We start from the raw sequence: 57,671 nt of genomic DNA on the forward strand, positions 1-57,671 counted from the left end.
AAACTTATTCTAAAACCTAGCTTAGAATTTGGTTTCTTAGGCGCATACAATAACGATAGAGGTGTAATCCCTTTTGAACGCTTCTTCCTTGGTGGTGATGGTTTAGGTAGCTATAGTTTAGATGGAAGAGAGGCTATTGCTCTGCGTGGTTATCCTAACCAATCTTTACAACCAGTAAATGAAAACAATCAAGTGTCTAATGATGGAGGAACGATTTATAATAAATTCTCTTTAGAGTTACGTTACCCTATAACTTTAAAACAATCGGCTAAAATATATGTCCTTGGATTTCTTGAAGGCGGAGTCTCTTACAATGATTTTCAAGACTATAACCCTTTTAATTTAAAAAGATCTGCTGGTTTAGGTTTACGTATATTTATGCCTGCATTTGGACTTTTAGGAATAGATTTCGGACACGGATTTGATCCTATTCCTGGTCAAGGAACTCAAAAAAGTGGTTGGGAAACACACTTTATAATTGGACAACAATTTTAGTTTGGCACGATATTTTCTATTAACAATTTGATTATTTATTGCAAGAATTAAAATTTTTAAAATTAAAATTCGTTAATTTTGGAGAGTTTAATTCAAAAAGCGACAGAATTTACAAATAATCAATCTGTCTCCTTTAGAATTTATAAGCCATAAATTATAAAATATGAAACAGATGAAAATAAAAGTTCTTTTTTTACTGGCAGTTGTATTTATGCTAAGCTTTTCTAGTCATGCACAACGTGGCGTGAGAATTGGTTATATTGATACTGAATACATTTTAGAAAATGTCCCTGAATATCAAGAAGCTTCTACTCAACTAGAAAGCAAAGTTCAAAAATGGAAAACTGAAATTGATGGACGTTTAGGTGAAATTGAACAAAAACGTAAAGATTTAAGTAATGAAAAAGCGCTTTTAACTAATGAACTTATTAAAGAGCGTGAAGAAGATATCACTTTTGAAGAGTTAGAAATCCTAGATTACCAACAAAAACGCTTTGGTCCAAATGGTGATTTAATGATTCAAAAAAGACAGCTTATTCAACCAATACAAGATCAAATTTTTGCCGCAGTACAAGATATTGCTTCAACAAAAAAATTCGATTTTATATTTGATAAATCTGCAGATGTCGTCATGCTTTACTCAGCAGACCGTTTTGATTTAAGCGAACAAGTGATAAGAGCCATTAAACGCTCTTCAAAACGCGAACAAGCTAGTTCAAGAAAAGACAGAAAAAATGCTGAAGAAGAAGATGTTGTTCCAGAAATACACGAAGGCTTAGACGAAAGAAAAAAAGCTTTAGAAGAAAAAAAAGCGGCTCGCGCTGCTGAAGCGGCTCAACGAAGACAAGAAATTCTTGAAGCTCGTGAGGCCAAAAAAGCAGCAGCACAGAAAAGAAGAGATAGTATTATTGAAGCACGTAAAAATGCAAAAGAAAATAAACTAAACGAAAGAGAGAATACTGAAGAAACCGAAGAAAGCACAGAGGCTAGCGAAGATGATGCTAACAAGGTCATGAGTGATGAAGCTTCTAAAACTGAAGAAAAGGTTGCTGAAGAGGTCGAAGAAGATGAAGAAGAAGGTGATGGCGCACAAAAACCATTAACTGACAGAGAAAGACGTAAACAAGAACTTGAAGAACGTAAACAAAGAATATTAGAAGAGCGTAGAAAAGCAAAAGAAGAACGCGAAAATAATGAAGCCAACGATGAAGATGGCGACGAAAATTAACAATTATAACACATATTAACACTTTTAAAATGAAACACATTAAAACCCTATTATTAGCAGTAGCTTTATTTATTGGAGGAACTAGCTTTATGCAAGCACAAAGCAAAATTGCCCATATTAATACTCAAGAGCTTATTGCTGCAATGCCAGATATGGCCGTAGCGCAATCTGAAATGGATAAACTTGGTAAAACTTACGAGGCTGACATTAAAGCTATGGTGACTGAATACCAAAACAAAATGAAATTATACGAAGCTGAAGCTGCGACTAAAACTGACGAGGAAAATCAAAAACGTTTCGCTGAAGTACAAACAATGCAACAGAATATCCAACAATTTCAAGGTGAAGCACAACAACAAATGCAAAAGAAAGAAATTGACTTGCTAAAGCCTATTACTGAAAAAGCTAAAGCGGCTATTTTAAAAGTTGCTCGTGCTCAAGGATTCCAATACGTTATGGACTCTACTCAAGGTGGTGGCGTAATCATGGCAGATGGTAAAGACTTACTTGCTGATGTTAAAAAAGAATTAGGTTTCTAATAAACATTTCAAATAAACTATTATAAAGCTGTCTTTTACAAGGCAGCTTTTTTATTTTTGTAGTATGGAGCAAACTATTGGTATTTTTGATTCTGGTGTTGGAGGGACTTCCATTTGGAAAGAACTCAACACATTATTACCTCATGAACATACTATTTATTTAGCAGATAGCAAGTATGCGCCTTATGGCTCAAAATCTAAAGACGAGATTATTGCGCTTTCTAAAAAAAACACCGAGTTTCTACTAAGTAAAGGATGTAAAATAATTGTTGTGGCTTGTAATACTGCAACCACCAATGCTATTCATTATTTACGAGAACATTACAATGTGCCTTTTATTGGTATTGAACCTGCGATTAAACCTGCAGCTTTAAATACAAAAACTAAAGCTGTTGGCATTTTAGCCACTAAAGGAACGTTATCAAGTGAACTATTTCATAAGACTACAGATTTGTTTGCTAATGGCATTAAAGTCGTTGAGCAAATTGGAGAAGGTATTGTGCCCTTAATTGAAAGCGGAAAAATAGCTTCTGATGAAATGAAAGCCCTTTTAAAAATGTATATGAAACCTATGCTAGATGCTAATATAGATTACTTAGTCTTAGGATGTACACATTATCCTTATTTAGTACCTCAACTATTAGAATTAATTCCTAGCCATATAAAAATTATAGATTCTGGTGAAGCAGTAGCAAAACAAACTGAAGCTGTATTAAGGCAACATGAATGTTTAAACCATACCACCAACACACCAACGCTTCAATTTTATTCTAATGGTAACCCTAAAGTCATGTCTCAACTTTTAGGGGATTCTTATACTGTTGAATATCTCGACTTTTAGTTTGCGTTAGTGATTGCAATGGCATCCTTTTTATGCTGAGTTTAAACGCTTAATAAGATGCTAAAAGCATTTAGCATAAAAAGATATAATGGAAAGCACGACCAAGACTTTCTGTCTTGGTAACGCCCAAAACAAGCTAAGCTTTAAACCAACTTGAATACTCAATATAGTTTTCGGCAATGCGATTAATCTCGCCAGAAATAAGTTCCTGACTAATAGCCTTTACCTTTTTTGCTGGCACTCCTGCATAAATACTGCCTGCCTCTACTCTAGTGTTTTTTGTAACTACTGCGCCTGCCGCAATTATACTATTACTTTCTATAACACAATCGTCCATAACAATACTTCCCATGCCTATTAAAACATTGTCGTGAATCGTGCAACCATGTACAATGGCGTTATGACCAATAGACACGTTATTTCCTATTGTTGTTGGTGATTTTTGATAAGTGGCATGAACGACAGCGCCATCTTGAATATTGACATTGTTCCCTATTTTAATAAAGTGAACATCGCCTCTAACCACAGCATTAAACCAAATACTACATTGGTTTCCCATGGTGACTTCGCCAACAATCGTGGCATTTTCTGCGATATAACAATCGTCTGGTATGACTGGTGATTTTCCGTTTACTGGCTTTATGATTGGCATAAATTTTTATTTAAAGTACGATAATAATTCTGATTTTTTTGAGGCCGAAACCATGATTTCTTTACCACTATTTAAAATAACATATCCTCCTTTTCCTTTAACATACTTTATCACATGATTCACGTTAATTAAATAACTTTTATGCACTCTTGCAAAATTGTGATTTAATAACGCATCTTCAAAGTACTTTAAAGTTTTACTTACGAGTTTCTTTTTATTGGTGTTTAAATAGATTTCGGTGTAATTATCATCGGCTTTACAATACAAGATATTATCGGTTTCGATAACTTCAAAACCATCTTGTTGAGGAATAGTGATTTTGCCATTGACACTATTGGTTTTTGGCACAAGCACTTCGTCTTGTAAAGCATCTTCTTTGGTTTTAATTTCTACGACATAATCTACAGCTTTAATGAGTTCATCAATAGAAATCGGTTTCATTAAATAATAACTTGCGTGTGCATTTAAAGCATCTATCGCATAATGATTATACGCGGTTACGAAAACGGTTTCAAAAGTGCGATCGCCAACTTTATCTAATAAATCAAAGGCATTACCATAAGGCATTTCTACATCTAAAAAAACAAGATCTAAGTTATTGTTTCTAATAAGGACTAGCGCTTCATCAACATTAGCTGCTTCGCCCAGAATATGAACATTCGGACAGTATTTTTGGAGATAATTTGTTAAAATATCTCGGCTAGTTTTTTCGTCTTCTACGATGATGGCGTTTAGTTTCATTTAATCTTTTTTAAGTGTTACAACGACTTTAGTTCCTGTGTCGTCTTCATCTTGATAATCGTCAATATACACATCGACTTTATCTTTATACATTTCATTTAAAATGTCAACACGCTTTTTAATGTTGTTCATGCCTTTAGAATTCTGTTTCTTTTGATTTTCGGTTTTTAAGGCTTTAGACTTTTTGCGTCCTATTCCATCATCTACAATTGAAATGGTAATTTCATCATTACTTTTGGTTGCTATATTTATATTCAAGTGACCTTTATCTTCTTTATATCTTAATCCATGCCAAACAGCATTTTCAATATAAGGCTGCAATAACATAGGCGGAATTTGAAAATCGTTAATCTTCACATCATCATCGACAGTAATCTGGTACTCGAACTTATCTTTAAATCTGAAATGCTCAAGTTGGGTATATAATTCTAAGAGTTCAATTTCTTTTTCTAGAGGAATAAAATCCTCTTCGCTATTCTCTAAAACCGAACGCATGAGTTGCGAAAAATCTGAAAGATATTTGTTGGCTGTACGCTCATCATGAGAGGCTATAAAACTATTTACAGAATTTAACGCATTAAAAATAAAATGTGGATTCATCTGACTTCGTAGCGATTTAAGAGCTAACAAATTATTAGCTAACTTTTGTTGTTTGATGTATTTATACATCAAATAAGCTGTAACGAGTAACAGTAATAAACCTCCAAACAAAGAATAGATGACAAGTTTTTGGCGTTTACTTTGCTCTACAGTAAGTTGATAATTACTTTGAGTTAATGCACGATCGCTTTCTAAGCTGGTTATTCTATTTTGCTTTTCTGATATGCTCTTACTAAAACGACTTGCTTGGGTGATTTCCTGTTCCATTTTGGCATATAGCGCATCTACCGTTTCTTGGTAAGATTTATAGGTTTCTAGTGCTTTGTCGTAATTTCCAGCGTCACGATGCGTTTCAGAGAGTTTTCTTATGGCGTCTTTTTTAACGACTAAATCTTCATTGTTTTCGGCCTCTTCTATACTTTTTTCTAAATAAGGAATTGCGTTCGTATAATCTTTTTGCAAGTAATAAGCATTTCCTATTTTATAGTTTTGTTTTTGAGGTGTAATGGCACTTTCATTTTCTACAATTGAGTCTGTGTCTTTTTCATAATCTTCAATAAACTCAAGAGCTTCTTTACGTAATTGTATTTCAGTTCCATAAGCTTGGTTATCATTTTGAAAATCGGCCACTTTAACTTTTTCTTCAATAGCTCTTTTTTTATTCTCTTGGGAAGCTAGGTTTAATGAGTTTTCAAAATAACTATTCGCTTCTTTAAGCTTACCTGTTTCGTTATAGGCTTGACCAATTTTAGAGTTTAAATCTGTAACCTTAGGTTTGATTAAGTGTTTTACAGCAAGGTCTAATCCTTTTTTATAGGATTGTATTGCAGAATTATAAGTCTTCGTTTTCATATAAACATCTCCAATACCTTCATGGTATATAATCTTCTGATATTTTGAAAGGCTATTGTATGTTATTTCATTAAACGTTTTTAAGCTTTCATCATATGCCTTATTTTTAAAGTAGGCATTGGCTAATTTAAGTTCTACTTCATTCAAGGTGTTATTTTGAAGACTTATTCTATAATTAGAAATAGCAAGATCATATTGTTTCCATTTCATGTAAATATCTGCTAGCACTTCATAAGCTTCACTATTTTGTTTTACTGAGTAACTTTGAGATAAAGCTTCTGTAATAAACTGAATACTTTTTTCGGCATCGGTTTTTAAATAAGCTTCTGCAGAATCTATTAAATTATTAAACTGTTTTGTATTAAGCCTTCGTTTTGTACTTGCACGAGATCCTACTTCTGGATGCACCTCTACCTCTATTCTTTCAGCATTTTTTATCGTATGATATACGGTTCCAAAGTCTTTATGTCTAATTATTAACTCATCGCCAACTTTAACTAAAATTCGGAAATCTCCTGCACTATTGGTCCTTGTGTATTCTCCTCCATTAACTGAAATACTAACATCAGCTATAGGGTTATAGGTATCGACCTCAACCACAGAACCTCTAACTGTAAATTCGGTATTATTCTGCTCTGTTTCATTATTTTGAGAATACAAATAATGTGTTTGACTTAAAAGCGCAAAAAATAATATGTATTTAATAAAAACATTCATTCGCCTAATTCTAAGGTATAAACTTACACACTTTAATTTACACTTTAAAATGATACCTTTTAAGGTTTGACCTTTTTTATCACTAAAAAGTGTACTTCACTCATACAGAAACAAACTTTACTCATTGGTCTAGGTTATTCACTCATTCTGTGTTTTTTGTTTCAAACTTATATGATAGGTTTATGTAAAATTTAAAAAAGAAAAATATGAAATCGACATTAAAAATAAACTTGTTATTACTGGGTTTTCTTTGTCTAACGGCTTGTCAAGCTAAAACTAAAAATCAAGACACCGCATTAGCTATTCATAATCCAAAAACTGAGAAGCCAAGTCAACAATTTATTAAAGTGGCCTTATTACTTGACACAAGTAATAGTATGGATGGTTTAATTGACCAGGCTAAAGCTCAACTTTGGGAAATTGTTAACGAACTGTCTTATGCAAAATGTGACGACGCTAAACCCAACCTTCAAATTGCTTTATATGAATATGGCAACGATAATCTTAATGGAGATGAAGGCTATATACGTCAGGTAATAGGTTTTAGTCAGGATTTAGACGAAATCTCAAAAGAGTTATTTTCTTTAACTACTCAAGGCGGAAATGAATTTTGTGGTCATGTTATTAAGACTTCATTAAATCAACTTAAATGGGACAATAATCCAGATGACTTAAAACTTATTTTTATTGCTGGTAATGAACCTTTTACACAAGGACATGTAAGTTATAAAGACGCTAGTCAATTAGCACACACTAAAGATGTAACTGTGAATACTATTTTTTGTGGCGATTATAACCAAGGTATTTCTTCGTACTGGAAGGATGGTGCTGATTTAACACATGGTAATTATATGGCCATTAATCATAATTACGAAACGGTTCATGTTGCGTCTCCTTACGATGACACTATTTTAGAGCTAAACAATAAGCTAAACAGCACCTATGTTGCATATGGAAGTTCTGGTCGACAAAAAATGGCATTACAATCAGAACAAGATAAAAATGCTAAGACCTATAGTGAAGCTAATGCAGTAAGTCGTGCAGTAAGTAAAAGTTCTCATCTATATAAAAACAAATCTTGGGATTTGATAGATGCTACTGAAGATGAATCTTTTGAATACAAATCATTAAAAGAAATCGATTTACCTAAGGAGCTAAAAGGTAAATCTGAATCGGAAATTAAATTATACTTATCTAAAAAAAGAGAAGAAAGAGAACAGATTCAAACACAAATTCAGGATTTAAATTTAAAACGTAAACAATATGTTTTGAAACAACAGAAACACGATAAAAACAATCTTGAAAACGCCATGCTAAATGCGATTAAAACACAAGCGAAAAAGAAGAATTATAAATGGGACTAACGTCCAACAAAAAAGCCTTGACAATGTCAAGGCTTTTTTATTTACTTTTATATTATTGATTAATTGCAGGGCAATTACAATGGTACTTCTCTTTTCTACAATTAAAGTTATAACCTAATGTTATTTGATGAAAGCCAGAGTTGTTAAACACAACAGAATTCGCTTGATAAGCATAAGTATATGCAAACATAAAGTCTTTATAGTTAACCCCTAAAATAGGTGAAATGTATTGTAGTTTTTGAGTATTAACACTAGAGCCATCTAAATATTCAGCACCATCTAAACTACGTCTGTAAGATAATCCTCCCCAAATTTTCCCAAAGTCCATTTCCTTATAGGCCTTAAGGTTGATGTCAAATGAAGACTCTTTAGTTCCATCCTTATGTTGAAACATAATTGAAGGTTCATAAGACCATTCGCTACCAAACTTTCCGAAAACTGAACCTACAGAAATTAAATAACGTCTTAAATTACTTGTAACTTCTATATCGTTATTAATTCCTTTATTATCTAATATATTCTTTACCGTTGCATGAGCATAAAAATTATACAAATGGTAAGAAAAACCAAAATCTATATTAAAATTCGTAGAACTTTGCTCAATTCCAGCAATAATTGGGTCAAACCCTTCAGCTAAAAAAGCTGTTTCATCAAGCTTATATTGAATAACTCCAACACTTAAACCAAATGATAACATATTTAAATCTATTTCGTTTCTAGAAAACATTAAATGATGAGCATAAGTCACATAAGCTCCATTTTGAGAATGAAAACCATTCTTGTCTGAATATACGATAGCTCCTATAGCAGATTGTGTTTCACCAATTCTACTATTCACACTCAACGTTGCTAATTGTGGAGCATCTTCTTGTCCAAACCATTGTTGCCTTCCTGTTACTCTAATCTTTGCACAAGTAGCAACACCAGCCATAGATGGGTGAATTAAATAGTAATTATCCGTTAAGTAATCAGTATAAATAGGAAGTCCTTCTTGAGCATTAGCAAACTGGGCAAAAAACGCCACAAATGCTAATATGTATAACCTTTTTAAATTCATAGTTCTAATATTCAAGGTAGATGGGTTTAAATAAAATTGTTTCTCCTTGTTTTATAACTTCATTTTCTCAAATAAATTATAAATGCTCCAAATATATAAAATTTAGATTTCATTGATAGTGACTTAAAAGTTAAACCTTTTTAGGCTCAATCAATTTACCAAGAAAACCCAAATATATAGATTACTGTTGTTATCTTTTAGTATTTTTGCAAAAAAATTGATTGATTATGTCTACATATAAAGTTTCAATTCAAGAAACAAACAACCCTAGTATCTTAAAATTTGAATTAAACCAATTCATTACTAAGCATCAAAGCTTTGAATTTAACAATATAGACGAGGCTAAATCCTCACCTTTGGCTCAGCAATTATTTTACTTACCATTTGTAAAAAAAGTATATATTTCTTCTAATTTTATTGCTATTGAGCGCTATAATATTGTAGAGTGGAGTGATGTACAAGATGATGTTTTAGAACAAATACAAAATTACTTAAATAATGATGGTGTTGTTATAAAAGACAGTACTGCTGCTAAAAAAACACCTGTAACTGTTTATGCTGAAAGTACACCAAACCCTTCGGTAATGAAATTTGTAGCCAATAAAAAATTAGTTGCTGCAACCTTTGAATTTACTTCAATAGATGAAGCAAAAGTCTCTCCACTTGCAACAGAATTATTTCACTTTCCATTTGTAAAAAGTGTGTTTTTAGATGAAAATTTTGTGTCTATTACAAAATATGAAGTTGCTGAATGGAATGATATTACGATGGAACTTCGTGAATTTATTAGATCATTTATAGAAAATGGAAAAGATATTGTTATTGCTAATGCGCCTGAAGTCACTAAAAAAAGCCCTGAAGCCTTAGACAAAACATTTGAAACCCTAGACGACACTTCTAAGGAAATTATAAATATTCTAGAAGAATATGTAAAACCAGCTGTTGCAAGTGATGGTGGGAATATTCAATTTGAATCCTATGACGTAACTACTAAAAAAGTTAAAGTAATTTTACAAGGCGCATGTAGTGGATGCCCTTCATCTACATTTACTTTAAAAAATGGAATTGAAAATATGCTTAAAGAAATGCTTAAAGATAAAGTTGATTCTGTTGAAGCTATAAATGGTTAAACTACCATTTTAACTCCTAAAATTGTAGTTTATCTAATTTACAAACCATTCCAATTATTTGAATGAATTTTGGGCTATTATTTGTAAATTTAGTATTCAATAATTTTTTAACATAAAAAACACATATTATGGCAGTAATGAAAGTAATAGAAGTCATGTCAAATTCTGACAAAAGCTGGGAAGATGCTACTAAAAAAGCAGTAAAACATGCTTCTAAAAGTGTAAAAGGTATTAAATCTGTTTTTGTACAATCGCAAAGCGCTGTTGTTAAAGATAATGATATCACAGAATTTAGAGTCAATTTAAAACTGACTTTTGAAGTCAACTAAATCTTTAATGATTAAACAGAAAAAGCGTTCAAGAATGAGCGCTTTTTTTGTGCCTAAAATTCGCTAACTTTGGTTATGCACAACCTTTTACCATTTTTGCTTCTTTTTGTAATAAATTGTAGTAGCCAAAATCCGAAACCAGTGACACATCCATATACAAACAACCTCATAAACGAAACGAGTCCTTACCTTTTACAACACGCTCATAATCCTGTAAATTGGTATGCATGGAATGATGAAGCTTTAACTAAGGCTAAGACACAAAACAAACTTATTTTATTAAGTGTTGGCTATGCTGCGTGCCATTGGTGTCACGTGATGGAGCATGAAAGCTTTGAAGACGTAAAAGTCGCTCAAATCATGAATAATCATTACATCAATATAAAAGTAGATCGAGAAGAACGTCCTGACATCGATCAAGTGTATATGAATGCTGTACAGCTAATGACTGGACGTGGTGGTTGGCCTATGAATGTTATTGCATTACCTGACGGAAGACCTGTTTGGGGAGGTACCTATTTTCAGAAAGAACAATGGATGAGTGCTTTAGAACAAATTTCTGAACTCTATATTAAAAACCCTGAAAAGCTTATTGAATATGCTGATAAATTAGAAATTGGCATTAAGTCAATGGATTTGGTTCGTCTTAATACTGAAGAGGCCGTTTTTAGTAACGAATTAATAACTAAAGCTATTGATAAATGGACTTCTCATTTTGATTATCGTGAAGGCGGCATGAAACGTTCGCCTAAATTTATGATGCCAAACAATTATCATTTTTTACTAAGATATGCTTATCAAACTAAGGATGAAAAACTCCAGCAATTTGTTAATCACACTTTAACACAAATGGCTTATGGAGGTGTTTTTGATCAGTTAGAAGGTGGATTTTCGCGCTATTCTGTTGATGTTAAATGGCATGTTCCACATTTTGAAAAAATGCTCTATGATAATGGTCAGCTCGTGAGTTTATATGCCGATGCTTACCTCATTACTAAAAACGAATTATATAAAACCACGATTACTGAAACACTTGAGTTCATTAAAAACAACCTCACCAATAAAGAAGGTGCATTTTATTCTTCGTTAGATGCTGATAGTAAAAATGCTTTAGGTGAATTGGAAGAAGGTGCGTTTTATGTTTGGCAAAAAAAACAATTAAAAGCGTTATTAAAAGAGGACTACGACCTTTTTTCAGATTACTACAATATTAATGTTTATGGATTTTGGGAACATGACCATTATGTTTTAATTCGTCGTGATGATGATGCTTCAATGATGAAGAAGCATGGTCTTACAAAAAACGAATTACTTCAAAAGAAGAACAGTTGGAAATCATTATTATTAACTGAACGTAATAAAAGAGATAAACCAAGACTAGATGATAAATCACTAACCTCATGGAATGCTTTAATGTTAAAAGGCTATGTGGACGCTTATCGTGTGCTTCATAATCCTGAATATTTAGCTGTAGCTGAAAAAAATGCACGCTTCATCATAAATAAACAGTTACGCGAAGATGGTGGTTTAAACCATAATTATAAAAATAAAAAAATCACAATAAATGGCTACCTCGAAGATTACGCAACAACTATTGAAGCTTTTATAGCGTTATATGAAGTGACTTTAAATGAAGTTTGGTTAAATACTGCAAGAGACTTAACGAATTATAGTTTTGATCACTTTTTCGACGACCAAAGTAAACTGTTTTATTTTACTTCAAACTTAGATGCTTCACTGGTGTCAAGAAATATAGAATATCGTGACAATGTTATTCCTGCAAGTAATTCTATAATGGCTAAAAATCTGTTTAAATTATCGCATTACTTTCATAATTCACATTATTACAAAACAGCGACAATAATGCTTAATAATGTAAAACCTGAAATTGTAGATTATGGCTCTGGCTTTTCAAATTGGTTAGATTTAATGATGAATTACACCTATTCATACTATGAAGTGGCAATCTCTGGAAAGGATGTTAAGCAAAAGCTAAAAGAGTTACATCAAACCTATTTACCAAACATACTCATTACTGGAAGTGATAAAGAAAGTAATCAACCCTTATTACAAAACAGATATGTAGAAGATAAAACGTTAATTTATGTGTGTGTGAATAACACTTGCAAACTTCCCGTTTCAAAAACCGAAGACGCAATCCAACTTTTAAAAGAATAAATTTATGAATACTATACTTATAATATTAGTCGCTTTTGTAGCATTAGAACACTTTTACTTTTTAATATTAGAAATGTTTTTATGGACCACGCCTAAAGGCATTAAGACTTTCGGGTTAGAAAATGCTGAATTTGCAGAAAAAACTAAAGTATTAGCTGCCAATCAAGGATTATATAATGGTTTTTTAGCTGCTGGATTAATTTTTGGATTGTTGAGTGAAGCAACCTGTTTTATTGCATTCTTTTTGATATGCATTGTCATTGCTGGAATTTATGGCGCATACTCAACTAAAAAAGCTAAACTATTTTATGTGCAATCTATACCTGCAATTATAACATTATTAGTAATTTTGTTGAATTAATTTAAAACAAATTTCAAACACTATGGAATTACAAGAATGGATAGATAAAGCATTTGAACTTTTAATTGATTTTGGGCCAAAAGTAATAGGAGCAATAGCCATATGGATTATTGGTTCTTGGGTGATTAAAGCCGTACTTAAAAGCCTAAGAAAAGTTTTAAATAAAAAAGATTACGATCCTAGTTTACAAAAATTCCTACTCAACTTATTAAGTTGGACTTTAAAAATAGTACTTATTGTTGTTGTTCTTGGTACTGTTGGTGTAGAAACCACTTCGTTTGCTGCTATATTAGCTGCTGCTGGTTTAGCAGTTGGAATGGCTTTACAAGGTTCTCTTGGTAATTTTGCAGGTGGTGTTTTACTGATGATATTTAAACCCATTAAAGTTGGAGATTTAATAGAAGCGCAAGGTGAATTAGGTGTTGTAAAAGAAATTGAAATCTTCACAACAAAATTAACAGGACTTTCAAATCGCGAAATTATTATACCAAATGGCGCATTATCTAATGGCAATATTATTAACTATACTACAGAAGGGACTCGTCGTGTTGACCTTACTTTTGGCGTAGGCTATGACTCAGATATAAAACAAACTAAAGATGTTTTAATGAAAGTGTTAACATCAAACCCTAAAGTATTACAAGATCCAGCGCCTACAGTAAATGTTTCTGAACTTGCTGACAGTTCAATTAATTTTGCTGTGAGACCTTGGTGTAATGCTGAAGACTATTGGGATGTTTACTTTGGAACAACAGAAGCTGTTAAAGAAGCGCTTGATGCAGCTGGAATCGAAATTCCTTATCCTCATCAAGTAGAAATACAAAAAAAGGAAGCTTAGTCTTTTTTAGCTTTTAAGGCTATAAAATCTTTTAAGTAAAAAGGTTCAAAATAAGCGACATCTTCGGTGTCGTTTTTTTTGTGCTTTTCATAAGCAATTGCAGACATTTCATTAGCAGATGGGAGCTTATCTTCTATAAAAATAGCATTTTCATGTGTGATCAGTGTTTTTGTTTTTTCTACACCATTTCCAATAAAATAGACTTTACCTAGTTTTAAATAATTAGCGAAAGAATGTGCTTCTAAAATTTGAGCTTCTATAGGTCTAATGACTTTATATTCTGCATCAAAAATAGCAGAATAGACTTCCATGCGTCTTGCATCAAGCATAGGCACAATAAACCCTTCTTTAATTTTTACTTGGTGTGCTAAAGCTTCAAGTGTAGAGACCGAAATTAATGGCTTGTTTAGAGCGAAGCATAAACCTTTTGCTGCAGATACGCCAATACGCAATCCTGTATAAGAACCAGGACCTTTACTGACAGCAATGGCGTCTAATTGTGATGGTTTGATGTGATGTTTTTCAAGAAGTGCACTAATATAAACATGCAAGCGTTCTGCATGTGAATAATTTTTATCATAATCTTCTTGTAAAGCAAAAGTCTCTCCTTGTTTAGAAAGAGAGACTGAGCAATTTGTTGTAGCTGTTTCTATGTTTAAAATTAGTGCCAAAATAATTTACGAAGCGTCTTCAGATTTATCATTAGCACCTTCTTTTTCAGACTTTAATTGAACATCGTCATTGTTTTTCAACGACTTTGTTACTGTATTATATGGTCCAGTAATTATCTCTTCACCTTCATTTAATCCTTCAAGAATTTCAATATTAGAATTATCTTGAACACCAGTTTTTACGACACGTAATTTAGCTTTTGTACCTTCTTTAATAAAAACACATTCAAACTTTTCTTCACTTTCACTAGCCACTGCATCTTTAGTTTTTATTTTTCTTGTAGAAGAAGTGTCTGTTTTGATAACGATAGAGCTAATTGGCACACCAATGACTTTTTCACGCTTATTCGTAATGATATCTACTGTTGCCGTCATACCTGGCCTAAAAGGCGAATAGTTTTCATCTCTTCCTTCTAATAAATCTTTATAAGATTCTTCAAGAATTCTAACTTTAACTTTAAAATTAGTTACCTGATCTGCTGTTAATACGCCATCCGCAGAGTTTGCAATTTCGGTCACTAATCCTTTAAACTGCTTTTTTAAATAGGCATCAACCTCAACAATAGTAGAATCGCCAATATTCACTTTAACAATATCATTTTCATTCACATCAACTTCAACTTCCATATTCGTTAAATTAGCCACACGCATAATTTCTGTTCCTGCCATTTGCTGAGTTCCAACGACACGTTCACCTAATTCAATGCTAAGTTTAGAAATTGTACCACTCATTGGTGCATAAATATTTGTTCTATTGAGGTTGTCTCTAGCTTCATTAACTGTTGCCGCAGAACTTTGTACACTATAATAAGCTGATTGTTTATTGGCTTGAGCAATTTCATAAGAAGAAACCACTTTATCCCAATCTGCTTTAGAAATAATTCCCTTATCAAATAACTGTTGATTTCTATCGTAATTTGCTTTAGCTTCTTTAAGCGAAGCTTCAGCTTGATTTAATCCTGATTTTACATTTTGTAATGAGGCTTGAGAACGATTTAAACTAGATTCATAAATATCTGGATTAACGCGAACTAATAAATCTCCTTTTTCAACTTGTTGTCCTTCAACGATAGGAAGCTCTATAACTTCTCCAGAAACTTCACTCGATAATTTAACTTCAATCTCAGGTTGGATTTTTCCAGTAGCAGAAACAGTTTCAACAATATCGATTTTAGCAATTTTCATAGCTTCAATCTCTTTAAAATTGCCTTGTTTCCCAAACCAACCTGCCTTCTTTCCTCCTATTAAAAAGACAAGCAATACAATTACCGCAACAACAATAATGGTTAGTGTTTTTTTACTCATTTTGGTTAATTTATTTTAGTAATTGGAATTCCAAAATAGAATTCTAATACTTTTAGTTTAAATATATGATCGTATTTGGTTCTTACCACTTCACTTTGCGCTGCCTCTAATCGGTTTTTAGATTGGCTAAAATCAAAGGCATTTAACATGCCTACATCATAACGCTCTTTAGAGTAATTAAAAGCTTCTTCTCGTGCCGCAAGTGTTTCTTGTGCAGCTTCATAAGCTTTAAGAGTACCTTTAGCATCATTATACGCTTGATATACATTAGTTTCAAGATCAAGACTTGCTTGCTCTAATTGAAATTTTGTGCGTTCTACATTAATTTTGCTACGTTTAATATTGTTTTTTACAGAAAACCCATTAAATATAGGAATGCTTAAATTTAGTGAAAAACTATGACTTTTATTATCTGAAACTTGGTCTTCAAAAACTGGTGTATCAAATAGTTGCGAATTAAAATAGTTGGTTCCAAAACTATAAGAACCTCTTAAGGAAGGCTGTATAGCGCCTTTGGCTATCTTTAAATTATACTCCGCTATTTCGCTATTATTTTGTGCAATTTTCATATCATAGCGTGTCTCTTTAGCTTTAGCAATTATTGCTTCTGGCGACTCATTTAATACACTTGATGGTGGGACTTGATATTCTGTATCGATAATATCAAAATTTTCATAATCTTCAATTAAGAGTAATTGTGCTAGACTTATTTTAGATAATAAAATTGCATTTTCAGCATTTACCACTTGCTGCTCTTGTGAAGCAATTGTCGCACGAACTTCTAACAAATCACCTCTTGGGATAGATCCAGCATCAACTAAATCTTTGGTACGTTGTAATTCTTCAAGCGTGATTTCTTGTTGTGCATTAAGGACTTTTAATTGCTCTTTATTAAACAGGATTTGAAGAAAAGCATTAGCGACACTTAAAGAAATATTATCTTTCATATTGTCTAGCTGATATTGACTTGCCAATATTTCTAGGTTAGAACGACGTAATTGATTTAAGTTTCTTAGACCAGTATATATATCAACGCTTGAGCTCAATCCTCCACTAAGATTTCTTGTCGTAGAGTTGACAGCATCAAAAGTAACAGGATCTTGGTTTAGTCCAATATTCCATGAATGTGTAGCGCTTGCGTTAAGTGATGGCATAAAGTTTCCAAAAGCATCTTTTTTATTGAGCTCAGAGTTTTGCAAATCTAATTCATTTTGCTTGATCGTAATATTGTTATCCAAAGCATAATTCACACATTCTTCAAGCGTCCAAAGCTTATCTTGCCCATGAGAGGCTATACTTGTAAATATAAATAATAAGACTACTATTTTTTTCATTTGATTGTATTTATTCTTTTTTATGGACAAAAGTAATAATCCTTTAAACATCTATATAAAATTAGAATTGAGTATTAATGTTTAATTTATAGTACTATTATATGTCTTTGTAAATGTTAAAGTGTTACATTAAAATTAATTATTTTGAGCATATTTAGGAACACCTTGAATTTGATTCCATACTTTTATTTTGTCATCTTTAGTCACGCCACTTTTAATCTCAACAAAGATTCCATCACTAATACCAAGTTCTAAGTCTTTACGCTCAAATTTTTGATCACTCGTTTCAATTTCAACAAAAGGGTCTTTGGTTTCAGAATCATATTGAACTAAGGCTTCTTTTATAGCTAAAACTTTTTCCGCTTTATCTAAAATAATAGAAGCATTAGCACTTAAACCTGCTCTAATAAATGTTGAATCTATTTTTTGTAATGTCCCTTTGATTTCAAATTGAATAGCACCATTTTCGGCAACACCTTTAGGAGCTATATAGTCTAAAATTGCATCAAATTTTTTGTTTTCAATAGCACCAACTGTGATTTCAAGAGGTAATCCTTCTTTTATTTTACCGACTTCACTTTCATCGACTTTACCTTCAAAAATCATTTTCTTAACATCAGCTAAAGAAGCAATTGAAGTCCCTTCATTAAAGTTATTGGCTTCTATAACTTGATTTCCTTCTTTTACTGGAACATCTAAAACCATTCCCGAAACTGTTGCTCTAACTTGAGTTTGCGCGATATTGCCTAAACCACTTGTCGTTCCTGTTTTAATTATATCATAATTTTGTCTCGCAGAAGTTACATTAATTTTTGCCTGTTCAACACTTTGTTTTGCTTGTAAGTACGTGTTTTTAACCGCTTCAAAGTCATTAGCAGAAATCACTCCCTTATCAAATAGAGCTAATTGACGATCATAACTCGCTTGCTGTGTTTGCAAATTGATTTGTGCCGTTTGTAATGCTGTATTGTTAGAATTGATATTGGCCTTTGCATTTGTTAATGAAGATACATTAGGTATAACTCTAATTTTAGCAATTAAATCTCCTGCATTTACGTATTCTCCAGCTTCAATAAAAATTTCTTCAACCACTCCAGAAATGTTTGATTTAATTAAAACCTCATCTTTAGGCACAATACTTCCTGTAGCAACTGTTTTAACAGTTATGGTTTGTTCACTAGCAACATCTGTTGTGTATGTTACTGGGTCTTCTTGATTTTTTTGCCATAAATAGTATAGTGCTGCTCCAAATACAACAACTATAAGTGTTAATACGATTATGGTTTTTGTTCTTTTCATTTTTTAAAAAATTGATTGATTGTTATTTTTTATTCTATTCTTAAAGCGTCAACAGGTTTCATTTTAGTTGCGCTATTTGCGGGAATTAATCCTGCTAATAAACCAGAAATTACTAATATTAATAATGCCACTAGAATGACTGTCATACTTACACTTGGGTTTGCAAAATTCTCTACAGGGCCATTCATATCTAAAATATAATTAAGAACCCATATTACCCCAGCTGCAAATGAAATACCCACCATACCAGAAATAATTGTTAGCAGTAAACTTTCTTGCAACACCTGAGATTTGATAGTCCATGGTGAAGCTCCTAAAGCTCGTCTCACTCCTATTTCTTTAGTACGCTCTTTAACTACTATGAGCATAATATTACTTATTCCAATTATTCCAGACATTAAAACTAGTGCGCCAACGAAATAACCAACGAAAGATAGTATTGTGAACAATCCGTTGACACGATTAAACGCTTCAGATAAATCAAAATTACCTATAGCTCGTTCGTCTTCAGGATGTACTTTATGGCTTGCTCTCATTAGCTCTAAAATTTTTGGTTTTAGCGATGTAACCGACACATCATCATTAGACGTGATTGCCATCCAACCAACACGATCTCCTCTATTAAAGGCTTGGCCAAAAGTGGTGAAAGGCATAAAAATAGTATTTGCATCTTCTTCTTGATCGCCACTATTAGCCGCTTTGAACGTTCCGACAACTAAAAAATTAACCCCATTAACTTTTATATAAGTCCCTAAAGCATCTTCACCTTTATCATATAGAGCTTTGACTACATCTACGCCAAGAACACAAACCTTTCGTTTACTATTAATATCAGAATAACTAATAAAACGCCCTTGAATAATATCCATTGGTTGTTGTTTAATAAACTCTGGATAGTCGCCATAAATTGAGAAAGCACCTGATTTTGTACCTCTAATAACATTATTCCCACCATTAAATCCTCCTAATTGATTTCTTGGAGACACATATTTTAATTGAGGTAATTCGCGTTTTAAAGTTTCAACATCCTCTAATTTAAAGTTAAAGCGTCTTCCTTTAGGCAGGCCTTTGTATGCTTTTGTTGTTCCTTGTGTCCACATAAACATAGAGTTAGTGGCGAAATTTCCAAAATCAGCAGTAACCCCGTTTTTTAATCCATTAGTCAAAGCCAATAGCAAGACTAAAATGGTGATACCCCAAAACACACCAAAAGCAGTCAAAAAAGTTCTAAACTTATTTGCTGTAAGCGCTTGTAATATTTCGTCCCAACGATCTCTATTAAACATATTATTCGTCTCTTAATGCTACAATAGGTTTTATTTTTGCTGCTCTATATGCTGGAAAAAATCCTGCTAAAGCTCCTGCAAAAACGAGTATAAAAACAGTGGCTAACGCTGTATTGAAATCTACTTGGGGATATTTAATAAAATCGCTTTCAATTAAAGGACCGACCAATTCTAATAATGCTAGTCCAAGAATAAGTCCGAATAACCCTGCAAACATTGTTACAAATACAGACTCTTGAAGAATCATACCAATAATAGACCACGGTTGTGCTCCTAAAGCTTTTCTTATTCCTATTTCTTTGGTGCGTTCTTTTACAATAATAAGCATGATGTTCCCTACACCAACTACACCTGCAATAATAGTTCCAATACCAACAAACCAAAATACAGCAGCAATGGTATCAATTAATGAAAATATTTTTTTTGCTTCTTCTAAAGTGTTATAAACTCGCACTGCATTAGTGTCATCTGGTGCAACGGTTTGTCTTTGTTTAATTTCACTTTCTATAGCTGATGAAATGACTTTAGATTCTTCAACAGCTTGTTCAAAATTATCTGACATTTTTAAAGTAAACATCATATTTCTAATTCGATCTGCACCATTAAAGGCCAATTGAGCTGTTGTTAGTGGCAAAAACACTTTACTTTCATCGCGCTCTCCACCTGGATCATAAAACACACCCACAACTTTAAAGCTAATACCATAAAGTGAAATGTTTTTATTTAATGGATCTTCACCTTTAAACAAATCCTGACTGACTTTATTACCAATTACTGCTACTTTTTTAGATTCATCTACATCAGTAACACTAATGAATCGTCCTTGACTAACATCTGCATTTTCTATAAATTGATTTCCTGGTAAAATGCCTTGTATTCTATAATTTCCTGATTCATTTTTATAATTTACTAATCCGCCCCAAATGGTATAGAAAGCAGACTCATGTTCAATGTTTTCAGCATATTTATTTGATATTGCTGTATAATCATCATTTTTTAACTGTACATATCGACCCGGATTTAGGCCTTTATATTCTTTGGTGGTAACCCCTGTCCATACACTAACCAAATTGGTTGCATCTTTTTGGAACTCCGATTTCACACCATTTTGTATTCCAGTGCTAAAACCTAGAAGTATAACCAATATAAATATTCCAGAAGCTACAGAGAGTCCTGTTAAAAAAGTACGAAGCTTGTTCTTACTTAAAGTTTCAAATATTTCTTGCCAACGTTCTAAATCAAACATGTGCTGATGCTCTAACTTGTTCTACTGTACTATCATCAATAATCAAACCATCTTTAAGGTTTACGATGCGTTTTGTCATTTGTGCAATATCATGTTCGTGCGTGACAACAAGAATTGTTTTTCCTTCATCATTAATCCCTTGAATGAGTTCCATTACTTCATAAGACGTTTTTGTATCTAACGCTCCTGTTGGTTCATCTGCTAAAAGCACTTTAGGATCACTAGCAAGTGCTCTAGCAATAGCCACACGTTGTTTTTGACCTCCAGATAATTCACTAGGCAAATGGTGAGACCATTCGGCTAAACCTACTTTTTCTAAATAATGCATCGCTTTATCTGCACGTTCTTTTCGTTTAACGCCTTGATAATATAGAGGCATAGATACATTATCTAAAGCCGATTTATAATTGATTAAATTAAAAGACTGAAAGATGAACCCTAGGAATTTATTTCTATAATTAGCTGCAATCCTCTCATTAAGGTTTTTAATTTTTACATTATCTAGTGTATATGAACCTTCATCAGCTTCGTCTAACATTCCTAAAATATTAAGTAAAGTAGATTTGCCAGAGCCTGAAGAGCCCATAATAGATACCAGCTCTCCTTCGTTTACATCAAAATTAATGCCCTTTAAAACGTGAAGCGAATTGCTTCCCATGTGATAAGATTTATGTAAATCTTTGATTTGTATCATGATTTGATTGATTAGCTTATGCAATATTACATAAACCACTATATGATTTATACTAATAAAGTGTTAAGATATCGTTTAATACCTATAGCAGTAAGACTAGTGAAACTTAAAATTGTTACAAAAAGTATATACTATTTAACTTTATTTTTGGAGAATTTTCTATAAATAAAGTAACCAATTCCGCCAACTAATAGATATGGAATTGCCATTAAGTAAATTATACCGTTGTTTACCCCTTCTGCTGTAGATTGCCCTTCTTCACTTTCTAAAACGGCACGACACATAGCGCATTGTGCTTCGGCAGGAATTGAAACTATGAAGATTAACACAAGAAGAAGAATTGTTTTTTTCATCTTAAATTATACGTAATAAGGCGAAATCATAAGATATACAATAACTCCAGAAACTGCAACATATAACCATAATGGGAAAGTAATTTTGGCTATTTTTTTATGACGTTCAAAATTTTTAGTAATAGCCCTTACATAAGTAATAAGAACAAATGGGATGATGATTATTGACAATAAAATATGAGTTAGCAATATAAAATAATAGATGTATTTTATTGTGCCTTCACCGCCAAATTTAGTTGAATCGCTTGTCATATGATAGGCTACATACATAGCTAAAAACGCAACAGATAATGTAATAGCAAACTTCATTAAGCCTTCATGCAGTTTTATTTTTTTGTTTTTTATGGCCCAAAAAGCGACTATTAAAACTAAAGCAGTCACTCCATTAATTGTGGCATAAATTGGAGGCAAAAAACTTAACGGTTCAACGTTTGGTATTTTAACTCCAAATAAAATAGCAACCACCACAGGAATGGCAATTGACAGAATAACAATCCATTTGTTATATTTTTTTTCTTCTGCAGTTTGTTGATTACTCATTTAGTAGTTTTTTGATATCTTCTTTAAGCATGGTGATTTGTTGTTCCTGACCTTCATCATCAACTTGTTCTTCTTCAGAAATCATCCCATTGTAATAAATTATTGGATTTCCATTAATGATTCTAGAACGAATAAACCCTTTTTTATCTATTAATGCAAAGTTACCTGAATGTTCAAAGCCACCTTCTGCTTCAGAGTCTGCAGCTGTATATAAATTAAAGCCTTCGTTTGCTAATTTATAGATTACAGCTTCATCACCTGTCATTAAATGCCAATTCGGATTGGTGATTTTATATTTTTCAGCATAGGTTTTTAAAACTTCAGTTGTATCAAACTCTGGGTTAATTGTAAAAGATGCAACGCCAAAGTTTTCATTATCAGGAAATTCATTTTGAATCTGGACTAAATTCCTATTCATTCTAGGGCAAATGGTTGGACAAGTCGTAAAGAAAAATTCTACAACATATACTTTACCTAAATAATCTTGATTAGTTATTAGTCTTCCATTTTGATTAACAAAACTAAAATCTGGCACTTTTTTAGGCTCTCCATTAATTTCTAAAAAAGCTAAATCTGAGGTTTTACCAATGTCGTTATTAGAAACTGACACACTTCTACTTTCTTCTCTAGAAATATCTTTGTTGGTTGCACGATCTACAATCTTTGGGATAAAAATAATCCCAAACACTAGTATTGTTAACGCTATACCAACGTACGAATAATTAGTTTTCTTATTCATGGTTTTGTTTTAAGTCGCTAGCACGTCTTGTTGTACTATCAAAATTTCCTTTACGTTTTTGCCTGTATTCTGTAAAGACAATTCGTAAATCTTCACTCATTTTATTTTTTATCTCGGCAACTTCAATACAATCATAAGATTTCAACTGGTAAACAGGTGTGTTTTTTTGTTTTTCATTATCTGTTCTATCATCTAATCGACCTCTTAAATGGAGTTCTTTGTCAATAATGACCACTTTATTTGAACCTAGATGAGCATCTAAATTAGTTATTAAATTTAGGCTACTGTATAATTGATTGATTTGATTATCACTTCCATAAACATAATGCCAATATTTTAAAGGTTCGTATTTACTTAATTCATTTTTTAGTTGTAAAACGTCTTGCTTAGCGCTGTCTGGGACAACCATTACAATTTGAAATTTTTTAAATCCTTTAAATTTATCGTACATCAATTCTTTTAAATTTGACATCGCAATAAGTTTATCTATAGGTTGATGTCCCAGAAAACCTAATATGGTAATATGGTCTTTAAGCTGAATTGTTTCTTCATCACCTGAAGTAAAAGAAGTCACATCTAAAACCTGTTCTTCTATAATATCTAATGTAATATAGTTGTGTTTTGCAGGATACATAAACAATAGAAATGTTACAGGAAGGAAGAATAAAATTCCTAGGACAACATTTCGTTTTATTTGCTTTTTGTTCATAGTACAAAAATAAAAAAAGGTGGTTTAATAACCACCTTTTATCTATAATTTAACGTCAACTGTTATGTTAAAAATCACGTTTAACAAAACCAGAAGAATATACTGTTTCAATATAACCACCTTCTTGTAAAAGAATGAATATAAGGTAGAGAATTAAAAATATAGCAGTCCAAACGACCATACGTCTTAAGGCTTTAGTTTCATCGCGCATATGCATAAAATCCCAAGTAATATAATAGGCTTTTACGATAGTTAAGATAATGAAAATCCAATTCAACATTTTCATTCCTAAAAATTTAGCCATTAAAGCTTCAGGTTTAATAATACCTAATACGACTTCTATAATAGTTACAAATGTTAAGAAAACTAGGACGCCCCATATTTTCTGTGTATTAGACTTAAATTTTAAAAGTCCTCTAAATATTTCTAATTTATGTTCGTGTGCCATTTTTAAATATATAATCTAAATTAAACAAGGTAAAAGAATGTAAATACAAATACCCAAACTAAGTCTACAAAGTGCCAATATAGTCCAACTTTTTCAACCATTTCGTAGCTTTTACGTCTTTCGTAAGTTCCTAATATTACATTAAAGAAAATAATGATATTAATAACTACACCTGAGAATACGTGAAATCCGTGAAATCCTGTAATAAAGAAAAAGAAGTCTGCAAATAATGGTGATCCATATTCATTAACATGAAGGTTTGCACCTTGCACAAAAAGTCTTCCGTTTTCTTTTATTTGTCTTAGAGATTCGGCTCTAGATAAAACTGTTTTCTCGCCATGTTCATTAATAATTTGAGTTCTTACTAACACATTAGGATTGGCTTCAAGTCCAGCTGTTACTTCTTCCATAGAATATGCAGGTAATGCGCTTTCTGATGCAAACCACAATCCGTTTTTTCTAACGTGTTGAGTTCTTTCTCCTTCATGAGTAACGGCAAAATCTGCCACAGCAACACGCTTAAACTTCTGCGTTCCATCAACGTCAACATATTCGCCAAACTGAAGAATATTACCTCCTCTGGTTTGTACTGCGCCATATTCACCTTTAATAAATGTATTCCATTCCCAAGCTTGAGAACCAACAAATATTAAACCTCCAATAACTGTTAAAAACATGTAAATGGTTACTTTGGCTTTATTCATATGATGTCCAGCATCAACAGCAAGTACCATTGTAACAGATGACATAATAAGGATAAATGTCATGAATGCCACATAATACATTGGTGCATCTACACCATGTAAGAAAGGAAAGTGAGTAAACACTTCATCTGCAATTGGCCACGAATCAATAAATTTAAATCTTGAAAATCCGTATGCTGCTAAAAATCCTGAAAACGTTAAGGCATCAGACACGATGAAAAACCACATCATCATTTTACCATAACTTGCTTTAAGAGGTTGGTTGCCTCCTCCCCAAGTTTTGCCTTCTGTACCAGTAGCTACTGTAGTGTTCATATAATTGGTTTAGTTTTTAAAAGTTGAACAAAAATAATCAATTTATTTTTCTAACGAAACATACTACCCTAAAATTTAAAGACTCTAAATAAGCTTTAACCTAGTAGTCTATACTATCTCTATATAATATTGTAAATTATCTCACAAAATATAAAAACAAAAAGAGATACAACCATAGAATATCTATAAAGTGCCAAAAGGTAGCTGCAAGCTCAAAACCCAGCATATTTGTTGCGCTGTACTTCTTTTTAAAGTGCTTATAAATTACAACAAGTAAGCATATTAATCCAACAACAACGTGTAAGATATGCACCATAGCAATTAAATAAATATAAGACATGGTTACATTACTTGTTGGTCCAGTAAAATTATAACCTAAGTCTATTATCTGTTGAAAACCTTGAAATTGATTAAATATAAAAGTAAGACCTAAGACTAAAGTGACTAGTAGCCATACAGAAGTCATTTCTCTATTATTATTTTTTAAAGCACGTTTTGCTAAAATAAAAGTGAAACTACTCACCAAAATTACTACTGTACTTATTAAAAATGCGTTTGGTAATTGAAAGTCTTTTAGCCAATCTGGTCTAGAACTACTCACTACAAAGGCACTAGTCCAACCAGCAAAAGACATAATTAATGAAATAATACCAAACCAGAGCATCATTTTTTTTGCTCTACTATTTTTCTCTTGAATGGTGCCTTGGGTTAAATCCATGATTATCGTATAAATTTATCGAGTACATAAACAATTTGAAGCAAGGTAATGTACGACACACTTGCTAGCATTAATTTTTTTGCTGCTTCTGTAGTCATTTTTTTAAACAACTGTATTGCAAAATACAACATCCCTAAACCTAATAATCCGACTACAATTGCAGACATAGGTGTTAGAAATAGCTTACCTGTAATTCCAAATGCTGGAACTAATGACGCTAAAAGGGTCCAAATAGTATACACAATGGTTTGTACAGCAGTCCCTTTATCCTGTTTCCTTGTAGGTAGCATAAAGAATCCTCCTTTTTTATAGTCTTCAAATAAAAACCAACCAATAGCCCAAAAATGAGGAAATTGCCAAAAGAATTGAATAGCAAATAATGTTCCTGGCTCAATACCAAAATCATTAGTTGCTGCAACCCAACCTAACATAAATGGGATAGCTCCAGGGATTGCACCCACAAAAACCGCTAATGGTGTTTTGGTTTTTAAAGGCGTATAAACACAAGTATATAAGAAAATAGAAATCGCACCAAACATGGCTGTTTGCGGATTAATAATATATAAAATGACAATCCCTAAAATGGTAAAAATAGACGCTATGACAAAAGCTGTATTTACAGACATTCGCCCTGCTGCAACAGGTCTGTTTTTGGTACGATCCATTAAAGCATCTAGGTCTTTTTCTATAATTTGATTGAAAGCATTAGAAGCACCAACCATAAAATAACCTCCAAAAGCTAATAGAGTAAGTGTGGTATAATTTACTGTTTCTACACCTAATAAATATCCAGCAAGTGATGAAAACACAACACTTAATGCTAAACGCATTTTGGTGATTTCTTTAAAATCTGAAATTAAAGAAGGTTTGACAGAAGATGTAGCTAATTGGCTCAATGCGTATTGTTTTACGCGTGCAAAGATACTTTATAAAACGGTATTTAAAAAGAAAAAACGACACGCTTTTCTTATATAATAAAGGTCTTAGTTTTGTAGCATTTAAAACTATTACAAATCAAAATACCAATTAAACAAATCGGTTCTAACACCAATATTAAACCATACTGTATTATTTTTAAAGGCCGTTTCTGTTTCAGCTTCAGGATTATAATTCCTTAGACTAACGTCTGCAAATATTTTAAGGTTAGTTGCTGGATTAATTAAGTATCCTGCTTGTAAATTTGTGAAAAAGGTAGTGGTTTTATTTCCTTGCCCTACAGTAATCCCTGTATCACTTGGTCTTTCATCATAGTCTCTATAAATATCACCTCCATAACTAAAAGCATCAGTTGCGCTATTAAAGTCTAAACCTCGTGAACCTACTACGACTTTAGCATTTCCAAACCATCTTTTATAATGATAACGACCAATAAGTACAAACTCACTAAAATTTGCTCCCCAAAGATGCGCCATAGATTGGTTATTATGACCATAATTAATTTGAGGAGTTCTATGTGAATACGTATAAGGTCTTACACGATTATATTCTGCTTGAAGCAAAAGGTTTTTTAACTTAAAGGCATTGTAATATTTAAACCCTAGCTGATAACCAAATTTATTCTTCCAACTTTTATCTCCGCCTGTAATATCTTCAGTAGAAAACTCATCTAATATGAATTGGCTATAAATATTTACATTATCGTTAACTTTATATTTTGCTGATAATCCCATAATTGCATTTCCAGCATCTTGACCTGTTTCGAACTCTATCGCACGATAAAAAATAATTGGGTTTAAGTAATTCACATCAAAATCTCTATTGTCTGATTTTGACCAAATTACAGATTCAAAAAATCCTATATTTAATCGTTTTGTTGCATTCCAACTTAAAAAATGGGTCGCCATGTATTTACTTAAATATGCTCCATTTTCATCAACTGCATCTGGACGAACATCTTTTAACCACATCCATGTATTGGTATACTTTATTTTCCAGAACTTAGTATTAATTTTAAAGAATGGTGAAGGACTAGCCACGTCACTTATAAAGAGTGATCGATAACCATCTCCTATAAAATTCTTTCCATGACCAAATTGTACATTTAAAAAATCTGCAGGTGAATAGGATAAATAAGCTTCAGCTACAGGGTAATCATAAGAATCTTTTTTAAAACGTTTAGCAATACCTCGCCCAGGAATAATTCCTGCTCCATCTACAGCACGTATAGATTCGGCATACTGATTGTAATATTGTGCAAAGCGTCCTTGACTTTCAAAAACTGAAGCATAAAAGCTAAATTTCTTTCCAAGACCTCCTTGTATGTAAATTCCTCTGGTATTATTATAAGTGGAGCTAAAATCTGCATCTGTATCTTTACCCACTTCAAAATCAAAAATTGGATCAATAGTAAACCAATATTTTTCCGTTTGATAACGCACTAAATGTTCATTCCATAGCTTTCTTGATAGCAATGTTTCTTTTCCCTTTTTTAAGGCCTCTTTTTCGGCTTGGAAATCATAATATTTAGAGACATCTTCATAAATAAAAGGCTTAGAAGCAGTATGACTATTTGTTCCAACCAAATTAATATTCCTATCAAACTTCGCATAAAAACTGTGTGTAAATGGAATATTTAATTGACTCGTGAACTCCTTATTAATATATGGCACAAGACTTTGATTTACGCTGTCGTACTCTTTTTTTACCTCTTCTTCTATCTGGTTTTCTTTCTCAGCTTTTTCCTCATCTTTTGAAAGGCTTTTTGTAGAAACTGTTTGATTTACTAATGGGATTTGAATAGAAATGGAATATTGCTTATAGGTTGGCTTACTATTATAAGTTCCAGGTTTAATTTTTGGAAATTCTTCAAAAACACGTTTAGCTTCAGTTTTAAGTTCTTCATAAATAGCATCAACATAAATAACTCGGAAATCTCCTTCTTTATCAACTTCAAAAAGTACAACAACTTCTCCATTATAATTTTTTTCAGTAACACTTTCTGGTACTTTAAACGTATTATAAATATGTGTGTAGATATTAGTATCAAAACATGCTTGAAGCTCGTCAACACTTACAGACTCACAATTAGAGAACATAGGAGGTCTTTCATATGTAGATTGATTTTGAGAGCATACAATATATTGAGTAAAAAGAAGAAGTAAGACTGTGAATTTCTTCATAGTAGTTATGCGGTTTTATTTTGAGTTGAAAGATACTATTTTTTTAATAATGCTTAGATAAAAAAAAGCCGTTAACAATTACTTATTAACGACTTATTATCTCAAATTATTTGTTCTTTTTTAATTTTGAACATTAAATCGGATTGGTATTCCGTAAATAACAGACACATTTTTATCTTTTTGTTTTCCAGGTGTCATTTTGGGCAACTTACTAATAACATCAATTGCTTCCTTCTCTAATGCTTTAAATGGCGATCTAGCTTTGATATCAATCACATTTCCATTTTGGTCAATTTTAAACATGACATTAATTTTTTGCACACCATCTAAGCCTAAGCCTTGAGCAACATCTGTATCAAATTTTTTTCTAATGTGTTTAGAAATTTTTTCAGACATACAGGCTTTGCGTTCATCATTTGTACTTGCTTTTTCACAGCCTGGGAATATTGGAGCTATTTCAACTCTATTAAAATGAACATCATCAATTTCCTCTGGTTCATCAATTAAATTATCAAAATTAGGCTCGTTTTGAGTGATACTTGTTGTTTCTGGCTCTGTGATTATATCTGGTGTTTCATCAATTGGCTCATCATTTTTATGCACTTCAGGCTCAGAAAAAAAAGTTGGCTTTTTTCTTTGCTTTTCAACTTTTTCTATGGGTTCCTCATATATTTTAAAGTTGTCTTGCACATAGTCTAATGGTTCATTTATAACATGGGCAACCTCTGGAACAAAAGTTTGGCTTTTAAACTCCATTTCTAAAAGTCCGTAGCTAAACAATAAGCATACAATTAATCCCACTTGAAAGTAAAGCGTTGAGTTTTTTTGTAAATTCGCTTCATGTTTTTGCGATGTTTTCGTGTTGACCTCATTTTGGCGAATGAGGTCGCGAGAATTCTTTTGATTTTTCATAATATATAGTGATTAAATGTTAATATTATGATAAAATCGCAATAAGCATACCAAAAAAGAAATCCCGTTACATTATTTGTAACGGGATTTTAATTTATAGATAAAGACTTATTGTTTTAGTCTTGCACTTGTAATGAGATAGGGAAACCATAAGGCACAGTTACAGGTTTACCTCTTTGCATTCCTGGCTTCATTTTAGGTAATTGGCTTACTACTCTTACAGCTTCTTTTTCTAATCTAGGATGAGGAGCTCTTGCAGCAACACCAACAACATTCCCGCTTTTATCTACTTTAAACTGAATGCTTATTCTGTGCTTTCCAGATCTTAACCCTAAGTCTTGTGCTAATTCTGAATTAAACTTTTTGTTTACAAACTTGCTGATTTTCTCAGACATGCATTTTTTTCTTTCGTTGTTGTTTTTCTTGCTTTCACATCCAGGAAAAACTGGTACATTTTCAATTATAGCAAAAGGCACCTCTATATCTTCTTCAACCTCTTCAATTTCTTCAACCTCTTCAACCTCTACAATTTCTTCTTCCTGACTTGTTTCTGTTGATTCTATAACCGTTTCTTCAACCTCTTCTTCATCTTCTACAACTTCAATAACTTCTGGCGCAGCAGGAGGTGGTGGAGGTGGTGGAGGTGTTTGAATTTGCTCAGTAATTGGCACTTCTTCATCTAACTCTTCATCAAGATTTAACTGACCAATATCTATTGCAGATTTATCATAGGTTTTATAGTTAATAGCATAGTTTGTTAAAAATAGCATTAATACTAAACCAACTAAAAAGTAGAGAGTACTGTTTCTACCAACATTTGCTTTTGGATTTTTCTTAAGTTCCATAATTTTTATTTTTACCTGTTGCTAAAATAACCATTTATTTGGCAAAAAAGCAAGCGATTATTATTTTTTAACTTCTGCTTTCTTAAACAGAAATAGAATTGCTATTGTTAGACAAACACCTAAAGTGTTTGCTAAAATATCATTGTTTTCAGCAACTCTAGTACTGGTAAGCGTGCCTTGTAATACCTCAATAATTATACCAAATATAATAGATATTATTGCTGCAATTAATAATGATGCATTAAAAGTCTTATTAAACTTATAGTATAATGCTTTAAACCAAAACCAAGCTAAAGCACTATAGGCTATGAAATGAAATATTTTATCGGTGTTTGAATAATTTATTTCTTTTAATCCTGAAATATGTATAAGACTTAATACCGCAAGAATTGTGGAATAAATTATGGTAATAATTAACGCGTGTTTTTTAAGCACCAATTAGATTTTTATAATCTTCTGAAGACATAAGGCTTTCAGTCTGAGCCAGATCAGAACATTTTATTTTAATCATCCATCCTTCACCATAAGGATCTGTATTTACTTTTTCAGGTTCATCTTCTAAAGCTTCATTAAACTCAATGATTTCTCCAGAAAGTGGTAAAAACAAATCAGAAACTGTTTTTACAGCTTCAACTGTTCCAAATATTTCTTCAGCATCAAGTGTTTCATCAACAGTTTCAACTTCAACATAAACAATGTCTCCTAATTCTGATTGAGCAAAATCTGTAATACCAATCGTTGCGATATCGCCTTCTAATTTAACCCACTCGTGGTCTTTAGTATATTTTAATTCTGATGGAATGTTCATTTTAATTTTTTAATAGTTGTTAATCACAAATGTATTTAATAGTCTTTTAATTTTCACTTTTTAATTTCCAAAATTATACCTTAAAGTCAAACCAGATCTTATAGTAGTTTGTGGAAATGCTGTAGATATTGCATATTCAGAGAATGTATAATCAAAGTAAAAAATTCCTGTTAGATTTTTACTAAACGCATAGTCTGCAGTAAACTTACCACTCCAAAGTGTTTGTCCTGATGTAATTTGATTGTTTTCTAAATCTAAATATCTGATAATGGTTTTATTCTCTCTCAATGCTAAATCTGCTTTAAGATTTAAATCACTTACAATCGTTTTTCTAGGACCAGCTAACTTAGATTTTATTCTTACATCTTTAATTCTGTAACCTAAGCCAATTTTATACTCTTGACCTTTAATTTCTGTAACTAAATTATTATCAAAACTTAACGAAAGCATTCTGTCTTTTTTTAGTTCTGCTAAAATCTTAATAGAACTATTTGTTTCAAAGTCTAGACGAAATAGAGGACTAAACATTTCTGTTAAGTTAATATTACTATATAAGGTTTCGTTTTTAAAGTTTCCATTTTGATCTAAATCATCTGGATTATTAGTATCGTAATCTAAGTTTGTTCTAAACTGATTGATTGTATAATTTGAACGATAACCATGAGAAATAGAAAAACGCTTAAATTTCTTTTTAAACCAATCAAACTTCATAAGTCCAGTGTATTTAATATCCCAATTAGGAATTGGCACATTTCTAAAAGCTGTTAATTTCACTTTTCCTGCATCTTGTCCAGTATAAGCTGATAAGAATGCTGGTAACAATACGGCTTGACTTGTTTTTCCGTAACCTATAGGATACCCTTCTGCATCTATATTCGCTGGGTTTGACAGGTCTATTCCTCTTTCTTGAGCTAAACGATTCGCAATAGTCAATCTATTGTTTTCAAAATCACTAAATGCTTGAGATTCGTTTTCATCACTTTTACTAAATGCGGTTTTTATTAGCAAACTAGATATCGTAAAATTCCCAAAAGTATTAGGAGTTAATGATTCATATTCTAATTCGCCTGCAACATCATTTATACGATAGTTTTCTGAGAAGTTTTCTGAAATGATTCTATTACCTATAAAATCAATTTTAAAATCATTAAATGGTTCTACGTTTACAGAATAATCTAATTGTTTTGCGTGAGTTTCTGTGTATTGCTGATTAAATTCTGGGAATACTGTAAGCCATCCGTTACGTGCCGCTAAGCTTCTTATATCACTTTGACTACCAAAAGTATATCCAATGGTAGGTTTAAGTGTACCTATAAACCCTGGTGATTGTAGATAGCCTGGAAGATACGTTCCGTTATTTTCATTATAATTAACTTGAATTCGTTTAACCATAGTTAATAAACCTAAGCCAAAGTTACCAAGTTTACTTGGCTTTTTTGTTTCGGGCGTTTTAGCTTTGTCGTCTGCTCCAGGTGGTGTTCCTTTTTTAGCTGTTTGTCGACCTCTAGACCTTTTTGGTGCTATACCAATATAATTATACAGCCTATTCATGTCTAAAGATGTATTTATATTATGCACATTGGCGTTAGATATAGAATTTCCTAAATCATATACCTGACCATTAAGTTCTAGGTTCCCAAATAAATCTGATCCTTTTTGCCACTGAAACTCTCCACTGTAGGTATAAGTTGCATTAATGAAACTAAAGGTTGGAATTTTATTAATTGGTATTTCATAATTAACTCCTAATTTTTGGTATTGTCGGTTAGGATCTCCAAAATCGAAGAAGCCATCCCAAACATCTAAATCAGGGTCTTGCCTTCCGTTTAATTCATCATTAATAAAATAGTTTCTAACAATATTATTATTTGAAGCTGTAAAATCTAGGCTAAGTGATTTCGTTAAATTGTAATTTATTGTGTACTGAAAATCAAAAGTATAGTTTCTTCTAAATAATTCTTCTAGTCCAATATTAGCTCCACCTAAATCAATTTCTCTAAATTTTTGTTTATTAAATTGTCTGTTAAAATTAGTGTTTACTGCAAAACTTGTTGGTAAAGGGTTAACATTAAAATCTTTTAAAAGTTTCCAATATTTACCAGTAAATAAAGAATCATTCTTTTTAAATGGTTCTATAGTTAAAGGGTTAAAGTTAAAAGCATAATTAACTCCTGCAGCGACTTGTTTGTCAACTGAGCTTTCGATTTCAAAATCACGATGATCGACTTTGTTATACGAATAGTTTAATGTTAAGTTTTCTACATCATAAAAACGCGGCGTTTTTTCTGTTGTTCTTTCTTTTCTAACACCAATAAAATTGATACTTTTTCTTTTGGTGAAATTTTCTGATTGTTCTTTTATTTTTTTACGCTCTGCACTATTTTCTGCAGCATCTAACCTCGTTTCTAATTCTATATCTTTATATAATTGATCATACTTAGGTGTAATCGTTTCTTCAGCTATACCATAGTTAAATGGAATTTGAAGTCCCCATTTTTCAGGTAATAACTGGCCTACATTTATATTAGTTACAACATCATATTGTAAAACATCTTCTCTACTACGTTCCTGAGGTCCTTGCTCAATTCCGCCAAAACCAGAAGTACTTTTACGACCTGTTGCGCTAATGTTCGCAAAGTCTGCAAAGTTAGAATCAAGACTTACTACAGCTGCCCAACCTCCTTCATTATCCATTTCTGCAAGACGAAGTTCATTAAACCATACTTCACCACATCTATTTCCTGAAGTTGCATTTTTAACACCAACCATTAAAGTTCTAATATCACCAAAATTAGGGTTACCAAATATTCCTATTCTTTGCTCGATGGCATCGTAACCGTCATACTCTCCACCAGTTGGGACAGGTGTTAACTCGCTTCCTACAACATCATAAAAACTTGGGTTAAGTCCATCAAAACCATTTGCTATTGCTAATGATTTTATTTCTTGTAATAGTTTTAGTTCTATATTAATCTGATTTTCTTCAGGCCATAATGCAGATCTTGAAGTTCCTGTTGATAGTTTTAATGGTACTTCAATTTGATAGTAGTTTTGTGTGAGGTCATTTCCCATCCTAATAAATCCTACCAACTCATCATCGCCTAGACCTGTTATCTCTCCTTCTTCTGCGTGCATAAACATTTGTAAACGTTTATACTGTCTCATGTCAACATTAATATTTTTATAGACTGCTCTAGAATCATGAGATTCTAAATCACAAACATTAACCACTAATGATTGCTCATTTTGTCTTATAACAGTATTATTATTATATAATTCTTCTGGATCAACACCTGGAGGTGATTGGTAATCACCATCGTTTTCTAGAGTACTAATTACTCCGATAGTAAATTCTGTATTAGGGTCTAAAGCAGGATCTCCTAAATCTTCATCTAATGTTTGAGAGTATCTTCTCCATTCGCTACGCACTAAGTCTAATGTTCCAAACCTAAATATTGTAGGTTCAGTAAAGTCTTTTAGATACATACGAGCAAAACGTATAGAACGTAAATCTGCAATCCCTCCAACATTATTTGTAAAGTCTGCAACAGGAATTCTAAATTGATACCAAACAGGAACAATAGTTCCTCCGTTAGGAAGTAGTCTAGCTTCACTATCTTTTACATCAACAATATAAGGGTTGTTAATATTTAAATCTGTTGGTGTAATATCTAGTTCATATTCAAAATAACTATCAATGGTATTCATTGTGTTATCTCTATTAATATCTTCAACATCTGGTTGGGTTGTACTCCCTCTATTAGTGTCACTAAAGGTGTCTGGTGAATTCCCTTGCGTTCCATTATAACGTTTATAGCGTTCAAAAAGATCTCCATCAGTATTTAAAAAATAACTATAGTTGTCATTTGCTGGATCTGGCAAACTACTATAAGCAGGATCAAGGCCTTGTTCTTCAAAATCATCATAACCATCATAACCAACATCTTGATTATCTCTCTCGCCTCCAGTGGTGTCAAACGCATAAATTAGAGATTGGTTTTGAGGCACTACAGATCCCCAAGCTGTTGGTGTTAAAGCACTAACATCTCCATCTTGTGGCAATCCATTTTCATATACTTTACGACCATCTTTAATAACATCTTCAGAGATATTACCAAGGTTAAACACTAATTTTCCTCCAGGATTTGTTACATTTTCTTGAAAAGGATCTTGCAACCAGAATTCAATATATTCAACATTTGCTTGTTCAAAATCAGTAGAAGTTAATTGTCTTGTAATACCAGCCCAAGAGTTTTGTGGTTGTGTTAATGTATTTGTTGGGATATCAACTTGAGTATTTTGAAAGTTATAAGGCCCTCTTTCGTTAGGGTAATATGAAAGGTCTAAAGTATTTAATACAGTCGTTTGTCCTTGTGCAATATCTTGCTGAGGAAATAGTTCATTAATAAACACACGAGAGGTATATAATCCAGACATGTCATCATCACTTATATCACCTGGACGTTGGCTACTATAGAATATTGGGTCAATATGATACCAGTTTAGCATGGCTCTACCATAACCATTTTGAATCCCTTGTGCGTTGTCTCCAAGGATATTTACTGGCAATTCATCTGGGCGACTTGACATATACCACGATTGCGCCGATTTTAAGTCGATAGCACTTTGTGAGCCTTCAAAATCATCTATATATGATGTTGAAACACCTTGAAAATCTGTACCTTTAGGAGAACCTGGTCGTAAGGCAGCTATTTCACCTCTAACAGATAAATTTGACGGAACATCTGTATCTATATTAGGCAACTTATTTACAAGTCGAGTAAAGAAAGGCACCTCTGTAGAATAGTTCACATTTAATCCGAATATTTTATTATTTATAGGCTCGCTATTATAATTTGCTTTTTGAGTGATTGGTCTTTCTTTTAAACTTATATAGGTACCACCAATAACAAAGTTTTCATTAAACTTATGTTCTACATTGACACCAAAAAACCGTTTAGATTGTTGTCCAAAGATGGAATTATTTTCTGTAGAAACTTCTATTGGAGTGTTTGAAGCTTTTAAAGCTTCATCTAAAATTTGAACGCGACCAAGTTGATAATTTACTGTATAATCGATACCTTCAACTAAAACTCTTCCTCCAGCAGTTACTCTAACAGACCCTCTTGGTACATTAAACGCGCCAATTGGGATACCATCACTTCCTTCAGATTTATACCTTCCTTTAAGTTGAAATTTGTTCTTCTCTACTTCTTCTAAAGCAGCTGTTTTAGTTTCTTTATATAAAACATCATATACGTACTTGGCTTGATTGTCGTTAAACGATGTTGTATTTTCATAATCTTCTCCACCTAAAGCTAATACATCGAAAAGGTATTCACCAAAAGGTTCAACCTTAGTAAACACAATTTTTCCATTTAAAGGAATTACGGTTATTCCAGGAACAAAATCAAAGAAACCATCACCACCTACTTGTCCATCATTATTAAAATTTAATTTATCTAAATGGAATAGTCGAATTAAAGGAGTTTCAACAATTTCTGTATCATCTGCAGTCGTTGTGGTATTCCCATCAAATATAGGGAATGCTGTTCCCTCAACTGGTGTTATATAATTTATAGGTGAGCCTTCATTGTAAAAAATATTTAATTTAAAATCTTCATTACTTAACTGATAAGCTCCAGTATTATATATGTTTTTCATCATTAAATCCCAAATTGGCTCAGAAGTTGTAGTTATTGGGCTTTTTAATAATTTTAATACAAGATTGTTATTGGTAACACCAATGACATCTCCCATAGCATCAGTTTCAACACCAGTCGCATCTACACCATCATTTGCAAATTCTCCTACTTGGTATACTTCTCCAGCAACTGTAAATTGAAAAGCAACAGCTAAAATTTCGTCATTATTTAGGCGTTGACTTAATGAGATATATCCTAATTGTGGATGTAGTGTATATTCTTGTCCTTCAGTTAATTTTCTAGCATTTTCAAGTTTTCCGTAGTCTTTACCTTCTGTAACAAAAGTTTGAGTGATCCCAAAACCAGACTGAACAGTGGCCACATCTCTAATTAATTCTGTTAGTACAGACGTTGTACCAATAGCCTCAGGATCAAAATCATTATTACTATTATCTGGATAAGCTCCAGGGCCAACATTAAAAAAAGTAGCGGGAAGTCCAGGTTGCGGATTTCCCATGTCATCAAAAGCAATTCCAGTTTGTTCAGGTGTACCTTCACCCAAATCCTGTAAACCAACTATATTTCTTACGTTTTCTGTTCTATTACTTCTATTAGTTACCCAAACTTCAATTCTACTAATTTGCACTTGACTATTTATAAATGGGTAATTTTTCAAGGCCTCGTCATAAGTATCTCTAAAATATTGAGCTAAAAAGAAGTGTCTATTTTCATCATAATCACGTGCGAAAAATTCAAATTCTTGAACCGTTCCACCACCTTCAGCGACAACTGTTTTAGAATCAGATTTTTGCTCAGAGAAGACTGCTGTAATCGTTGTTTTACCAAATTGTAATTGTGTTTTTACACCAAACAAACTTTGAGCTCCAGTAATTAAAGAGCTATTAAGTGGCATATTGACGTTACCAACTTCTATTTTTTGAATGATATCATCTTCGGTTGGTGTATATTCTAATTTGACTAAGTTTTGAAAATCAAAAGTAGATTCTGTATCATAATTCGCAGTAACTTGTAATCGAGTACCTACTTTTCCTAATAAACTTAAGCTAATTCGCTGATCAAAATCAAACGTGAAATTGCTTCTATTTCTAGGAGAAAATGCAGGATTATCTTGTTTAGAAAACAAGATTCCCAAATCCATTTCAACTGAACCTTGAGGGACGACTTCAATGGTATTGCCACCAAAAATCGTTTCAAAAAGTCCGGAGTTTACATAAAATTCTGGAAGAAGGTTCTTTTGCTCTTCTTGGCTTCCCTCTTTTTTCCCATCAAAAGCATCTATTTTTTCTTTATAGTAGCTTCTAACATTTTCTTTAGCCACTAATTGTTGATATTCCTGAGGCGTTAAGATGACAGGATAATTAATGTTAAATTCGCCCACCGATTCAGTATAAATATACCTATCGGTTATTGGGTCATAAGTATATTGTGAAACAATGCTATTAGGATTAGGCATTTGCATATTACCAAGGCTATAGCCTGTACTTGTTGAATCTTGAGGTGTTTCTACCTGAGCCGAAGCAATAAAAGACAACAAAATAGCAACTATTGAAAAGAGCTGCTTCTTAATACGATTAGAGGATTTATAGTTAGTTGTATTCAAATCTTATTATAAATTTTTTAAAGCTTGTTTAATAATTACTTCCACGTTTGCTTCAGGATTTGTCAACATAATTTTATCAACAACACGTTCGGCTTGTTTTTTATTAAACCCTAAAACTTCTAAAGCAGATAACGCTTCATCTTTGCTGGTATTGTTTAACGAAACAGAAACTTCATCAATATCATAAATCTTTAAAACTTTATCTTTTAAATCTAGAATGACACGCTGAGCTGTTTTTGCTCCAATGCCTTTAATAGATTGAATTAAAGCAACATCATTAGTAGCAATACCTTCTCTCACCTGTTTTGGTGTTAATGAGGAAAGCATGGTTCGCGCTATGCTTGCGCCAATACCATTTACAGAAATTAACAATTTAAACATTTCTCTTTCTGCTAATGATGAAAAACCAAATAATGTATGCGAATCTTCTTTAACTTGAAGATGCGTATACAATTTGAGGTTTTCTTTGTCAGGAATTTGAGAAAATGTATGTAAGGAAATGTTTAATAAATAACCAACACCATTGCAATCAATAACAACATCTGTTGGGTTTTTTTCAACCAATTTTCCTTGAATGTGTGTAATCATGTATTAACCCTCATTAAACTCCCAAATGTAATAAAATTATTGTGCATATCCATTAGGATATGTTAAATCGTACAGAATAGTATATTTTATAGTTAAAGAGCTTCGCTTTTTTATGCTTTATTTTTCTCTTTTGCTTTTTGTTGTGCATCGATTACAGCAATCGCAGTCATATTTACAATTTCGTCAACACTTGCGTCTAATTGTATAATATGCACAGGTTTTCTCATACCCATCATTATAGGTCCAATAGAATCAGCCTTATTAAGTTCCTTCAATAATTTATAAGTAATGTTAGCAGATTCTAAATTAGGAAAAATTAGTGTGTTCACTTTTTTTCCAGCAAGTTTAGAAAACGGAAAGATATCCTGAAGCATCTCACTATTTAAAGCAAAATCTGTTTGTAACTCGCCATCAACAATTAAATCAGGATGCCTTTTGTGTAAGTAGGCAACAGCTTCTCTAACTTTTGTTGCTGTTTGATTTTTAGATGACCCAAAATTTGAATATGAAGTCATAGCCATAACGGGTTTCATTCCAAACATTTTAACCACACCAGCTGTCATTTGAGTAATTTTAATTAAATCTTCTGCTGAAGGGTTAATATTTATTGAAGTGTCGCTTAAAAACATTGGCCCACGCTTTGTCATCATAACATTGGTTGTTGCTATTCTAGTAGATCCAGGCGCTAAGCCAATAAGTTCTAACATAGGTGTTACTACCGAAGGATAACTGCGAGAATATCCAGAAATTAAAGCATCTGCATCACCTTCATTAACCATCATAGCGGCATAATAATTACGTTCACGCATTAATTTTTGGGCAGAAAAATAAGTAACACCACGTCTGTTTCGTTGTTCCCAATACACTTTCGCGTATTTGTTTTTTTGCTCAAGCTGCTCATCTGATTTAGGGTCTATTATCAGAACATCAGCATCAAATTCGATTTCTTCTTTAAGGCGTTCAATTTCGTCATGTCTTCCTAATAAAATTGGAATGGCAATCCCTTCTTCATATACAATCTGTGCCGCTTTTAAAACATCCAAATGATCGGCTTCAGCAAATACGACGCGTTTAGGGTTTATTTTTGCTCTATTAAGAAGTAATCTAACTATTTTATTATCATTCCCTAAACGCTCTAACAATTGGTCTTCATATTTTTGCCAATCTTCAATAGGTTCTTTCGCCACTCCACTCTCCATTGCTGCTTTAGCAACAGCTGGTGGCACAGTAGTAATTAATCGTGGATCGAATGGTTTAGGGATAATATACTCTTTACTAAAAGTTAGCCTAGTCTCATCATAAGCAATGTTAACTTGCTCAGGAACAGGTTCTTTTGCTAATTTTGCTAATGCTTTTACAGCAGCCATTTTCATTGCTTCATTAATAGCAGTCGCTCTAACATCTAATGCACCTCTAAAAATAAATGGAAAACCAAGAACATTATTTACTTGATTAGGATGATCGCTTCTACCAGTAGCCATTATAATATCGTCTCTTGTATCGATTGCCAATTGATATTTTATTTCAGGATCTGGATTTGCCATTGCAAAGACGATTGGATTTTTAGCCATTGCTTTCAGCATTTTTGGGCTCACAATATCTGAAGTTGACAATCCGATAAAGACATCTGCATCTTTCATAGCGTCACCAAGAGTATCTATTTTTCTATGTGTCGCAAATTCTTTTTTCTCTAGAGATAGGTTTTCTCTGTCTTTTCTGATCACACCTTTACTGTCTAACATGACAATATTTTCTTGTTTTGCTCCAAAAGCTTGATACAAACGTGTGCAAGAAATCGCAGCTGCTCCAGCGCCACTCACCACAATTTTTACATCTTCAATCTTTTTTTCTGAAAGCTCTAATGCATTTAATAAGGCTGCTGCAGAAATAATTGCTGTTCCGTGTTGATCGTCATGCATCACAGGAATGTCTAACTCTTCCTTTAAACGTTTTTCAATTTCAAAGGCTTCAGGCGCTTTGATGTCTTCTAAATTTATACCTCCAAAAGTTGGTGCTATATGTTTAACGGTTTGAATAAACTCTTCAACATTTTCTGTACCTACTTCTATATCAAAAACATCAATTCCTGCGAAAATTTTAAAGAGAAGTCCTTTACCTTCCATTACAGGCTTTGACGCTTCAGGGCCAATATTACCGAGACCTAAAACAGCTGTTCCATTAGAAATTACTGCAACAAGATTTCCTTTAGCAGTATATTTATATACGTTATTTTTATCTTTTTCTATTTCTAAACAAGGCTCTGCAACACCTGGAGAATACGCCAAAGACAAATCTCTTTGACTAGTATATTTTTTAGTTGGAACAACTTCAATCTTTCCTGGTGTTGGCTTAGCGTGGTATATTAAAGCTTCACGTTTTTTACTTTGTTTACTCATTTTGCTATTCATTAATTGAACAGACAAATGTAACAATACTCTACCTTAAAGCCTAAGCTTTTAGCAAATTGATAGTCTTCTTAATTTGAATATTTATTTAATCATATTCATTTATACCATAAAGGACTTGTTTCATTTTGCTCCCATTTATTTCAACAGGTTTATAAGCTGTGTTAAAGGATTCGATACTTGTTTTTATATTGGCTTTTAGTTTTGAATATTCTGGTGGAATTTTTGTTGCGCATTGGTTTTCGTTCTCATAACTATTAAGCATGATTCCAAACTTTTCATAGAACTTTGCACCTTGATCAATGTGCATATTATATTGTGTAATAAATTGTAACAATCGGTCTATTGGAAACTCAAGATTAATTTGCATTTTATGTGCTTTATAACGTTGAGAGTCATCTTCAATTATTGTGTTAAGTTCTTTTAAAAAATTATTTAATTTTTCTCGTACAGCATCCCAATCATCAGCATTTCTACATTCTTTTAGTGGTGTTTTATATTTTATTGGCTTTGTAAAATCGACAAAAAGTTGTTCTAATTCTATGATAATATTATCATTGCTTTTTTGTAAAAAAGCGGTTTCAAAATAGATTGTATTTAAATCGTTATGCATTCTTAAAGTAAAATCAAGAATACATTCTACTTCTTGAAGGCTTTCTTCTTTTTCAGCTTTACTAGAATTCGTGTTCGTGAAAAGAGAAACTAAAGAATGTACAACAGAGGTATAAATATTATCTCCTAAAATATGAGACAATGTAAATCCAACTTTTTTGTCTTGTTTGTTTTTAATTACATCTTTCATTTTAGCAAACTCTGGATAATGGTTTGGATTACTAAGGTTATTAATTTCATTAAAGGTGGCTACAGATGCAAAATGATGATCTAAACTCAAGGTTTTCTCATACAATATCTTAATGATTTGCAAGCCTTTTAAATATCTTATTTTACTAATATCTGAAACCTCTGACAGTTTATTTTGAGATAGTTCTTCTTGGAGGCGATTTTTTTTAATGAGTGCTTTTATTTGCTCCTTCGCTTTTAAAGACTTTTTTAGTGCTTTAGAGACGTCATATAATTCGTCATACAAGTGTTTATTTAAATTTAAATAATACAATTGTACATTTTGAATTTCAGCTTTTAATTCTATTATAACGTGTTCGATTTCTTGATCTGAATTTATATTAGAAAAACAAACACTAGATATAGCAAATAGCATTATTACGGTTATTTGTTTTGTGAATTGTACCATGGCTATTCTATTTTTAAAGTTATGGTAAAGGTGTCTTTTGAAATGAGTAAACTATAATTGCCTTTAGCAACTTTAGTTATTTGATGAGGGGTTTTTAATTCTGATTTTATGAGTGCTTCTAGTATAAAATCATCTTCAAGTACAAACAGACCTTCTTTGATTTTTGTGTTTACTTCTAAATCCTGCCCAACAATTTTAAGCTCTTCTTCTTTAGTGATTCTAGTTCGGTCTATTACAAGTGTTATTCGATTATCTTCATGATACTTAATTTGTGTATTATGTTTGGTGGTGTTTGACGTTGTGTTAAAACTACAGATTCCTCTGCCCTTACAGTCATGGCCTAATCGTCCGAAGGTTATTTCGGCACTTATTAGCTTCTGATTTACTTCAACCTGTTTTTGAGAAAAGACAATAGAAGTCATGCATAGCACTGCTATGTATATGATGTTCTTCATGGTTTTTTGATTTTATGTATTGAAAGATTGTTTTAATTCTTTCTCATCAATAGATTCTGAGATGTAATATTTTCTAGAAAGAGCAAGAGAAACTATTACCAAATAAAATGATTAATCATCTTATTAGCTTCTACTCAACTTAAAAAAACCTAAAATATCTTGAAAAAGATAATAAGCTAAAGCTTTAACTTACTTTAGATCTTTTTTTAAAATAAAAAAAGGCTACTGAAAAAACCAAAATATAAAACAGCCAGTATTTGATATCTGTAAAATCCATTCCTGCTCTATTACCATTTACCCAAAACATCCCATTATCAAATTTTAAAGAAAAATCATTGGTAGTATCGATTTTTAAATAATCAATAATAAAGCTAATTAAATTGACAACTACTATAACAAGCAGTGTTATACCTATTGACTTCATAACGAACAATTTGGTTTCATTTTTATTCATGTTTTTCAGTTTTAAAACCCAAGGCTTAATAGTTTAATATTAAGCTTTGGGTGGATTAATAAATTTATTTTAGCAAGAGGATTCCAACATCTTTAACTAAAGGTTGAACCGCCTTTTTTGAATTATAAATAGGAACAAAGACAATCTCGTCAATGTTATACTTTTGTCCTTTTACTATAACTGGTATGCCAGTGTTTGAATTTCTTAAATCTATACTTAAACAATCACAGTCAAAACCAACGGTTACTGTATGACCACCATCTTCTGATGAATCATAAGAATATTCTACTTCTAAGCAGCATAAAGCAATTACTGCTAAAATTGGCCAAATTTCAGCTTTGTCCATAAGCTCTGTTCTTACTATTTCGTCTTTAATTTCAAACAAAATATTTGCCTGATCTGATGGTCCACGATTTGTAAATTCAGAATCTACGTATGATGAAACTACTTTTCCGTTATTCTTTAAATCAACTCTCATTGTTGAGTAATCTCTATTTTTAAATTTAGGAGAAATAGAAAATTCTGATTTTGATCTTTGAACATCAAAGTCTATTATCGTTGATTTTTTATTTTTAACAGCTATCACTGCATCTTCCTTAGCTGTACTATTTTCTCCTAAGGTACTTAAATCTATAATTTTTGAGAATGCAGTTTTATGCTGCGCAGTCGCATTAAAAGAAATCAACAGTATTAATGCAAAAGTGATTCCTGTAATAAGCTGTGTTAAATTTTTGGTTATCGTTTTCATTTTAATTGTATTTAAATAAGATGGCCTACTCTATTCGCTTTTCGGTTGACGCGGCTTTTTTAAAGTGTGAAAGCATACACTCTTAAAACAAACTTGTGATCATCTTATTAAAAGTATGAGATTCTTTATTTTACTTAGAATAACATTTTTTTTGTATCTTTAGATTTAGATAAACACTGTTTATTTCGGTTTTAGCGAACCACGAGAGCCTTTACCTTGTAGAGGCTTTCTCTTTTTTAATTATTAACTATCTGTTTCTTAGTACCTTTTTTAAGTTATGAATAACTAAATATAGAAAATATTCTATATTTATGCAACTATTTTTTTATAAATTTCTTAGGCGCTTATTTAAAATAGGCCCTTTAAGATTTTAAAAATTTGATATTACGAGTTAAACCAGCATATTTTGTACGCTTCACTGCGGATTTCTGAAATACTTTTTTGAACGTGTCTTCGGTAATTTCATCCCAATCTTTTTTGGTCATTTCAAGCAATTCGGGATGCGGATTAAAGAGGGGTTCATTATGTGGCTTTGAGAATTTATTCCAAGGACAAACATCCTGGCACACGTCGCAACCAAACATCCAATCATCAAATTGACCTTTCATACTATTAGGCAATTGGTCTTTTAGTTCGATGGTAAAATAGGAAATGCACTTGCTACCATCTACTACATAAGGCTCTATAATGGCTTGGGTTGGACATGCATCTATACAGGCTGTACAGGTGCCACAATGATCGGTTGTTTTATGATCAAATTCTAAGTCTAAGTCAACGATTAATTCGGCAATAAAATAAAAAGAGCCAACTTGTTGAGTTAATAAATTACTGTGTTTTCCAATCCAGCCTAGGCCCGATTTTGCTGCCCAAGCTTTATCTAAAACTGGAGCAGAATCTACAAAAGCTCTTCCATGAACATCACCTATTTCATTTTTTATGAAATGTAATAATTGTTTGAGTTTATCTTTAATTACGAAGTGGTAGTCGGTTCCGTAAGCATATTTAGACAGTTTTGGAGCTGTTTTATCTTTTTGTATTTCTGAAGGATAATAATTTAACAATAGTGAAATCACACTTTTAGAATCTGCAACGAGTTTGGTAGGATCTAAGCGTTTATCGAAGTGGTTCTCCATGTATTGCATTTCGCCATGTCTGTTCTGATTTAACCACTGTTCTAATCGAGGTGCTTCTTCTTCTAGAAACTCGGCTTTACTGATACCACAAGACAAAAAACCGAGACGTTTGGCTTCGGTTTTAATCTGTTGTGTATGTTGAAGCTTTGAATTCATTTTGCATTAACGATTGAGCTATTGTTGGAGCTCTTTTTTGGTTTCCTGCCTTAGCAGGACTACTAAAAAAGCGACTAGCGAAAGCGTGACCTGAAAGGGAATGCCCTAAAACAAACCACCTTGAGTAGGTCCTTTAATTTTTCCTAGATGCTTATATGCTAATTCTGTAACTTCTCGTCCGCGAGGTGTACGCATAATAAAGCCTTGTTGAATTAAAAAAGGCTCGTAAACCTCTTCAACGGTTTCTGAGCTTTCGCTTACAGCTGTAGCAATGGTCGTGATGCCAACAGGACCACCTTTAAATTTATCGATAATTGTGGACAGGATTTTGTTATCCATTTCATCTAAACCGTGCGCATCTACATTAAGAGCTTCGAGGGCAAATTTAGCGATTTTAATATCGATTTGACCATTTCCTTTTATTTGGGCAAAATCACGTACACGACGTAGCAACGCATTAGCAATTCTAGGAGTACCACGACTACGACCAGCGATTTCAACAGCAGCTTCCATAGAAATAGGAACATCTAATATTGAAGCACTACGTTGAACGATGGTCGTAAGTAAATCGGTTTTATAATATTGTAATCGGCTTTGAATACCAAAACGCGCACGCATTGGTGCGGTTAATAATCCTGAGCGTGTGGTTGCGCCAATAAGGGTAAAAGGGTTTAAATTGATTTGAACCGTTCTTGCATTAGGTCCTGTTTCAATCATGATATCGATTTTGTAGTCTTCCATAGCAGAGTACAAGTACTCTTCAACTATTGGGCTTAAGCGATGGATTTCATCAATAAATAAAACATCGCGTTCTTCAAGGTTAGTGAGCAATCCTGCTAAATCGCCAGGTTTATCGAGAACTGGTCCAGAGGTGACTTTAATACCCACTTCTAATTCGTTAGCCAGAATATGTGCTAAGGTCGTTTTACCTAATCCAGGAGGACCATGAAACAAAGTATGATCTAAAGCTTCTTCACGACCATTTGCTGCTTGGACAAAAACCTGTAGGTTTTCCAAGACTTGATCTTGACCAGTAAAATCGTTAAAAGATAGTGGCCTAAGTTTTTTTTCGACGTCTAATTCTTCAGGTGAAAAACTTTCGCTTGTTGGATCTAGGTTTTCGTTCATATTTCAAATATAATGAAAAAGCCTTTCTAAAAATAGAAAGGCTTTTCAATATTATTTAAAACACATGATTAGTGTTGTAATTCTTCTTCGCCTTCTTTTAGAGGCACATTTTGAGGTACGAAATCGTCCTCATGTCCTGGTTTAGAGTAGTCATAAGACCATCTGTGTACGTGAGGTATTTCACCTTCCCAGTTTCCATGAATATGTTTAATTGGAGCTGTCCATTCTAAAGTTGTAGATCTCCAAGGGTTTTGTACAGTACGTTTACCATAGAACATACTTCTAAAGAAATTGAATAAGTATATAAGTTGAACTGCACCACCAATTAACGCAAAAATGGTAATAATTACATTAGCATTTGCTGTGTCATCAAATAGTGGGAAGTTTGAGTTGGTATAGTAACGTCTTGGTAATCCTGCCATTCCAATAAAGTGCATTGGGAAGAATACACCATAAGCACAAACTGCAGTTACCCAAAAATGAATGTATCCTAGATTTTTATTTAGCATACGTCCGAACATTTTAGGATACCAATGATATATTCCTGCAAACATACCGTAAAGTGCAGATATTCCCATTACTAAGTGGAAGTGAGCAACTACAAAATACGTGTCATGTACGTTAATATCTAAAGCACTATCACCTAATATAATTCCTGTTAAACCTCCTGTAATGAAAGTAGAAACAAAAGCGATAGAAAATAACATGGCTGGGTTTAACTGCAAGTTTCCTTTCCATAATGTTGTAATCCAGTTGAATGCTTTTACAGCAGATGGAATTGCAATTAACAATGTTGTAAATGTAAATACTGACCCAAGGAAAGGATTCATACCAGAAATAAACATATGGTGTCCCCAAACAATAGTTGATAGAAATGCAATCGCTAAAATTGAAGCAATCATTGCACGATAACCAAAAATTGGTTTACGAGAACTTGTAGCCATAATTTCAGATACTAATCCCATTGCTGGTAGTATTACAATATATACCTCAGGATGCCCAAGGAACCAAAATAGGTGTTCAAATAATACAGGCGAACCACCTTGGTAATGTAAAACTTCACCTTGAATAAAGATATCAGATAAGAAGAACGATGTTCCGAAACTTCTATCCATTATAAGTAATAAAGCAGCAGATAACAATACTGGAAATGAAATTACACCAATAACAGCTGTGATAAAAAATGTCCAAATTGTTAAAGGTAGTCTAGTCATAGACATTCCTTTTGTACGCAAGTTGATTACAGTAACAATATAGTTTAATGAACCTAATAAAGATGAGGCAATAAATATAGCCATAGATACAAGCCATAAAGTCATTCCCATACCTGAACCACCTTGTGCCATAGGTAATGCACTTAAAGGAGGATAAATGGTCCAACCTGCAGCAGCTGGTCCAGCTTCTACAAATAAAGAGATAACCATAATAACACTAGATAGAAAGAATAACCAGTAAGATACCATGTTTAAGAAACCAGATGCCATATCACGAGCACCGATTTGTAATGGAATTAATAAGTTACTGAAGGTACCACTTAATCCTGCTGTTAATACAAAGAATACCATAATGGTACCATGTATTGTTACTAATGCTAAATAGATATCTGCATCCATAACACCATCTGGTGCAAAACTCCCAAGTAATGCTTCAAAAATTACATTAGGCTCTTCTGGCCATGCAATTTGCATACGAAACATAAGTGACATGATTACACCTATAACACCCATTATAGTACCTGTAATTAAGTACTGCTTTGCAATCATTTTATGATCTTGACTAAATATATATTTAGTGACAAAGGTTTCTTTATGGTGATGCTCTTCGTGTTCTTCGTGATCGTGTGTATCTGCGTGTGCTGACATAATTTAATATTCTTTTGTCTTATTAAATTTAGTTAATTAGTGAGTTTTTGAAAGATTTTTGTTCTTTCATCCAAGCGTCATATTCTTCTTGAGTTTCAACAATGATTTTCATTTGCATATTGTAATGTGATTTTCCACAAATCTTATTACAAAGTAATAAATAATCAAATTCATAACGTTCTAGAGCTTCTTCTCCTTTTGCTATTAACTTTTCGCTTTTTCCTGCTCTAATTTTATTAATGTTTGCTACTTTATCAATCATATCTGGATTCTGGCGCATATCGGCTGTAGTAACAGTTGGTGTAAAACCAAATTGAGTAATCATACCTGGAACACAGTTCATTTGTGCTCTAAAGTGAGGCATATATGCTGAATGTAATACATCTTGAGATCGCATTTTAAATAATACAGGACGTCCAACAGGCAAATGTAATTCTGTAGTGATAACATCATCTTGTGCATTAGGGTCAGATTCGTCAACCCCTAAAATATTGGCACGATTGATATCAATTAAACGAACATTAGCTTTACCCAATGTATTATCTGCTCCTCCATATCTAGCTTTCCAGTTAAACTGTTGAGCATAAAGTTCAACGATTAAAGGATCGTCATCTTCATTTACATTCATAATTGCAGACCAAGTAAACAAACCATAGATAATTAAACCTGCTAATACAATAACTGGTATGATTGTCCAGATAAACTCTAGCGTGTTATTATCGGCAAAGAATAGGGCTTGCTTACCCTTTTCGCCTTTATATTTATAAGCGAAATAGTGCAATAAAAATTGAGTAATGGTTTGTACTATAAAAATAAGTACCATTGAGATAATCATTAAATTATCTACTTGAGGACCATGAGCTGATGCAGAATTAGACATTAATGGTAAATCTCCTAACTCAACCATACTCCAAATAGTAATGATATAAATGAACGCTAAAAAGCCCATCATTAAGTAACCATTTAAGGTATTGTCTTTATCTGTTGCAACTTGGCTATTTGAGTTACCAGCTTGTGCTAAATCAAATATCTTAACCATTTGCCAAATGGCAATTGCTATAAATACTAAAACTAAAATTGTTAATAAAGCAGTCATTGTTGTCTTTCGTCTTTATTTATATTTTATTAATAATGGAAATTTTCACTTTCTTTCACAAAAGGATTACGTTTTGCAAGTAACGGAGCTTTTGTTAAAGCTGTAAATACTACAAATATGAATAGTCCTGCGAACAATAATATGGAGCTGATTTCAGGAATTCCAATAAACCATCGATCTCCTACAGTTGCTGGCATAATCATGTTGAATACATCTACGTAATGTCCTACTAAAATTACAATACCAGCCATAACTACAAACCAAGGAATACGTTTATAATCACTATTCATTAATATTAAGAATGGGAATACTAGATTAAGTACTATCATTCCAAAGAATGGTAATTTGTAATCATTAATTCGTGTTACAAAATAAGTTACTTCTTCAGGAATATCTGCATACCAGATTAACATGAATTGAGAGAACCATAAATAAGCCCAGAAAATACTAAATCCAAACATGAATTTAGCTAAATCGTGTAAATGGCTATCGTTAACTAATTCTAAATATCCTCTTGATTTTAAGTATAATGAGATGAATGCAATTACAGTAATTCCACATACTGCCATTCCTGCGAAAACATACCACCCAAATAATGTTGAAAACCAGTGTGGATCAACACTCATAATCCAATCCCAAGACATCATAGATTCTGTATAAATAAAGAATACTAGAAATGCTGCAGAGATTCTGAAGGTCTTTTTAAAATTTCTATTGTCATCTGCATTATCTTGTGCTATTGAGAACTTACGAGCAAATTGCCTGTATAAAACCCAACCACCAATATAAATTAATCCTCTAATTATAAATCCCCAAACATTTAACCATCCAGATTTTCCTTGAATTAATTTATCATGAGCGACTACTTCTGGATCCATCCAAACAAAAATATTATTATGTCCTAAGAAATGAGAAGCAGCAGCTATACCAAGTACAATTAAAGCGCCTGGAAGCAAATATGCTGTAATTCCTTCCATGACTCTAAATAATACAGGAGACCATCCAGATTGAGAAGCCCATTGAATGGCATAGAATGCTAAAGCACCTAAAGCAATCATCATAAAGAAAAATGCTGCTACATATAAAGCGGCCCAAGGTCTATTAGCGATTTGGTGTTGTACATGTTCTACATGTTTTGTGTGTTCATCTGCATGAGCACCTGTATCAGTTGCATGAGTATCATTAGCATGAGCGTCTTCAGAGGCATGTGTATCATGAGCTGTATCTGCTACGTGTGCAGTATCTTCGCCGTGACCTCCTCCATGATGTGCTTCTTCAGCTAACATTGTTTCAACGTCTTCAAAAGATTTATGAGAATTCATAAAACTATAACCAACACCTAATAACCCAAGGATTATAAGAGCGATAGAAAATGTCTTTAATTTATTTGAGAATGTGTACATATCTATATATAAACTTTATCTAATCTTATTTTTCTAAATCAGCTTTCAACTCTAATACGTAAGCCACAACTTGCCAACGTTCTTCTTCATTTAATTGGTTTGCATAAGAACCCATTGCATTCTTACCGTAATAAATAGTATGATAAATACTACCTGCGGTGATTGCTCTTCCTACATCATCATAACTTGGGATACCAAGTATTTTTTCTCTTTTCACTAAGTTTCCTTGTCCATCACCTTTATTACCATGGCAAATACCGCAATAAATATCGTATAATTCTTTTCCTCTAATGAAATCTACTTGGGTAGAATCTAATGGGTTCATTAAACTTGCTTTAGCTAGTTCAAAACCTTCAGTAGTATTAGCAATATCAAAAGGTGTATATCCTCTAGCGATTGTACCTTCAGCAGGCAATTGCGCTTCCATTCCGTTTTTAAAAGCCTTAGAGTCTTGATAGGTTTCATAACCAACAGGTTCATACATATTAGGCATGAATTGATAGTTAGGTCTAGAATCTTTCTTGCAAGATACCATTGAACTTACAATAAGGACTAATACAAATATTTTTATTAAGCGCTTCATATTAATGTTCATCTTCTTTATCAATAATATTAACTTCTACTGCACCCGTTTCGTTTAACAAGTTGGTTAGTTCTTTTTCATTTCCATGGACAGCTATCTCCATTAAAAAGTGATCATCTGTTGTTCTAGGATCAGGATTTTCAGCATTTTTAAAAGGCCACATTCTACTACGTAAATAAAACGTAATTACCATTAAATGTGCTGCAAAGAATACCGTTAGCTCGAACATGATAGGCACAAATGCTGGCATGTTTTCGATATAACTAAAACTAGGTTTACCACCTATATTTTGTGGCCAATCTTCAATCATGATAAAATTCATCATGATAATAGCTACTGTTAATCCAACACATCCATACATAAATGATGTAATTGCAATTCTAGTTGGCGCTAATCCCATAGCCTTGTCTAGTCCGTGAACTGGAAAAGGGGTGTATATTTCTTCAATGTGATGTTTTTCTGCTTTTACTGTTTTAACAGCGTTCATTAATACATCATCATCTGTGTAAATAGCGTGAATTACTTTTGAAGTTTCCATATGCTACTTTTAGTTTATTAATTTTTTAGCCTGTCCCGCCCAGTCATCACGTTCTGCTCTTCCTGGGAATGATTCTGTAATAGAATCTAACAAGTCATATTCTCTTTTAGTCATCTTACTTACTTGAAGGAATGAATAAATACCAATGCTATTTAAAACCTCCTCCATTTTAGGTCCAACGCCACTTATCTTTTTAAGATCATCAGGTGTTTGTGTGTTAGGATCGAAAGCTCCAATAGTGCCTAATAAGTTACTTACTCTTTCTGAATTATCAACAGAAGGTGTTTCAGCTTTATTCGGTTTTGGTAGAGTTGTAACATTTCCAGATGTTCTAGAATCTGCTCCAGTACCAACTAAACTATCTCCTCTTTCTCTAATTTTCTTATAGCGTTCGCCTGAAGATTTTAAAATTGTTTTCACTTCAGCTTGTGCAATAACTGGGAATGTTCTTGAGTACAATAAGAAGAGTACAAAAAAGAATCCTATAGTACCAATAAAAATACCTATGTCTACAAATGTTGGTGAGAACATTGTCCATGAAGATGGTAAATAATCTCTGTGTAAAGACGTTACAATAATTACAAAACGTTCAAACCACATTCCTATATTTACAACTATAGAAATAATGAATGAGAACATTATGCTTGTTCTTAATTTCTTGAACCACATAAATTGTGGAGAGAATACATTACAGGTCATCATGGCCCAATAAGCCCACCAATAAGGTCCAGTTGCCCTATTTAAGAAAGCATACTGTTCATATTCTACACCAGAATACCAAGCGATAAATAGCTCAGTAATATAAGCCACACCAACAATAGAACCTGTAATCATAATTACAATGTTCATTAATTCAATATGTTGTACAGTAATATAATCTTCTAGATTACACACTTTTCTCATAATAATAAGAAGTGTATTTACCATAGCGAATCCAGAGAAAACAGCTCCAGCAACAAAGTAAGGTGGAAAAATTGTAGTATGCCAACCTGGAATAACAGATGTTGCGAAATCAAATGATACTATGGTATGTACAGAAAGTACTAAAGGTGTTGCTAAACCAGCAAGTACTAAAGATACTTCTTCAAAACGTTGCCAATCTTTAGCTCTACCAGACCACCCAAAACTTAATAATGAATATATTTTCTTTTGGAAAGGTTTTACAGCACGATCTCTAATCATAGCGAAATCTGGTAATAATCCCGTCCACCAGAAAACTAATGACACAGAAAGGTATGTTGAGATTGCAAATACATCCCAAAGTAGTGGTGAGTTAAAGTTAACCCATAAAGATCCAAATTGATTTGGGATAGGTAGTACCCAATACCCTAACCAAGGCCTTCCCATGTGAATGATTGGAAATAAACCTGCTTGTACTACTGAGAAGATTGTCATAGCTTCAGCAGAACGGTTAATTGCCATTCTCCATTTTTGACGGAATAATAAAAGTACTGCAGAAATTAATGTTCCTGCGTGACCAATACCAACCCACCAAACGAAGTTAGTAATATCCCAAGCCCAACCAACAGTTTTATTCAAACCCCAAGTTCCAATTCCTGTAGAAATAGTGTAAATAATACATCCTATTCCCCAAAGAAAAGCGGCTAGAGCGATAGAAAAAACTATCCACCAAGATTTATTTGCTTTACCTTCAATAGGTCTTGCCACATCAACTGTAACATCGTGATATGATTTTTCGCCTGTAACTAAAGGTCTTCTAATAGGTGCTTCGTAATGAGACGCCATAATCCTTTTTATAATTATTTCTTATTAATCTATTTATGCTTCGGTTGTATTTCTCACTTTAGTTTGATACTGCACATTAGGCTTAGTACCTACACTTTCTAATAAGTGATACATACGATTATCTTTTAAAAGTTTTGCAACTTTAGAATCTTTATCATTGATATCTCCAAATGTCATTGCACCACTGCTACATGCAGAAGAACAAGCTGTTTGGAATTCACCATCTTTAATTTCACGTCCGTCACGTTTAGCATCTAAAATTGTTTTTTGTGTTTTTTGAATACACATAGAACATTTTTCCATTACACCACGAGAACGCACGACAACATCTGGGTTTAATACCATACGACCTAAATCGTCATTCATATGATAATCAAACTCATCGTTTCCGTTATATAAGAACCAGTTAAAACGACGTACTTTATACGGACAGTTATTTGCACAATAACGTGTTCCTACGCAACGGTTATAAGCCATATGATTTTGACCTTGACGACCATGAGATGTTGCTGCCACAGGACAAACAGTTTCACAAGGTGCGTGGTTACAATGCTGACACATTACTGGTTGAAAAGCCACTTGAGGATTCTCTGAGGCACTTTCCATTTCTCCAAACTCACTTAACGAACTGCTTAATCCAGAAATATTATCTTTCTTTTCGTTATCTCCAGCAAATGATTCTTCAGAAGAATAGTATCTATCTATACGCAACCAGTGCATATCGCGACTACGTCTAATTTCTTCTTTACCAACAACTGGCACATTATTTTCAGCATGACATGCAATCACACATGCACCACATCCAGTACAGGCATTTAAGTCTATAGACAAATTAAAATGATGTCCAATAGAACGATCAAACTCATCCCAAAGATCTGCATTTTTAGATGTTACCGGAATTTCTTCATGGTTATAAGATACTACAGGAACAGCATTCCAATGTTTTTTATCTTTAGTATTAAATATTTCAAGAGTTGTTTCTTTGATAATATCGCCACGACCCATTAATGTATTGTGTAGTTGTACACAAGCAAACTCGTGTTCACCTGAAACCGATTTTATCGATACATTATTTTGAACTGGATCAAAGTTTTTATAAAAAGGGTAAGCATTGTAGCCTGTCTGCATTTCTTCTTTCAGTCCGTTTTTACGACCAAAACCAAATGACAGACCTAAAGTCCCAACTGCTTGACCTGGTTGAATAATAACAGGAAGTGTTACAGCAACACCATTAACAGTAAGCTCGACTAGACTTGAGTTTAAACCACCTGTTGCCTCATGCCAATTCGTAACGCCATACTTTTTAGCATCTTTAGCAGACATAGTTAAATAGTTGTCCCAAGTTGTTCTTGTAATAGGATCTGGAAACTCTTGTAACCAAGGATTGTTGGCCTGCTGACCATCTCCCATTCCAACTTTAGTATATAATGTTAACTCTAATTCAGATGGTTGTACTGAAGCGGCAAGTGTTCTTGCTGCATTGCCAGAAGGCATTTCAGAGACTTCTTCTGTTTCTGAAACTTCAGAAGCAACTTCTTCTATCGCAGAAGCAGTACTAACAAATACACCATCATGTAAAGCTTGATTGAATGAGCTTCCGTTTAAGATATTAGAATTCCAAGTGTCTTTAATATAATCTGAAAAAGACATATCGTTTCCTGTCCACTTCAATAAAGCTTCTTGAAATTGTTTAGTATCAAATAAAGGACGAATCGTTGGTTGCATTAATGCAAATTGTCCTTTTTTCATTTCCACATCTCCCCAAGATTCTAAGTAATGAGGTGCTGCAGCAATATAAGTTGAAGCTGATGCTGTTTCGTCTACTTTCATTGAGAAGCACACCGAAACTAAATCAGCATTGTTTAATCCTTCAGCAAAATCTGAAGCATTTGGTAAAGTATATAATGGATTAACACCACTCATAATTAAAGCACCAACTTTACCTGCTTTCATATCAGCAACTAAAGTGTTTACAGCTTTATTATTTCCTTGTCTTGTTTTTATTGGCGAAGTTGTATCAAAAGCTTTAGAACCTATAGCTTCATTGATTTCAAAGACAACGGTTTGAGCGTTTACATCTTGAAGCCCTGTAACCACGACACCATTACTTCCTGCCTTTTTAAGTTGTGAAGCAGCTTGTCGCACTGCTTGATCGATACTTTCTGGCAAATCTCCAGATACCGAGCCTCCAACAACATAAGAATATAGTTTTGCTAAAGCTGTTTTTTGCTGACTTGGTGTTAAAGATACACGCTTATCTGCATTAGCTCCAGTCAAAGACATATTAGACTCAAACTGAATGTGACGTGACATTTTACCATGATCTGGAACTCTATTTTTAGCATATCCAGAATCAAATCCGCCACCTTGCCAATCTCCTAAGAAGTCAGCACCTACAGAAACTATAGTCATGGCTTTAGAAAAATCATAATTAGCTAATGCACGCTCTCCGTATTTGGCTTGATATGCATCTAAAGCTGCAGATTCAGAAACAGCATCGTAAACAACATGACGTACATTACCATACTTTTCTTTAAACTCTGAAATTAACTTAGAAGTTGAAGGACTAGCAAAAGTTTGTGTTAATAAAACAATATCTTTATTAGAATCCTTAACAGCATTTAACTTCTGCATCATTGTATTGTCAAGTTCAGACCATGATATAGGATTATTGCCTTTCATTGGTCCTTGAACTCTTAAACTATCGTATAGTCCTAAAACCGAAGCATTAACTCTAGCATTAGCTCCTCCATTTGAAGTGGCCATGTTATTGTTCTCGATTTTAATAGGACGACCTTCGCGAGTTTTAACTAAAACACTTGCAAAATCAAAACCATTTGCAATTGTAGTTGCATAGTAGTTTGCTACGCCTGGAATAATTTCTTCTGGCTGAA

General features: G+C 32.8%; 50 protein-coding genes (2 of these 50 only partly in view). 10 read left to right on the forward strand and 40 right to left on the reverse strand.

Translation table 11 applies throughout. From position 1 onward, the window contains the following. The 4 genes from ACFS5M_RS00785 to murI form a co-directional block, all read left to right on the forward strand. Positions 1 to 495, forward strand: partial view of a BamA/OMP85 family outer membrane protein gene (locus ACFS5M_RS00785; RefSeq protein WP_183484411.1) — the 3' portion only. 2,118 nt of this gene lie to the left of the window's left edge; only the last 495 of its 2,613 coding nucleotides appear in the window; the start codon falls outside the window, past its left edge; its stop codon occupies positions 493 to 495. 172 nt (positions 496 to 667) lie between these two features. Then, complete coding sequence (locus tag ACFS5M_RS00790) at positions 668 to 1,723, forward strand: OmpH family outer membrane protein (protein ID WP_183484415.1); 1,056 nt, start codon at positions 668 to 670, stop codon at positions 1,721 to 1,723. 29 nt (positions 1,724 to 1,752) lie between these two features. Then, a complete protein-coding gene (locus ACFS5M_RS00795; RefSeq protein ID WP_183484418.1) occupies positions 1,753 to 2,262 on the forward strand; it encodes an OmpH family outer membrane protein in 510 nt (169 codons plus the stop codon). A 64-nt stretch (positions 2,263 to 2,326) separates the two neighbouring features. Continuing rightward, positions 2,327 to 3,103, forward strand: coding sequence for a glutamate racemase (gene murI / locus ACFS5M_RS00800; protein ID WP_183484421.1), 777 nt, complete (start codon positions 2,327 to 2,329; stop codon positions 3,101 to 3,103). 136 nt (positions 3,104 to 3,239) lie between these two features. On the opposite strand, the gene ACFS5M_RS00805 is transcribed toward murI, so the two are convergent. The 3 genes from ACFS5M_RS00805 to ACFS5M_RS00815 are packed head-to-tail and all read right to left on the reverse strand — an operon-like array spanning position 3,240 to position 6,665. Beyond that, positions 3,240 to 3,755, reverse strand: a complete 516-nt coding sequence (locus tag ACFS5M_RS00805) for a gamma carbonic anhydrase family protein (protein ID WP_183484425.1) — start codon at positions 3,753 to 3,755, stop codon at positions 3,240 to 3,242. A gap of 6 nt (positions 3,756 to 3,761) precedes the next feature. Continuing rightward, complete coding sequence (locus ACFS5M_RS00810) at positions 3,762 to 4,496, reverse strand: LytR/AlgR family response regulator transcription factor (RefSeq protein ID WP_183484428.1); 735 nt, start codon at positions 4,494 to 4,496, stop codon at positions 3,762 to 3,764. Next, on the reverse strand, positions 4,497 to 6,665 hold the full coding sequence (locus ACFS5M_RS00815; RefSeq protein WP_183484431.1) for a tetratricopeptide repeat-containing sensor histidine kinase: 2,169 nt from the start codon (positions 6,663 to 6,665) through the stop codon (positions 4,497 to 4,499). Positions 6,666 to 6,871: 206 nt separating this feature from the next. On the opposite strand from ACFS5M_RS00815, the gene ACFS5M_RS00820 reads away from it, so the two are divergent. Beyond that, complete coding sequence (locus ACFS5M_RS00820) at positions 6,872 to 8,029, forward strand: vWA domain-containing protein (protein WP_183484434.1); 1,158 nt, start codon at positions 6,872 to 6,874, stop codon at positions 8,027 to 8,029. A gap of 52 nt (positions 8,030 to 8,081) precedes the next feature. Here the strand turns inward: ACFS5M_RS00820 and ACFS5M_RS00825 are convergent, their stop codons facing one another. Continuing rightward, a complete protein-coding gene (locus ACFS5M_RS00825; protein WP_183487177.1) occupies positions 8,082 to 9,086 on the reverse strand; it encodes a PorP/SprF family type IX secretion system membrane protein in 1,005 nt (334 codons plus the stop codon). Between the two features lie 227 nt (positions 9,087 to 9,313). On the opposite strand from ACFS5M_RS00825, the gene ACFS5M_RS00830 reads away from it, so the two are divergent. The 5 genes from ACFS5M_RS00830 (at position 9,314) to ACFS5M_RS00850 (ending at position 13,922) form a co-directional block, all read left to right on the forward strand. Next, on the forward strand, positions 9,314 to 10,216 hold the full coding sequence (locus tag ACFS5M_RS00830) for a NifU family protein (RefSeq protein WP_183484437.1): 903 nt from the start codon (positions 9,314 to 9,316) through the stop codon (positions 10,214 to 10,216). 128 nt (positions 10,217 to 10,344) lie between these two features. After that, positions 10,345 to 10,545 carry a dodecin family protein gene (locus ACFS5M_RS00835; protein WP_183484440.1) on the forward strand — a complete coding sequence of 67 codons (201 nt, stop codon included), beginning with the start codon at positions 10,345 to 10,347 and terminating at the stop codon, positions 10,543 to 10,545. Positions 10,546 to 10,686: 141 nt separating this feature from the next. Continuing rightward, the gene (locus ACFS5M_RS00840; RefSeq protein WP_379897618.1) at positions 10,687 to 12,723 is read left to right on the forward strand and encodes a thioredoxin domain-containing protein; all 2,037 of its coding nucleotides are present in this window, start codon (positions 10,687 to 10,689) and stop codon (positions 12,721 to 12,723) included. 4 nt (positions 12,724 to 12,727) lie between these two features. Next, positions 12,728 to 13,084 (forward strand): DUF1304 domain-containing protein, encoded by a 357-nt coding sequence (locus tag ACFS5M_RS00845; protein ID WP_183484445.1) that lies wholly within the window; start codon positions 12,728 to 12,730, stop codon positions 13,082 to 13,084. A 22-nt stretch (positions 13,085 to 13,106) separates the two neighbouring features. Further along, positions 13,107 to 13,922 (forward strand): mechanosensitive ion channel family protein, encoded by an 816-nt coding sequence (locus ACFS5M_RS00850; RefSeq protein WP_183484448.1) that lies wholly within the window; start codon positions 13,107 to 13,109, stop codon positions 13,920 to 13,922. Here ACFS5M_RS00850 and tsaB read toward each other — a convergent pair. The 36 genes from tsaB to ACFS5M_RS01030 form a co-directional block, all read right to left on the reverse strand. Next, a complete protein-coding gene (tsaB, locus tag ACFS5M_RS00855; protein ID WP_183484451.1) occupies positions 13,919 to 14,593 on the reverse strand; it encodes a tRNA (adenosine(37)-N6)-threonylcarbamoyltransferase complex dimerization subunit type 1 TsaB in 675 nt (224 codons plus the stop codon). The genes ACFS5M_RS00850 and tsaB overlap by 4 nt on opposite strands. A 6-nt stretch (positions 14,594 to 14,599) precedes the next feature. Beyond that, positions 14,600 to 15,898 carry an efflux RND transporter periplasmic adaptor subunit gene (locus ACFS5M_RS00860; protein WP_183484454.1) on the reverse strand — a complete coding sequence of 433 codons (1,299 nt, stop codon included), beginning with the start codon at positions 15,896 to 15,898 and terminating at the stop codon, positions 14,600 to 14,602. 5 nt (positions 15,899 to 15,903) lie between these two features. Beyond that, on the reverse strand, positions 15,904 to 17,232 hold the full coding sequence (locus ACFS5M_RS00865; RefSeq protein ID WP_183484457.1) for a TolC family protein: 1,329 nt from the start codon (positions 17,230 to 17,232) through the stop codon (positions 15,904 to 15,906). Positions 17,233 to 17,367: 135 nt separating this feature from the next. Beyond that, complete coding sequence (locus ACFS5M_RS00870; RefSeq protein WP_183484460.1) at positions 17,368 to 18,531, reverse strand: efflux RND transporter periplasmic adaptor subunit; 1,164 nt, start codon at positions 18,529 to 18,531, stop codon at positions 17,368 to 17,370. Positions 18,532 to 18,560: 29 nt separating this feature from the next. Beyond that, a complete protein-coding gene (locus tag ACFS5M_RS00875; protein WP_183484463.1) occupies positions 18,561 to 19,817 on the reverse strand; it encodes an ABC transporter permease in 1,257 nt (418 codons plus the stop codon). A 1-nt stretch (position 19,818) separates the two neighbouring features. Continuing rightward, on the reverse strand, positions 19,819 to 21,063 hold the full coding sequence (locus ACFS5M_RS00880; protein ID WP_183484466.1) for an ABC transporter permease: 1,245 nt from the start codon (positions 21,061 to 21,063) through the stop codon (positions 19,819 to 19,821). Continuing rightward, positions 21,056 to 21,757, reverse strand: a complete 702-nt coding sequence (locus tag ACFS5M_RS00885; RefSeq protein WP_183484469.1) for an ABC transporter ATP-binding protein — start codon at positions 21,755 to 21,757, stop codon at positions 21,056 to 21,058. Before ACFS5M_RS00885 ends, ACFS5M_RS00880 begins: the two co-directional genes overlap by 8 nt. Before the next feature lie 131 nt (positions 21,758 to 21,888). Continuing rightward, positions 21,889 to 22,110 (reverse strand): hypothetical protein, encoded by a 222-nt coding sequence (locus tag ACFS5M_RS00890; protein WP_183484472.1) that lies wholly within the window; start codon positions 22,108 to 22,110, stop codon positions 21,889 to 21,891. Between the two features lie 6 nt (positions 22,111 to 22,116). After that, positions 22,117 to 22,650 (reverse strand): DUF420 domain-containing protein, encoded by a 534-nt coding sequence (locus tag ACFS5M_RS00895; RefSeq protein ID WP_183484475.1) that lies wholly within the window; start codon positions 22,648 to 22,650, stop codon positions 22,117 to 22,119. Further along, positions 22,643 to 23,389 carry an SCO family protein gene (locus ACFS5M_RS00900; RefSeq protein ID WP_183484478.1) on the reverse strand — a complete coding sequence of 249 codons (747 nt, stop codon included), beginning with the start codon at positions 23,387 to 23,389 and terminating at the stop codon, positions 22,643 to 22,645. Before ACFS5M_RS00900 ends, ACFS5M_RS00895 begins: the two co-directional genes overlap by 8 nt. Then, on the reverse strand, positions 23,382 to 24,098 hold the full coding sequence (locus tag ACFS5M_RS00905; RefSeq protein ID WP_183484481.1) for a hypothetical protein: 717 nt from the start codon (positions 24,096 to 24,098) through the stop codon (positions 23,382 to 23,384). Before ACFS5M_RS00905 ends, ACFS5M_RS00900 begins: the two co-directional genes overlap by 8 nt. 67 nt (positions 24,099 to 24,165) lie before the next feature. After that, positions 24,166 to 24,546, reverse strand: a complete 381-nt coding sequence (locus ACFS5M_RS00910) for a cytochrome C oxidase subunit IV family protein (RefSeq protein WP_183484484.1) — start codon at positions 24,544 to 24,546, stop codon at positions 24,166 to 24,168. A 20-nt stretch (positions 24,547 to 24,566) separates the two neighbouring features. Continuing rightward, the gene (locus ACFS5M_RS00915) at positions 24,567 to 25,565 is read right to left on the reverse strand and encodes a cytochrome c oxidase subunit 3 (protein ID WP_183484488.1); all 999 of its coding nucleotides are present in this window, start codon (positions 25,563 to 25,565) and stop codon (positions 24,567 to 24,569) included. A gap of 136 nt (positions 25,566 to 25,701) precedes the next feature. Continuing rightward, positions 25,702 to 26,283: a cytochrome c oxidase subunit 3 gene (locus tag ACFS5M_RS00920; RefSeq protein WP_183484492.1), complete on the reverse strand. Its 582-nt coding sequence runs from the start codon at positions 26,281 to 26,283 to the stop codon at positions 25,702 to 25,704. 2 nt (positions 26,284 to 26,285) lie between these two features. After that, positions 26,286 to 27,179, reverse strand: a complete 894-nt coding sequence (gene cyoE / locus ACFS5M_RS00925; RefSeq protein WP_183484495.1) for a heme o synthase — start codon at positions 27,177 to 27,179, stop codon at positions 26,286 to 26,288. A gap of 111 nt (positions 27,180 to 27,290) precedes the next feature. Then, positions 27,291 to 29,402, reverse strand: coding sequence for a capsule assembly Wzi family protein (locus ACFS5M_RS00930; RefSeq protein ID WP_183484498.1), 2,112 nt, complete (start codon positions 29,400 to 29,402; stop codon positions 27,291 to 27,293). A 120-nt stretch (positions 29,403 to 29,522) separates the two neighbouring features. Further along, complete coding sequence (locus tag ACFS5M_RS00935) at positions 29,523 to 30,314, reverse strand: energy transducer TonB (protein WP_183484501.1); 792 nt, start codon at positions 30,312 to 30,314, stop codon at positions 29,523 to 29,525. A gap of 116 nt (positions 30,315 to 30,430) precedes the next feature. Next, positions 30,431 to 31,159, reverse strand: coding sequence for an energy transducer TonB (locus ACFS5M_RS00940; protein ID WP_183484505.1), 729 nt, complete (start codon positions 31,157 to 31,159; stop codon positions 30,431 to 30,433). A gap of 60 nt (positions 31,160 to 31,219) precedes the next feature. Next, positions 31,220 to 31,594: a VanZ family protein gene (locus ACFS5M_RS00945; protein ID WP_183484508.1), complete on the reverse strand. Its 375-nt coding sequence runs from the start codon at positions 31,592 to 31,594 to the stop codon at positions 31,220 to 31,222. Continuing rightward, positions 31,587 to 31,967, reverse strand: a complete 381-nt coding sequence (gene gcvH / locus ACFS5M_RS00950) for a glycine cleavage system protein GcvH (RefSeq protein ID WP_183484511.1) — start codon at positions 31,965 to 31,967, stop codon at positions 31,587 to 31,589. Before gcvH ends, ACFS5M_RS00945 begins: the two co-directional genes overlap by 8 nt. A gap of 60 nt (positions 31,968 to 32,027) precedes the next feature. Next, the gene (sov, locus tag ACFS5M_RS00955; RefSeq protein WP_379897627.1) at positions 32,028 to 39,233 is read right to left on the reverse strand and encodes a T9SS outer membrane translocon Sov/SprA; all 7,206 of its coding nucleotides are present in this window, start codon (positions 39,231 to 39,233) and stop codon (positions 32,028 to 32,030) included. A gap of 6 nt (positions 39,234 to 39,239) precedes the next feature. Next, positions 39,240 to 39,821, reverse strand: a complete 582-nt coding sequence (gene ruvA / locus ACFS5M_RS00960) for a Holliday junction branch migration protein RuvA (RefSeq protein WP_183484514.1) — start codon at positions 39,819 to 39,821, stop codon at positions 39,240 to 39,242. A gap of 110 nt (positions 39,822 to 39,931) precedes the next feature. Continuing rightward, positions 39,932 to 42,217, reverse strand: coding sequence for an NADP-dependent malic enzyme (locus ACFS5M_RS00965; protein WP_183484517.1), 2,286 nt, complete (start codon positions 42,215 to 42,217; stop codon positions 39,932 to 39,934). 97 nt (positions 42,218 to 42,314) lie between these two features. Next, positions 42,315 to 43,475: a hypothetical protein gene (locus tag ACFS5M_RS00970; protein WP_183484520.1), complete on the reverse strand. Its 1,161-nt coding sequence runs from the start codon at positions 43,473 to 43,475 to the stop codon at positions 42,315 to 42,317. A gap of 2 nt (positions 43,476 to 43,477) precedes the next feature. Continuing rightward, positions 43,478 to 43,930, reverse strand: coding sequence for a hypothetical protein (locus ACFS5M_RS00975; RefSeq protein ID WP_183484523.1), 453 nt, complete (start codon positions 43,928 to 43,930; stop codon positions 43,478 to 43,480). A gap of 184 nt (positions 43,931 to 44,114) precedes the next feature. Beyond that, the gene (locus tag ACFS5M_RS00980; protein WP_183484526.1) at positions 44,115 to 44,354 is read right to left on the reverse strand and encodes a hypothetical protein; all 240 of its coding nucleotides are present in this window, start codon (positions 44,352 to 44,354) and stop codon (positions 44,115 to 44,117) included. Positions 44,355 to 44,448: 94 nt separating this feature from the next. After that, a complete protein-coding gene (locus ACFS5M_RS00985; protein ID WP_183484529.1) occupies positions 44,449 to 45,132 on the reverse strand; it encodes a hypothetical protein in 684 nt (227 codons plus the stop codon). A 362-nt stretch (positions 45,133 to 45,494) separates the two neighbouring features. After that, positions 45,495 to 46,421, reverse strand: a complete 927-nt coding sequence (gene queG, locus ACFS5M_RS00990; RefSeq protein WP_183484532.1) for a tRNA epoxyqueuosine(34) reductase QueG — start codon at positions 46,419 to 46,421, stop codon at positions 45,495 to 45,497. A 105-nt stretch (positions 46,422 to 46,526) separates the two neighbouring features. After that, the gene (ruvB, locus tag ACFS5M_RS00995) at positions 46,527 to 47,549 is read right to left on the reverse strand and encodes a Holliday junction branch migration DNA helicase RuvB (RefSeq protein WP_183484535.1); all 1,023 of its coding nucleotides are present in this window, start codon (positions 47,547 to 47,549) and stop codon (positions 46,527 to 46,529) included. 68 nt (positions 47,550 to 47,617) lie between these two features. Then, positions 47,618 to 49,411: a cytochrome c oxidase subunit I gene (locus ACFS5M_RS01000; RefSeq protein ID WP_183484538.1), complete on the reverse strand. Its 1,794-nt coding sequence runs from the start codon at positions 49,409 to 49,411 to the stop codon at positions 47,618 to 47,620. A gap of 28 nt (positions 49,412 to 49,439) precedes the next feature. Beyond that, the gene (locus tag ACFS5M_RS01005; RefSeq protein WP_183484542.1) at positions 49,440 to 50,507 is read right to left on the reverse strand and encodes a cytochrome c oxidase subunit II; all 1,068 of its coding nucleotides are present in this window, start codon (positions 50,505 to 50,507) and stop codon (positions 49,440 to 49,442) included. 29 nt (positions 50,508 to 50,536) lie between these two features. Then, positions 50,537 to 51,910 carry a quinol:cytochrome C oxidoreductase gene (locus ACFS5M_RS01010; RefSeq protein WP_183484545.1) on the reverse strand — a complete coding sequence of 458 codons (1,374 nt, stop codon included), beginning with the start codon at positions 51,908 to 51,910 and terminating at the stop codon, positions 50,537 to 50,539. Between the two features lie 25 nt (positions 51,911 to 51,935). Further along, positions 51,936 to 52,493, reverse strand: a complete 558-nt coding sequence (locus ACFS5M_RS01015; RefSeq protein WP_183484547.1) for a c-type cytochrome — start codon at positions 52,491 to 52,493, stop codon at positions 51,936 to 51,938. Position 52,494: 1 nt separating this feature from the next. Continuing rightward, a complete protein-coding gene (locus tag ACFS5M_RS01020) occupies positions 52,495 to 53,031 on the reverse strand; it encodes a DUF3341 domain-containing protein (RefSeq protein ID WP_183484550.1) in 537 nt (178 codons plus the stop codon). A 9-nt stretch (positions 53,032 to 53,040) separates the two neighbouring features. Then, the gene (gene nrfD / locus ACFS5M_RS01025; RefSeq protein ID WP_183484553.1) at positions 53,041 to 54,777 is read right to left on the reverse strand and encodes an NrfD/PsrC family molybdoenzyme membrane anchor subunit; all 1,737 of its coding nucleotides are present in this window, start codon (positions 54,775 to 54,777) and stop codon (positions 53,041 to 53,043) included. A 33-nt stretch (positions 54,778 to 54,810) separates the two neighbouring features. Further along, on the reverse strand, positions 54,811 to 57,671 hold the 3' portion of the coding sequence (locus ACFS5M_RS01030; RefSeq protein ID WP_183484556.1) for a TAT-variant-translocated molybdopterin oxidoreductase. It continues 247 nt past the right edge of the window; only the last 2,861 of its 3,108 coding nucleotides appear in the window; its start codon lies off the right edge, out of view; the stop codon is at positions 54,811 to 54,813.

Source organism: Lacinutrix iliipiscaria (assembly GCF_042686125.1).
GTDB classification, from domain to species: Bacteria; Bacteroidota; Bacteroidia; order Flavobacteriales; family Flavobacteriaceae; genus Oceanihabitans; species Oceanihabitans iliipiscarium.

Excerpts from the sequence above, each read along its gene's own strand:
- ACFS5M_RS00790 (WP_183484415.1), top strand. The coding sequence starts at position 668 with ATGAAAATAAAAGTTCTTTTTTTACTGGCAGTTGTATTTATGCTAAGC.
- ACFS5M_RS00795 (WP_183484418.1), top strand. The coding sequence starts at position 1,753 with ATGAAACACATTAAAACCCTATTATTAGCAGTAGCTTTATTTATTGGA.
- murI (WP_183484421.1), top strand. The coding sequence starts at position 2,327 with ATGGAGCAAACTATTGGTATTTTTGATTCTGGTGTTGGAGGGACTTCC.
- ACFS5M_RS00805 (WP_183484425.1), bottom strand. The coding sequence starts at position 3,755 with ATGCCAATCATAAAGCCAGTAAACGGAAAATCACCAGTCATACCAGAC.
- ACFS5M_RS00810 (WP_183484428.1), bottom strand. The coding sequence starts at position 4,496 with ATGAAACTAAACGCCATCATCGTAGAAGACGAAAAAACTAGCCGAGAT.
- ACFS5M_RS00815 (WP_183484431.1), bottom strand. The coding sequence starts at position 6,665 with ATGAATGTTTTTATTAAATACATATTATTTTTTGCGCTTTTAAGTCAA.
- ACFS5M_RS00820 (WP_183484434.1), top strand. The coding sequence starts at position 6,872 with ATGAAATCGACATTAAAAATAAACTTGTTATTACTGGGTTTTCTTTGT.
- ACFS5M_RS00825 (WP_183487177.1), bottom strand. The coding sequence starts at position 9,086 with ATGAATTTAAAAAGGTTATACATATTAGCATTTGTGGCGTTTTTTGCC.
- ACFS5M_RS00830 (WP_183484437.1), top strand. The coding sequence starts at position 9,314 with ATGTCTACATATAAAGTTTCAATTCAAGAAACAAACAACCCTAGTATC.
- ACFS5M_RS00835 (WP_183484440.1), top strand. The coding sequence starts at position 10,345 with ATGGCAGTAATGAAAGTAATAGAAGTCATGTCAAATTCTGACAAAAGC.
- ACFS5M_RS00845 (WP_183484445.1), top strand. The coding sequence starts at position 12,728 with ATGAATACTATACTTATAATATTAGTCGCTTTTGTAGCATTAGAACAC.
- ACFS5M_RS00850 (WP_183484448.1), top strand. The coding sequence starts at position 13,107 with ATGGAATTACAAGAATGGATAGATAAAGCATTTGAACTTTTAATTGAT.
- ACFS5M_RS00860 (WP_183484454.1), bottom strand. The coding sequence starts at position 15,898 with ATGAGTAAAAAAACACTAACCATTATTGTTGTTGCGGTAATTGTATTG.
- ACFS5M_RS00865 (WP_183484457.1), bottom strand. The coding sequence starts at position 17,232 with ATGAAAAAAATAGTAGTCTTATTATTTATATTTACAAGTATAGCCTCT.
- ACFS5M_RS00870 (WP_183484460.1), bottom strand. The coding sequence starts at position 18,531 with ATGAAAAGAACAAAAACCATAATCGTATTAACACTTATAGTTGTTGTA.
- ACFS5M_RS00875 (WP_183484463.1), bottom strand. The coding sequence starts at position 19,817 with ATGTTTAATAGAGATCGTTGGGACGAAATATTACAAGCGCTTACAGCA.
- ACFS5M_RS00880 (WP_183484466.1), bottom strand. The coding sequence starts at position 21,063 with ATGTTTGATTTAGAACGTTGGCAAGAAATATTTGAAACTTTAAGTAAG.
- ACFS5M_RS00885 (WP_183484469.1), bottom strand. The coding sequence starts at position 21,757 with ATGATACAAATCAAAGATTTACATAAATCTTATCACATGGGAAGCAAT.
- ACFS5M_RS00890 (WP_183484472.1), bottom strand. The coding sequence starts at position 22,110 with ATGAAAAAAACAATTCTTCTTCTTGTGTTAATCTTCATAGTTTCAATT.
- ACFS5M_RS00895 (WP_183484475.1), bottom strand. The coding sequence starts at position 22,650 with ATGAGTAATCAACAAACTGCAGAAGAAAAAAAATATAACAAATGGATT.
- ACFS5M_RS00900 (WP_183484478.1), bottom strand. The coding sequence starts at position 23,389 with ATGAATAAGAAAACTAATTATTCGTACGTTGGTATAGCGTTAACAATA.
- ACFS5M_RS00905 (WP_183484481.1), bottom strand. The coding sequence starts at position 24,098 with ATGAACAAAAAGCAAATAAAACGAAATGTTGTCCTAGGAATTTTATTC.
- ACFS5M_RS00910 (WP_183484484.1), bottom strand. The coding sequence starts at position 24,546 with ATGGCACACGAACATAAATTAGAAATATTTAGAGGACTTTTAAAATTT.
- ACFS5M_RS00915 (WP_183484488.1), bottom strand. The coding sequence starts at position 25,565 with ATGAACACTACAGTAGCTACTGGTACAGAAGGCAAAACTTGGGGAGGA.
- ACFS5M_RS00920 (WP_183484492.1), bottom strand. The coding sequence starts at position 26,283 with ATGGATTTAACCCAAGGCACCATTCAAGAGAAAAATAGTAGAGCAAAA.
- ACFS5M_RS00930 (WP_183484498.1), bottom strand. The coding sequence starts at position 29,402 with ATGAAGAAATTCACAGTCTTACTTCTTCTTTTTACTCAATATATTGTA.
- ACFS5M_RS00935 (WP_183484501.1), bottom strand. The coding sequence starts at position 30,314 with ATGAAAAATCAAAAGAATTCTCGCGACCTCATTCGCCAAAATGAGGTC.
- ACFS5M_RS00940 (WP_183484505.1), bottom strand. The coding sequence starts at position 31,159 with ATGGAACTTAAGAAAAATCCAAAAGCAAATGTTGGTAGAAACAGTACT.
- gcvH (WP_183484511.1), bottom strand. The coding sequence starts at position 31,967 with ATGAACATTCCATCAGAATTAAAATATACTAAAGACCACGAGTGGGTT.
- ruvA (WP_183484514.1), bottom strand. The coding sequence starts at position 39,821 with ATGATTACACACATTCAAGGAAAATTGGTTGAAAAAAACCCAACAGAT.
- ACFS5M_RS00965 (WP_183484517.1), bottom strand. The coding sequence starts at position 42,217 with ATGAGTAAACAAAGTAAAAAACGTGAAGCTTTAATATACCACGCTAAG.
- ACFS5M_RS00970 (WP_183484520.1), bottom strand. The coding sequence starts at position 43,475 with ATGGTACAATTCACAAAACAAATAACCGTAATAATGCTATTTGCTATA.
- ACFS5M_RS00975 (WP_183484523.1), bottom strand. The coding sequence starts at position 43,930 with ATGAAGAACATCATATACATAGCAGTGCTATGCATGACTTCTATTGTC.
- ACFS5M_RS00980 (WP_183484526.1), bottom strand. The coding sequence starts at position 44,354 with ATGAAGTCAATAGGTATAACACTGCTTGTTATAGTAGTTGTCAATTTA.
- ACFS5M_RS00985 (WP_183484529.1), bottom strand. The coding sequence starts at position 45,132 with ATGAAAACGATAACCAAAAATTTAACACAGCTTATTACAGGAATCACT.
- queG (WP_183484532.1), bottom strand. The coding sequence starts at position 46,421 with ATGAATTCAAAGCTTCAACATACACAACAGATTAAAACCGAAGCCAAA.
- ruvB (WP_183484535.1), bottom strand. The coding sequence starts at position 47,549 with ATGAACGAAAACCTAGATCCAACAAGCGAAAGTTTTTCACCTGAAGAA.
- ACFS5M_RS01000 (WP_183484538.1), bottom strand. The coding sequence starts at position 49,411 with ATGTCAGCACACGCAGATACACACGATCACGAAGAACACGAAGAGCAT.
- ACFS5M_RS01005 (WP_183484542.1), bottom strand. The coding sequence starts at position 50,507 with ATGACTGCTTTATTAACAATTTTAGTTTTAGTATTTATAGCAATTGCC.
- ACFS5M_RS01010 (WP_183484545.1), bottom strand. The coding sequence starts at position 51,910 with ATGTACACATTCTCAAATAAATTAAAGACATTTTCTATCGCTCTTATA.
- ACFS5M_RS01015 (WP_183484547.1), bottom strand. The coding sequence starts at position 52,493 with ATGAAGCGCTTAATAAAAATATTTGTATTAGTCCTTATTGTAAGTTCA.
- ACFS5M_RS01020 (WP_183484550.1), bottom strand. The coding sequence starts at position 53,031 with ATGGAAACTTCAAAAGTAATTCACGCTATTTACACAGATGATGATGTA.
- nrfD (WP_183484553.1), bottom strand. The coding sequence starts at position 54,777 with ATGGCGTCTCATTACGAAGCACCTATTAGAAGACCTTTAGTTACAGGC.